Origin of the sequence: Microvirga sp. VF16 (genome assembly GCF_016864375.1) — a bacterium.
GTDB lineage: Bacteria > Pseudomonadota > Alphaproteobacteria > Rhizobiales > Beijerinckiaceae > Microvirga.
Genome location: NZ_CP069354.1, coordinates 905,403 through 963,073, shown reverse-complemented (window position 1 = coordinate 963,073; position 57,671 = coordinate 905,403). Strand labels below are relative to the sequence as shown.

General features: G+C 60.9%; 48 protein-coding genes (2 of these 48 cut by a window edge). 20 read left to right on the top strand and 28 right to left on the bottom strand.

Features of this window, described 5'->3' with window-relative positions; all coding sequences use genetic code 11:
- From JO965_RS04585 to hmgA, 13 genes are all read right to left on the bottom strand, one after another.
- A protein-coding gene (locus tag JO965_RS04585; protein ID WP_203442535.1) for an MBL fold metallo-hydrolase crosses the window boundary here: on the bottom strand, positions 1-419 show its start. Its footprint begins 538 nt before the window's first position; 419 of the gene's 957 nt are visible here — the first part of the coding sequence; the start codon lies at positions 417-419; its stop codon lies off the left edge, out of view.
- 17 nt (positions 420-436) lie between these two features.
- Positions 437-1,624: an NADH:flavin oxidoreductase/NADH oxidase gene (locus JO965_RS04580; protein ID WP_203442534.1), complete on the bottom strand. Its 1,188-nt coding sequence runs from the start codon at positions 1,622-1,624 to the stop codon at positions 437-439.
- A 45-nt stretch (positions 1,625-1,669) separates the two neighbouring features.
- Complete coding sequence (locus JO965_RS04575) at positions 1,670-3,406, bottom strand: FAD-dependent oxidoreductase (protein ID WP_203442533.1); 1,737 nt, start codon at positions 3,404-3,406, stop codon at positions 1,670-1,672.
- Positions 3,407-3,556: 150 nt separating this feature from the next.
- Positions 3,557-4,246 (bottom strand): EthD domain-containing protein, encoded by a 690-nt coding sequence (locus JO965_RS04570; protein ID WP_203442532.1) that lies wholly within the window; start codon positions 4,244-4,246, stop codon positions 3,557-3,559.
- 10 nt (positions 4,247-4,256) lie between these two features.
- On the bottom strand, positions 4,257-5,006 hold the full coding sequence (locus tag JO965_RS04565) for an SDR family NAD(P)-dependent oxidoreductase (protein WP_203442531.1): 750 nt from the start codon (positions 5,004-5,006) through the stop codon (positions 4,257-4,259).
- 201 nt (positions 5,007-5,207) lie between these two features.
- A complete protein-coding gene (locus tag JO965_RS04560; protein WP_203442530.1) occupies positions 5,208-6,068 on the bottom strand; it encodes an IclR family transcriptional regulator in 861 nt (286 codons plus the stop codon).
- Positions 6,069-6,100: 32 nt separating this feature from the next.
- Positions 6,101-6,823, bottom strand: a complete 723-nt coding sequence (locus JO965_RS04555) for an ABC transporter ATP-binding protein (RefSeq protein ID WP_203442529.1) — start codon at positions 6,821-6,823, stop codon at positions 6,101-6,103.
- 15 nt (positions 6,824-6,838) lie between these two features.
- Positions 6,839-8,623: an ATP-binding cassette domain-containing protein gene (locus JO965_RS04550; RefSeq protein WP_203442528.1), complete on the bottom strand. Its 1,785-nt coding sequence runs from the start codon at positions 8,621-8,623 to the stop codon at positions 6,839-6,841.
- A 5-nt stretch (positions 8,624-8,628) separates the two neighbouring features.
- Entirely contained in the window at positions 8,629-9,552 is a 924-nt protein-coding gene (locus JO965_RS04545; protein WP_203442527.1) for a branched-chain amino acid ABC transporter permease, read from the bottom strand.
- Positions 9,553-9,620: 68 nt separating this feature from the next.
- Positions 9,621-10,811 carry an ABC transporter substrate-binding protein gene (locus tag JO965_RS04540; RefSeq protein ID WP_203442526.1) on the bottom strand — a complete coding sequence of 397 codons (1,191 nt, stop codon included), beginning with the start codon at positions 10,809-10,811 and terminating at the stop codon, positions 9,621-9,623.
- A 1,440-nt stretch (positions 10,812-12,251) separates the two neighbouring features.
- A complete protein-coding gene (maiA, locus tag JO965_RS04535; protein WP_203442525.1) occupies positions 12,252-12,887 on the bottom strand; it encodes a maleylacetoacetate isomerase in 636 nt (211 codons plus the stop codon).
- 10 nt (positions 12,888-12,897) lie between these two features.
- Complete coding sequence (gene fahA, locus JO965_RS04530; protein ID WP_371826830.1) at positions 12,898-14,199, bottom strand: fumarylacetoacetase; 1,302 nt, start codon at positions 14,197-14,199, stop codon at positions 12,898-12,900.
- Between the two features lie 15 nt (positions 14,200-14,214).
- Positions 14,215-15,573 carry a homogentisate 1,2-dioxygenase gene (gene hmgA, locus JO965_RS04525; protein ID WP_203442523.1) on the bottom strand — a complete coding sequence of 453 codons (1,359 nt, stop codon included), beginning with the start codon at positions 15,571-15,573 and terminating at the stop codon, positions 14,215-14,217.
- 59 nt (positions 15,574-15,632) lie between these two features.
- On the opposite strand from hmgA, the gene JO965_RS04520 reads away from it, so the two are divergent.
- On the top strand, positions 15,633-16,067 hold the full coding sequence (locus JO965_RS04520; protein WP_203442522.1) for a MarR family winged helix-turn-helix transcriptional regulator: 435 nt from the start codon (positions 15,633-15,635) through the stop codon (positions 16,065-16,067).
- 67 nt (positions 16,068-16,134) lie between these two features.
- On the opposite strand, the gene JO965_RS04515 is transcribed toward JO965_RS04520, so the two are convergent.
- Together JO965_RS04515 and JO965_RS04510 are read right to left on the bottom strand one after the other, a co-directional pair.
- Positions 16,135-16,992, bottom strand: a complete 858-nt coding sequence (locus JO965_RS04515) for a transporter substrate-binding domain-containing protein (RefSeq protein ID WP_203442521.1) — start codon at positions 16,990-16,992, stop codon at positions 16,135-16,137.
- 80 nt (positions 16,993-17,072) lie between these two features.
- Positions 17,073-18,512 (bottom strand): M20 family metallopeptidase, encoded by a 1,440-nt coding sequence (locus JO965_RS04510; RefSeq protein WP_203442520.1) that lies wholly within the window; start codon positions 18,510-18,512, stop codon positions 17,073-17,075.
- Between the two features lie 209 nt (positions 18,513-18,721).
- On the opposite strand from JO965_RS04510, the gene JO965_RS04505 reads away from it, so the two are divergent.
- Complete coding sequence (locus tag JO965_RS04505) at positions 18,722-19,357, top strand: GntR family transcriptional regulator (protein ID WP_203442519.1); 636 nt, start codon at positions 18,722-18,724, stop codon at positions 19,355-19,357.
- A gap of 123 nt (positions 19,358-19,480) precedes the next feature.
- Here JO965_RS04505 and JO965_RS04500 read toward each other — a convergent pair whose 3' ends face one another.
- Both JO965_RS04500 and JO965_RS04495 read right to left on the bottom strand, forming a co-directional pair.
- Complete coding sequence (locus tag JO965_RS04500; protein ID WP_203442518.1) at positions 19,481-20,170, bottom strand: hypothetical protein; 690 nt, start codon at positions 20,168-20,170, stop codon at positions 19,481-19,483.
- A gap of 169 nt (positions 20,171-20,339) precedes the next feature.
- Entirely contained in the window at positions 20,340-20,849 is a 510-nt protein-coding gene (locus JO965_RS04495; protein ID WP_246776745.1) for a winged helix DNA-binding protein, read from the bottom strand.
- Positions 20,850-21,221: 372 nt separating this feature from the next.
- Here JO965_RS04495 and JO965_RS04490 point away from each other — a divergent pair, with 372 nt between their 5' ends.
- From JO965_RS04490 to JO965_RS04430, 13 genes are all read left to right on the top strand, one after another.
- Positions 21,222-22,943: a type I secretion system permease/ATPase gene (locus JO965_RS04490; protein WP_203442516.1), complete on the top strand. Its 1,722-nt coding sequence runs from the start codon at positions 21,222-21,224 to the stop codon at positions 22,941-22,943.
- Positions 22,940-24,328 carry an HlyD family type I secretion periplasmic adaptor subunit gene (locus tag JO965_RS04485; RefSeq protein ID WP_203442515.1) on the top strand — a complete coding sequence of 463 codons (1,389 nt, stop codon included), beginning with the start codon at positions 22,940-22,942 and terminating at the stop codon, positions 24,326-24,328. The genes JO965_RS04490 and JO965_RS04485 overlap by 4 nt, the downstream gene beginning before the upstream one ends.
- Before the next feature lie 360 nt (positions 24,329-24,688).
- Entirely contained in the window at positions 24,689-25,429 is a 741-nt protein-coding gene (locus JO965_RS04480) for a calcium-binding protein (RefSeq protein ID WP_203442514.1), read from the top strand.
- 76 nt (positions 25,430-25,505) lie between these two features.
- Positions 25,506-27,740, top strand: coding sequence for a glycosyltransferase (locus JO965_RS04475; protein ID WP_203442513.1), 2,235 nt, complete (start codon positions 25,506-25,508; stop codon positions 27,738-27,740).
- Positions 27,737-28,573 (top strand): class I SAM-dependent methyltransferase, encoded by an 837-nt coding sequence (locus JO965_RS04470; protein WP_203442512.1) that lies wholly within the window; start codon positions 27,737-27,739, stop codon positions 28,571-28,573. The genes JO965_RS04475 and JO965_RS04470 overlap by 4 nt, the downstream gene beginning before the upstream one ends.
- Positions 28,570-29,856, top strand: a complete 1,287-nt coding sequence (locus JO965_RS04465) for a glycosyltransferase family 4 protein (protein ID WP_203442511.1) — start codon at positions 28,570-28,572, stop codon at positions 29,854-29,856. The genes JO965_RS04470 and JO965_RS04465 overlap by 4 nt, the downstream gene beginning before the upstream one ends.
- Entirely contained in the window at positions 29,853-30,623 is a 771-nt protein-coding gene (locus JO965_RS04460) for a hypothetical protein (protein ID WP_203442510.1), read from the top strand. The genes JO965_RS04465 and JO965_RS04460 overlap by 4 nt, the downstream gene beginning before the upstream one ends.
- Positions 30,624-30,701: 78 nt before the next feature.
- Entirely contained in the window at positions 30,702-32,870 is a 2,169-nt protein-coding gene (locus JO965_RS04455) for a glycosyltransferase family 2 protein (RefSeq protein ID WP_246776743.1), read from the top strand.
- A gap of 7 nt (positions 32,871-32,877) precedes the next feature.
- On the top strand, positions 32,878-34,185 hold the full coding sequence (locus JO965_RS04450) for a glycosyltransferase family 4 protein (protein WP_203442508.1): 1,308 nt from the start codon (positions 32,878-32,880) through the stop codon (positions 34,183-34,185).
- Between the two features lie 34 nt (positions 34,186-34,219).
- On the top strand, positions 34,220-35,407 hold the full coding sequence (locus JO965_RS04445; protein ID WP_203442507.1) for a polysaccharide pyruvyl transferase family protein: 1,188 nt from the start codon (positions 34,220-34,222) through the stop codon (positions 35,405-35,407).
- Positions 35,408-35,487: 80 nt separating this feature from the next.
- A complete protein-coding gene (gene galE / locus JO965_RS04440; protein WP_203442506.1) occupies positions 35,488-36,483 on the top strand; it encodes a UDP-glucose 4-epimerase GalE in 996 nt (331 codons plus the stop codon).
- Positions 36,484-36,612: 129 nt separating this feature from the next.
- The gene (locus JO965_RS04435) at positions 36,613-37,839 is read left to right on the top strand and encodes a polysaccharide pyruvyl transferase family protein (RefSeq protein ID WP_203442505.1); all 1,227 of its coding nucleotides are present in this window, start codon (positions 36,613-36,615) and stop codon (positions 37,837-37,839) included.
- A 98-nt stretch (positions 37,840-37,937) separates the two neighbouring features.
- Positions 37,938-39,122 carry a hypothetical protein gene (locus JO965_RS04430; RefSeq protein ID WP_203442504.1) on the top strand — a complete coding sequence of 395 codons (1,185 nt, stop codon included), beginning with the start codon at positions 37,938-37,940 and terminating at the stop codon, positions 39,120-39,122.
- Positions 39,123-39,149: 27 nt separating this feature from the next.
- Here the strand turns inward: JO965_RS04430 and JO965_RS04425 are convergent, their stop codons facing one another.
- The 8 genes from JO965_RS04425 to JO965_RS04390 form a co-directional block, all read right to left on the bottom strand.
- Positions 39,150-40,343, bottom strand: coding sequence for a mandelate racemase/muconate lactonizing enzyme family protein (locus JO965_RS04425; protein WP_203442503.1), 1,194 nt, complete (start codon positions 40,341-40,343; stop codon positions 39,150-39,152).
- Positions 40,344-40,349: 6 nt separating this feature from the next.
- Positions 40,350-41,261: a dihydrodipicolinate synthase family protein gene (locus JO965_RS04420; protein ID WP_203442502.1), complete on the bottom strand. Its 912-nt coding sequence runs from the start codon at positions 41,259-41,261 to the stop codon at positions 40,350-40,352.
- The gene (locus JO965_RS04415) at positions 41,258-42,094 is read right to left on the bottom strand and encodes a carbohydrate ABC transporter permease (RefSeq protein WP_203442501.1); all 837 of its coding nucleotides are present in this window, start codon (positions 42,092-42,094) and stop codon (positions 41,258-41,260) included. Before JO965_RS04415 ends, JO965_RS04420 begins: the two co-directional genes overlap by 4 nt.
- Before the next feature lies 1 nt (position 42,095).
- Entirely contained in the window at positions 42,096-43,037 is a 942-nt protein-coding gene (locus JO965_RS04410; protein WP_203442500.1) for a carbohydrate ABC transporter permease, read from the bottom strand.
- A 74-nt stretch (positions 43,038-43,111) separates the two neighbouring features.
- Positions 43,112-44,398, bottom strand: coding sequence for an ABC transporter substrate-binding protein (locus tag JO965_RS04405; RefSeq protein ID WP_203442499.1), 1,287 nt, complete (start codon positions 44,396-44,398; stop codon positions 43,112-43,114).
- A gap of 69 nt (positions 44,399-44,467) precedes the next feature.
- A complete protein-coding gene (locus tag JO965_RS04400; RefSeq protein ID WP_203442498.1) occupies positions 44,468-45,274 on the bottom strand; it encodes an SDR family NAD(P)-dependent oxidoreductase in 807 nt (268 codons plus the stop codon).
- Positions 45,271-46,368, bottom strand: coding sequence for an ABC transporter ATP-binding protein (locus tag JO965_RS04395; protein WP_203442497.1), 1,098 nt, complete (start codon positions 46,366-46,368; stop codon positions 45,271-45,273). Before JO965_RS04395 ends, JO965_RS04400 begins: the two co-directional genes overlap by 4 nt.
- Positions 46,369-46,395: 27 nt before the next feature.
- Positions 46,396-48,126 (bottom strand): SMP-30/gluconolactonase/LRE family protein, encoded by a 1,731-nt coding sequence (locus tag JO965_RS04390; RefSeq protein ID WP_246776742.1) that lies wholly within the window; start codon positions 48,124-48,126, stop codon positions 46,396-46,398.
- Positions 48,127-48,240: 114 nt separating this feature from the next.
- Here JO965_RS04390 and JO965_RS04385 point away from each other — a divergent pair, with 114 nt between their 5' ends.
- Together JO965_RS04385 and JO965_RS04380 are read left to right on the top strand one after the other, a co-directional pair.
- Entirely contained in the window at positions 48,241-49,392 is a 1,152-nt protein-coding gene (locus JO965_RS04385) for a mandelate racemase/muconate lactonizing enzyme family protein (RefSeq protein ID WP_203442496.1), read from the top strand.
- An 11-nt stretch (positions 49,393-49,403) separates the two neighbouring features.
- Positions 49,404-50,288 carry a 2-dehydro-3-deoxygalactonokinase gene (locus JO965_RS04380; RefSeq protein ID WP_203442495.1) on the top strand — a complete coding sequence of 295 codons (885 nt, stop codon included), beginning with the start codon at positions 49,404-49,406 and terminating at the stop codon, positions 50,286-50,288.
- A 36-nt stretch (positions 50,289-50,324) separates the two neighbouring features.
- On the opposite strand, the gene JO965_RS04375 is transcribed toward JO965_RS04380, so the two are convergent.
- Positions 50,325-51,557, bottom strand: a complete 1,233-nt coding sequence (locus JO965_RS04375) for a glycoside hydrolase (protein ID WP_203442494.1) — start codon at positions 51,555-51,557, stop codon at positions 50,325-50,327.
- Between the two features lie 20 nt (positions 51,558-51,577).
- Entirely contained in the window at positions 51,578-52,891 is a 1,314-nt protein-coding gene (locus tag JO965_RS04370; RefSeq protein ID WP_203442493.1) for a family 1 glycosylhydrolase, read from the bottom strand.
- Between the two features lie 206 nt (positions 52,892-53,097).
- Between JO965_RS04370 and JO965_RS04365 the strand changes: the two genes are divergently transcribed.
- The 3 genes from JO965_RS04365 (at position 53,098) to JO965_RS04355 (ending at position 56,392) form a co-directional block, all read left to right on the top strand.
- Positions 53,098-54,972, top strand: coding sequence for a glycoside hydrolase family 2 protein (locus tag JO965_RS04365; protein ID WP_203442492.1), 1,875 nt, complete (start codon positions 53,098-53,100; stop codon positions 54,970-54,972).
- Positions 54,973-55,122: 150 nt separating this feature from the next.
- Entirely contained in the window at positions 55,123-55,965 is an 843-nt protein-coding gene (locus JO965_RS04360; RefSeq protein ID WP_203442491.1) for a TIGR02587 family membrane protein, read from the top strand.
- 7 nt (positions 55,966-55,972) lie between these two features.
- Positions 55,973-56,392 carry a hypothetical protein gene (locus JO965_RS04355; RefSeq protein ID WP_203442490.1) on the top strand — a complete coding sequence of 140 codons (420 nt, stop codon included), beginning with the start codon at positions 55,973-55,975 and terminating at the stop codon, positions 56,390-56,392.
- A 357-nt stretch (positions 56,393-56,749) separates the two neighbouring features.
- Here the strand turns inward: JO965_RS04355 and JO965_RS04350 are convergent, their stop codons facing one another.
- A protein-coding gene (locus JO965_RS04350) for an FAD-binding oxidoreductase (protein WP_203442489.1) crosses the window boundary here: on the bottom strand, positions 56,750-57,671 show its 3' portion. The gene runs 314 nt beyond the window's last position; 922 of the gene's 1,236 nt are visible here — the last part of the coding sequence; the start codon falls outside the window, past its right edge; it ends in the stop codon at positions 56,750-56,752.

Below are 57,671 nucleotides of genomic sequence, written 5' to 3'. Positions count from 1 at the left end.
GTCGGCCAAGTCAGGCCCTCCGGGATGCTGCTCTCGCCGCGGAACAGGCGCGGGAAGCGGCCGATCTCGGAGGCCTTATCCTGCTCGCCGCGCTCGACGATGAGATCGTAGGTGGCATTCGACGCGATGATGCCCTGCGCCTGGTAGGCCGAGGCACCGAGCACGCGCACGGCATGATAGTGCGAGAGCACGACATACTTGATCGGCTTGTCGGTGACGGTGCGCACGCGGGCAATCACGTCCTCGGCCATGGCGGGCGTGGCCTGGGCGTCGATGATCATGCAGCCATCGTCACCGACGATGATGCCGGAGTTCGGATCGCCTTCGGCCGTATAGGCATACAGATCCGGCCCGATTTCCGTGAACGACACCGTCTTTGCAGACAGATCACCCGTCGAAGCGAATGCTTTGGATGTCATCGTCTTGTTTCTCCCAACTAGTGGCCAGAGCCCGCCAGGCTCTTGACGCTGTTATCGGTGAACTTGAGTTTTTCCATCAGGGGCGCTCGCTTTGCGAGCCACGGTCCATGCTGGAGCGGCCAGTGCTCGAAACCGGAATCATAGCCGAGCGCATGGGCCGCATGGTGGGGCCAATAGGGATTGTAGAGGGCTTGCCGACCGATGGCGATCAAATCCGCCTTGCCCTCCTGGAGAATCGCCTCCGCCTGATGGCCGTCGAGGATGACTCCGACCGCCTGGGTCCTGACCTCCGCCTCACGGCGGATATGCTCCGAAAACGGAACTTGAAAGCCAAGTCCTCGCGGAACATTCATGTTGCGCGTCTCGTCCGAGAGCCCACCGGATGAGCAGTCAATCACGTCCACGCCGATTGCTTTGAGTTCCCGCGCGAACACGACAGAATCGTCCAGACCCCATCCGTCTTCGGTTCCGTCGACGGCCGAGATGCGCACGAAGAGCGACTTTTCCGCCGGCCATGCGGCCCGCACGTCAGCGGCAATCTCGAGACCAAGCCGCATGCGGTTCTCACGCGACCCGCCATACTCATCCTCACGAAGATTGGATTGCGGCGATAGGAAGGATGCGACGAGGTAGCCGTGTCCGAAATGCAGTTCCAGAACATCGAATCCAGCCTGCTCCGCGCGCTTGGCCGCGTCGACGAACATCTGCCGGGTCTCGGCGATTTCGTCCAAAGTCAAAGCGTCTGGCACAGACCATTCAGGCCCAGCCGCAACAGCACTTGGGCCGACGCGCCGCCATGGCTCGCCAGCCTCGTGCAACTGCTCCATCGTGAGGGCTCTGCCCCCCTCCCATAAGGCCTGCGACCCAGCCTTGCGTCCCGCATGCGCCAGTTGCACGCCGATAGCGGCGCCATTCTGGTGGACAAAGTCGACGATGGCTTTGAAAGGAGCAATCTGCTTGTCCGCCCACAGCCCGACGTCCCGCACGCCGATCCGTGCGCTCTGCTCGACAGCCGTGCTCTCGACAAAGATCAATCCTGCGCCACCCAGTGCGAACTTGCCGAGATGAACCAGATGCCAGGATCCCGCCAACCCCTGCTCGGCCGAATGCTGGCACATGGGCGAGATGACCACGCGGTTCTTGAGCGTAAGCCCCCGGAGCGTGAGTGGCTCGAAGAGCCGCGGCCGTTGATGCGCTGGTGTCATCGCTTATTCTCCAGAGCGGTTGATAAGCGCACTCATGTTCGAGGCTTAAGCCGCCGGACGGCTCGCGGTTGAAGCAGTTTCAGCCCCGGCACCGGCGAGATGCCGGCCCGCGATATAGCCGAAGGTCATGGCCGGTCCGAGCGTGATGCCGCCGCCAGGATAGTTGCCACCCATGATGCTCGCCATATCGTTGCCTGCAGCATAGAGGCCGGGAATGACATTCCCGCTCTCGTCGACCACCCGTGCATCGGCATCGGTCTTGAGCCCTGCAAAAGTGCCAAGATCCCCAGGCACAACCTTCACGGCATAGAACGGACCGCTCTCAATCGGGCCCACGCAGGGATTGGGCTTGTGATCCGGATCGCCGAGATACCGGTTATATGCGGTACTGCCGCGCTTGAACTGAGGATCTTCGCCCTTGCGCGCATCGCGATTGTAAGTCTCGACCGTCTGCTCGAATGCAGTAGCATCGACACCCAACTTCTCCGCCAGTTCGCGGAGAGTGCGCCCCTTCACCAGATAGCCGTTCTGCAAAGCGGGCGTCAGAGGCACCGGGAACGGCTTCACGAAGCCCAAGCCGTAACGGCGGATCGTCGGATGATCGACGATGAGCCAAGCTGCCTTTTCCGGATCGCTGCCGCAGGCACTGACCATGGCCTGCACGAAATCGTGGTAGGAGTTTGCTTCGTTCGTGAAGCGCTTGCCGCTCTTCGTCACGGCGATGACTCCGGGCTTGCCGCGGTCGATGAAATGCGGAAACGGTCCGGCAGTCCCATCACGGCGAGGAACCAGAGATACCGGAACCCACGCTGCCGCATTGGGAAGGCCCTCGATCGCCTGTCCACCGACCCGCTCGCCCAGACGGATGCCATCGCCAGTGTTGCCGGGAGGGGCGGGAGACCAATGCTCCGCTCCCGTCGGGGCATGCGAGAACAACTCTTTCCGCCGCAGCATGTCCTGCGGAAAGCCCCCGGCGGCCAGCACGACGCCTCGACGGGTGCGGACTTCGGTGACCCCATCCTCCGTTTGAACCAGAGCCCCTTTCACGGCCCCGTCTTCCACGATCAGGTCCTTGACGGGAGATGATGTCCAGATCGGGATGTTCTGATCCAACGCAGACTTGGCTAAGCGTCCGATGAGAGCGTTGCCGTTCGTCAGACGCATCGCACGACCATGGGATATGAGATCGCGGCCATACTTCGCCAGAAGCACACCGACATAGGCGGCCGATTTGATGGAACGAGTCACGTTGAAGAAATGCAGGAGTTCCTTGCCCGATCCGATCATCATGCCGAGGAACGTGATTTCCTTCAGCGGCGGCCGCAGACGAGCGATCTCCTTGCCAAGCTTACGTCCGTCATAAGGCGTCGCCACGACAGAACGACCGCCGGGCATGCCGCCCGGTGCATCCGGATGATAATCGGAGAAGGCCGGGCCAAGAGTGAAGTCCATCTCGGTCTTCTCCTGGAAGAACTCGACCATCTTCGGGCCATTCTCAAGGAAGGTATCGACGCGGTTCGCGTCGAAATGATTGCCGGCCTCATGCTGAAGATAGGTGCGGGCCGCTTCGCGGGAATCCTTGAAACCTTCCTGCTTCGCCAGCGGATTGCATGGGATCCACATCCAGCCGCCGGAACGCGCCGTCGTTCCGCCGAAGACAGGCTCCTTTTCCGTGATGATCACGTCGAGACCATGAAGCCGGGCCGTCAGAGCGGTCGCAAAACCGCCTGCACCAGACCCAACCACGAGAACATCGCAGGTGATAGTTTTCGTCGGCTTCATGGCGCTCCTCAAATCCCACCCAGGTCCGCAGCCTAGGGCGCTTCTGATTCAGCATTTGCGAATGCATTCGTTGATTTGTTTTAGACGAACGCGTTCGCTATTTCAAGACACTTTCGAGTACCCTGTCGATTTCTGGAACTGCAAAGCTCGTCAGATCACCTCATGCGGTTCCACGAGAAACGTCGTGATTTCCGCTATGAAGCTGAGCGCGTGCGTTTGCGAGACATTCGCTGCCGGAGAGCGAAAAGCCGCTTCGATATCGGCAACCGAGCGAAACCACAGCTCCACCATTCCATCGATCGGCAGTTCCTCGTGGGATGCAGGCTTTCCAAGGCCTGCGCTGCGCTCAGTGACGAAGTTCTGCGTATAGCCCATGAGGTTCGGGAATTTCTTCACGGCCTTGGCGTGGAAGCCCCACCATTCGTCCTTGAACTGCTCGGGCGTCAGTCCTGACTTGCGTGTCAGGATCGACATCCGTTTGACGAGCGGCTCGCCGGAGGCTTCCATCGGCACGACGATGTTTTGCTCGGCTGTGATCAAACCCGTATCGCCGACGAAGCGCACATGGTCTTCTGCTACCGCCCGATAGGCATCGGACGAGATCGCGCGATGCATGTCATCGATGCTGTCGAACCAAAGCTCCGAAATGCCGTCGATGCTCCATGTGCCCCGTGCGTGATCGATGGCAAGCTGGCGGCTGTCGACAACATGGTTCTGGTGGTACCGCTTCAAGCCCGGCAGCCGGGCCACCAGAGGCCCGTGCACGTCGCGCCAATGGCTGCGGAAGTCCTCACTGCTCAAGCCTTGCTTTCGCGTCAGAAGTCCCATGCGAACAATCATGACGACCTCCTCAGACTGCGAGATAGCCGCCATCGACCACGAGCGTCGTGCCCGTCACGTAGCTCGACATGTTGGACGCAAGAAAGACCGTCGGCCCGATCAGTTCCTCAGGCTCTCCAAATCGGCCAAGCGGGATGCGGGAAAGGAAGCGCTCCGCCCGTTCGGGATTGCTGCGCGTGGCTTCGGTCATCGGCGTATTGAGCGTGCCCGGCGCAATTGCGTTGACGCGTACGCCATCCTTGGCCAGTTCCTGTGCCAGATTCTGGGTCAGCATGCGCACGGCGGCCTTCGAGGTCGAATAGCTGATCGACGTGGATGTCGACACGAAGGATGCAATCGACGCCATGTTGATGATGGTTCCCTTCGTGGCTCTCAAGGCGGCAACGAAAGCCAGCGTCACATTGAGCGTCCCGTCGAGATTCACCTGCATCGCGGCATCCCAGGAACGGCGCACATCGGGACTGTCGATGGTGTTGCGCGGGCATATTCCCGCATTGTTGACGAGGATCGAGATTTGGCCGATGGAGGCTTCAACCTCGCGCGCTAATCCGTTGCAGGCTTCGGCATTGGCAACGTCGAGCGTGTAGGCCCACGCTTCACCGCCTGTCTCGACAATCCCCTTCGCGGTTTGCTCAGCCGCCGGTCCATTCAGATCGGTCACGATGACCCGAGCGCCTTCCGTTGCAAGGCCGCGCGCAATGGCGGCGCCATTCCCCTGACCGGCGCCCGTGACAAGTGCAATACGCCCTTTGAGCAACATCTGTTTCGGCTCCCTGATCTGATTGAGGCAATCGTCCACTCATGACTCATCGAACACTGAAATCAGACAAGCATATAACGAACGCGTTCGCAAATGGCGAATAGTCGTAGATGATGATTCAGTCGGGCCGAATGACCGCGCGTCGACGCACTCCGCGCCTGCAGAGCGTGAATCGCTGCGCGAATACGAATGAAAGTGCCGCTAAGCGCGACGGCGGCGCTTGGTGACGGGCGCCGCGGCGATCTCGGCTTCCGCCGCTTCTTGAATGGCCCTGCCATCCGCATCCGGTGCATAGCCGAGTTGCGCGGAGAGTTTCTGCGTGAAGGCCAACAAGGCCTTTGCGTCCTTGCTGTTGGGGCCGATATCGAGAACCCCCGTCGGTCCGATCAGCGTGATGGCAAGCTGCATCTGCCCGCTGTAATCGAAGACGGGAGCCGCGATGCCGTTGATGCCGGTCACCGGTTTGCTCTCCGTCGCGGCATAGCCAAGCTGTCTGGCCATTGCCACTTCGGCTTCCAGTTCCTTGCGTGACGTCGGCGCGCCGACACCTTGGATGCGCGCTCCTTTCCGGAGCTCCTCACCCAATTGCGCTTCAATGATCTTCGGAGGCATGAAGGCTGCGAAAACCTTGCCTGTCGCGGTTCCGGTAATCGAGAAGACCGTTCCTGTCCGCACGTTCACGTGAACCTGATCGCTGCCCTCCTGGACCTGAACGATGGTAGGGCCGTGTGTGCCCCATACCCCAACGGTCACCATGAGGCCTATTTCTTCCGCAAAGCCAATCACCGCATTGGCCGCAAGCCGCAGCGGATCGAAGCTCCGCAGGCGCGCAATCCCGAGCTGCAATGCGAAGGGACCGAGCTGGTATCGCCCGCTCGCCGCATCCTGCTCCACGAGCTCCAACTTGCGGAAGCTGAGGAGATAGGCATGGGCCTGGGCCGGTGCGACTTCCGCCATGGTTGCAAGCTCGCGCAGCATCAAGGGCCTGCCGGCCTTGACCAGCGCCGCGAGGATCCTCCCTCCGACCTCGACCGATTGTACGCCGCGTCCGTCGATACTCATGGCTCAATCCAATCTTCCCGAGAGCGGCAGCATCATGCCGTGCCGTGGGATACCCCGAGATAGGCCGCACGAACCTTCGGATCGTGAAGGAGTTGCTGCCCCGTCCCAGACAATGTCACATTGCCGGTTTCGAGGACATAGGCTCTATCTGCAATGGCCAGTGCCATATTTGCCATCTGTTCGACAAGCAGGATCGTGATTCCAGAACGGCGGAGGGACACGATAATGTCGAAGATTTCCTGGATGATCTTCGGCGCGAGGCCGAGCGAGGGCTCGTCGAGCAGGAGGAGCCGGGGTTTGCCCATCAGAGCCCGAGCGATCGCCAGCATCTGCTGCTCGCCTCCAGATAGGGTGACGGCGAGCTGGTTCCGGCGCTCGCGCAGGCGCGGGAACAGCTTGAACTGCTCCTCGACCTCCGCCTCCAGGGCCTCGTTGGAAAGCCTGCGGAAGTACGCGCCGAGAGTCAGATTGTCGTAGACGCTCTGATCCGGGAAGACCTGCCTGCCCTCGGGAGACAATGCGATGCCCCGCGCAACTCTGCGATGTGGCGGGAGTCTGGTGACATCTTCCTTTTCAAAAAGGATTTTTCCGGAGCTGACTGGCATCAATCCGGCAATTCCCTTCAGCAAGGTGCTCTTGCCCGCCCCATTGCCGCCGACGATGGCGACGACCTCTCCAGCGTCAACCTCGATGGTGGCTCGGCGAACCGCCGAAATCGGGCCATAGGCGAGATGAACGTCCTGAATCTTCAGCATAGCTGCTCCATCCCCTCAAGCCGCCTCGGTGGAGGTGCCGAGATAGGCCTCCATGACCCGCGGATCGGCCTGGATCTTGCCGGGCGTGCCTTCGGCGATCTTCTGGCCGTAATCGAGAACGATCACGTGATCCGAAATCGTCATGACGAGATCCATGTGATGCTCGATCAGCAGGATCGTGATCCCTTCGTTGCGGATGCGCACGAGCAACTGTCCGAGTTCCGCCGTTTCCTGTGGGTTCAGCCCGGCAGCCGGCTCGTCGAGCAGCAGGAGGAACGGCTCGGATGCGAGAGCCCTCGCCAGCTCGACCCGGCGCTGCAGACCATAGGCCAGGCTCCCGGCCGGGGATTCGGCATAGTGGGACAGGCCTGTGAAGGCTAGGATGTCATTGACCTTCCGAAGCGCCTTGGCCTCTTCCCGCCAGGCATTGGGAAGGCCCAGGAGCGACGAGGCGAAACCGTTCCGCATGCGGGAATGCTGGCCGAGGAGCACGTTCTCGCGCACGGACAGATCCTTGAACAGCCTGAGGTTCTGGAAGGTCCGCGCAATGCCGTGGTCGCAGATCCCGTGAACCGATTGCAGGGTGATGTCGGAGCCCAAGAACGTCACCTTGCCCTGGTCAGGACGAATGATCCCGGTGAGCATGTTGATGAAGGTGCTCTTGCCCGCCCCGTTCGGACCGATCAGGGCGTGAATATGCCCTTCCGTCAGGTTGACGGAGACATCCCTTGCCGGAACGACGCCACCGAAGGCCTTGTTGAGATGATCGGCCGTCAGAAGGCTTCCCGCACCCGCACGAGGCATGGGCCGCGTCGGCAGCTTGGGGATTATCCTGCTTTCCACCGCCGCGGCATCGCTTCCCGCGCTGCGGACCCAGCCGATCTTCTGAAAGAGCGATCCAAACACACCCGCCAGGCCCTTCGGCATGGCATAGAGGGCAAACAGCAGCAGCGCACCGTTGACGAAATGCTCGATCCAGGACCAGCGCGCCACGAGAGCGCCAATGATCACGAGCGTCACGGAGCCGAGCAGCGGACCATAGAGCGAACCGCTTCCGCCGAACAGCACCAGCAGGAGAATGAAGATCGACAGGTGGAAATTGATGAAGTCGGAATTGATGTACTGGTTCTGCTGCGCCACCAATGCTCCCGCAAGACCGCAGGTCACGGCCGCGATCACGAAGGCAAGCACCTTGTAGCGATACACCGCCACGCCAACCGCACCGGCCGCGACCTCATCGGCCTGAAGGGACAGGAAAGCCCGCCCGAACCGTCCACGGAGCAGGTTGCGAAGCAGGAGGTGCGCCACAAGGCACAACAGCAACCCGAACCACACCCACTGCACCATGGTGAACGGCGCGCCACCGATATTCAGAGGCTGGATGGCGTAAATGCCCATGGCGCCGCCGAAGACCTCGGAGCCTTCCGTCACCACCTTCTCGATGACGATGCCGAAGGCCAGCGTCACCATGGCGAGGCTCGGGCCTTTGACCCGCAGCGACGGCACGGCGATCAGGATGCCGAAGAGCGCCGAAACAAAGCAGGCGAGCGGCAGCGACAGCCAGGGGCCGACTTCATAACGCGTGGTCAGAAGAGCGACCGCATAGGCACCCGCCGCAAACAGGCCCGCCTGACCGAGAGACTTCTGTCCCGCGAACCCCAGCAGCACATTCATGCCTGCGGCGCAGAGGAAATAGACGCAGATCATGAAGAGCGTGCGCAGATAAAACTCGTTCTCGATGAACGAGGCAGCAAGCGCGAGAGCCGCAACGAGGCCGATGGATCCGATGATGTGGCGCATGCGCGTTAAACCTTGTCGACAGCAGCCCGGCCGAAGAGGCCTGCCGGGCGAAATGCCAGAACCAGGATGATCAGACCGAAGACGACGATCTCACGCCACTGCGCCTGCCAGAGGCCGACGGCGGACTCGAGAACGCCCAGGATGAAGCCGCCATAAATGCAGCCGCGCGGATTGTTCAATCCGCCGATGATGGCTCCCGAAAAGGCCTTGAGAGCAAATCCCATGCCCATGAAAAGCGACGCGGAAGCAATCGGCGCGATCAGGACGCCGGCCACCCCTGCGAGGCCGCTCGACAGGGCGAAAGCACCGATCATGACGAGATTGACATTGATGCCCATGAGGCTCGCGGTCTGCGGCGAATGCGCGACGGCCATCATCGCCTTGCCGATGCGCGAGCGGCGCATCACGAGATCGAGCACGATCATGATCAGAATGGCGCAGGCGAGCACGAGCAGTTCCTGCGGTCGGACCCCTGCCCCGGCAATGCGGAGAACCTCGTCTCCCAGCGGAGACGGCACCATGACGGGAGCTGGTCCCCAGACGGCGAGGCCGATGCTCTGCAGGATCACGCCGAAACCGATGGTGCTCATCACCCAATTCATGCCGCCCTTTCCGGCGAAGGGTCGGACGGCGAGGATAAAGATGAGAATTCCCAAAACACCGGCCACCACTCCGGCGCCGATGACGGCCGCAGGATAGCGCCATGCCGCCGCCGCCTCACTGGGAACAGCCGTTGCCGTGCCGGCGAGGCCGGACAGCAGCAGGAGCATCGTCACACCGATGAAGGCACCGAACGAGATGAACTCGCCCTGTGCGAAGTTGAGCGTCTTCGTGGTGGTGAAGGTGATGCTGAAGCCGAGTGCGATCAGGGCATAGACGCCGCCGACGGCAAGGCCGCTCAGGAGGGTCTGGAGATATGCGTCCAGCATGGGGCGCTCCAAGGGTGCAAAGTGTCGGGCCTGCCGACCAGCGCCGGCAGGCCCGGTGGTCGTTGACTTTACTGCGTGAAGTCGGAAGGCTTCAGGGCCTTCACCACATCGTCGCTGTAGGAGACGAGCTTGCCGTCCTTCCAGTGCGTCCAGCGATAGTCGGAGGCGGTGAGTGCCTCGTGCTCGGTCGCGGAGAACGGCTTGCTGTAGGTCTTCATGATGCCCTCGACGGGCGCCTGAAGATTCTCGAGCGCCTCACGCATCTTCGCCCCCTCCGTGCTGCCCGCCTGCTTGATCGCGGCAGCCGTGATCATCGTCGCATCGTAGCAATGCGCCGCGAAGCTGAAAGCGCTCTTGGAAGCCATCTTCGGAGCGAGGCGATCGTAGAGCTGCTGCTGCTTCGGCGTACGGTCCTCGGTGATCGTGCGCATGAAGATCGGCTTCTCGGCCAGGGTCTTGCCGGCCGTATCGAAGAAGCTTGCATTGTCGGAGGACCAGGAGGTCAGAGTCACGGGGAAGTAGTTGATCTTCTCCATGCTGCGCACGAGCTGGCCGATGGGCGTGCCCTGCGCCCAGACGAGGACCGTATCGACGCCGGCGGCCTTCATCTTGTTGAGCTGCGAGGTCATATCGGTGTCGTTGACGCCGAACTTCTCGGTCGCGACAGGCTTCAGTCCCTTGGCGTCGCCGAGTTCCTGAAGATCCTTCAGTCCGCCCTGGCCATAGCCGGTGGTCTCGACGAGATAGCCGACCTTCTTGGTGGAAGCGTTGTTCTTCGCGTAGGCGATGAGGCCCGCGACCTGCGCCCGGTCGACCATCGACACGCGGTACATATAGTTGTCCGAACCCGCGCTCTTCGTGATGTCGGTGGCCGAGCCGATGCAGCCGATGGACGGATTCTTCTTCTGGTTAGGGATGTGCTTCCAGGCAAGCGCGTTGCCGGAATTGGTCGGACCCAGAACCGCAACCACCTTCTCGTTGTCGATCAGGTCGCTCATGTTCTGAATCGACTTGGGCGGCTGCGAGAGGTCGTCGCGAACCACGAGGGCCAGCTTGCGGCCGAGAACGCCACCGGCTGCGTTGATATCTTCGATCGCGGCCTGGATGCCGAGCACACCGGCCTGTCCGCTCTGAGCGGATGGCGAAGCCGACAGATCGCCGTTGAAGCCGATCTTGATCTCCTGGGCGTAGCCGACGGTCGAGACGGTAAGCGCGCTTCCGAGAAGAGCCGCTTTCAGCGCTGCATATTTTGGCGTCATGATGTTCCTTCCCTCAAAGGGTTCGATTTCAGCTGCGGGTGAAACGCCTGTCGCGCATCGCCCGCTCAGGGCTTCTTCAGCACGGCAAGAACCTGCCGGATATCGAAAGTCGAACGGAAGGGAAGAATTGCGCGGATGTCATCCTGCGCGTGCCGGCCGCGGCAGCTCAAGCATTGCGGCTCTCGGCTCACGGACGCTCCTCACCTTCTGCATTTTGCATTGTCCGCTCTTGTTCCAGAGCTTGCCGCTATTGGTATCGTACAGCGAACGCGTTTGCAATAGACGAATTCCCGACTTTAGTCGCGTCGCAGGCAGGCTGGGCTATTTCCCGGCACGAACGGGAGCGCTCTCATCCCTGTTCGAGAGGCTCCGCCATGCCTCTGCATAGGGCTTCAGAAGACGGATGCTCGCGCATGTAAGAAGCGGCAGCCCAAATCTTGAGCCGTATCATTATTCGCTCTCGGGTCTATCGAAGTCAGTGTCCGTCCGGAACCTCGACATTGTCATCCCTGTGCAGGCGGGGATCCATAACCGCTGACGCCCGAAGGAAAGGCACTTCGGAAGCTGCCACATCCGATCCGGCATTCGCGGTTGTCATGGATCCCGGCCTCCGCTGCGCGGCCCCGGGATGACAATGCCAAGCTGGTTTGCACGATCCCGAATCTTCGCTGACGCTTCGTCCGGGATGACGTTTGTCGATGAGGGTTCTCCTGGCGTCATCCCCGTCCCCGGACTTGATCCGGGGATCAGTCCCGGGGATCCATGTCTTGGCACCGCTGTGGTTCCGAAGACGTGGATGGCCGGATCAGGTCCGGCCATGACGGGTGTGGGTAGGGATGGGTCTGTGTCAAAGAGCCAGCACTGTGGGGCCCGGAGCTTGCGGCTCCGAGCCTGAGTGGTGATCGAGGGTGGCGCGACAGGCAGCCCGGCTCGATGTCTGTGATGGAAAGGGAAGAGCCGAACTGTCTCTTCGCGTCCGGTTTGTTTCGGCGGACAGGAGAGGCAGGCTCAGTCAACCGCCGCAGGCGTGATCCGGCTGCGCGACGGGGGCCTGCGACCGATCCCGACTACCCGCCCAGCATCCTGGGCCACTCGCCTGGCCCGCTTGCGAGGCGGACCAGCAAGACCGGGTCGTCTTCCACACTGCGACGCCTCGCGAGCGCGCCCCTCGAAGAAGAGACCCTCACGATATAGCCGGGTTTAGGAGAATTGTCAAGAACAAAAACAGAACATCTGCTCCGACCCCTCGGCAACTCCCTGTCATCATCGGCTTTGGGCCTGTGATCCCGGCGGCCTGAAGCACGGCGCTTCACAGCATCGGAATGGCCGGCACTAATCCCCGGATCAAGTGTGGGGACCGCCATGACAACCAAAGCATAAGCACAAAGGGCTGGGTGAGCGCTTGCTCCCTATTACCGGCCAGATTCTGAAGTCGGACGACTACTCCGCATCCGGCTGAACGGATGGATGCGCTTTTCTGAAGGCCTCGTGCTCGCCAGCAAGCTTCTCGACGCGCAGGATGCGCGGATAGGCTTCCAGCGGCAGGTTGAATCGGCGCGCAGCATAAAGCTGCGGCACCAGATAGACGTCGGCCATGCTCGGCTCAGGCCCGAAGCAGAAGCCTTCGTCTCCGATCAGGGCCTCGACGGCCGTAAGCCCCTGCCCCACCCAAGTGGCAATCCAGGCTGCCACGTCCGGCTCCGAGCGGTCGAAAACCTTTCTCAGATGATTGAGCGGACCAGCATTGTGCAGGGGATGAATGTCGCAGCCGATGATCGACGCGACAGCCCGCACCTTCGCACGCTGAACGGGATCGGAAGGCAGCAGAGCCGGATTCGGATAAGCTTCCTCGAGATACTCCAGAATGGCCGGCGACTGGGTGATGATCGTGTGCTCGTCGAGTGCAAGCGCCGGCACCCGGCCCTGCGGGTTGATGGCGCGATAAGCGGGGGCATTCTGCTCGCCGCCATTGCGAACGAGATGAACGAAGGCCTGCTCGGCGTCGATGTTCTTCAACGCCAAGGCAATGCGCACGCGGTAGGAGGAGGTCGACCTCCAATAGGTATAGAGCTTCATGGAGGGCACCTCAGAGGGCTGGCAGGATCGTGGCCCGGCATTCGCCGAAGCCGATCGGGGCGTAACCCTCGCGACGGCCGCGGGCCCGCAGGATGACCTCGTCCCCATCCTCCAGGAAGCGCCTTTCCTCGCCGGAGGCGAGCACGACCGGGTTCTTGCCGCCGAGCGTCGCCTCCAGAATGCTGCCGCAGCTTGTGAGATCAGGACCTGAGATCGTTCCCGTGCCCAGAAGATCGCCGGGCTGCAGATTGCAGCCATTGCTGGCGTGGTGCGTGATCATCTGCGCCACGGTCCAGTACATGTGCCGCGCATTCGACAAGGCGAGACGATGCGGCGGCAGACCCTTTGCCCGCAAGCCCGGCGTGAGCAGCAGGACTTCGAGCTCCAGGTCGAGCGCTCCTTCCTTCCTGTCGCTCTCGTCCATCAGATACGACAGGGGTGCGGGATCCCCTTCCGGGCGCTGCGGCTGAGGGATGCGGAAAGGAGCGAGGGCCTCCGGCGTGACGATCCAGGCCGAGATCGTGCTGGTGAAACTCTTCGACAGGAACGGACCGAGCGGCTGGTATTCCCAAGCCTGGATGTCGCGCGCCGACCAGTCGTTCAGCAGGCAGTAGCCGCCGACATGGCCGGATGCCTCGTCGATGCGGATCGGCTCGCCGAGTCCATTGCCGGGGCCGATCCAGACGCCGAGCTCCAGTTCGTAATCGAGTCGCCGGCTCGGGCCGAATTCGGGAACCGCGGCATCCACTGGCTTCGCCTGACCGCGCGGCCGGCGCACGGGCACGCCCGACGGACGGATAGACGATGCCCTGCCATGATAGCCGATGGGAACATACTTGTAGTTCGGCAATAGGGGATTGTCGGGACGGAACTGCTTGCCGACATTGGTGGCGTGGTGAATGCCGACATAGAAATCGGTGTAATCGCCGATGCGTGCCGGCAGGTGCAGCGTGCATTCCGCCGCAATATGCAGACAGGCCTCGACCTTGTCCTGCTCAGGACTTCCCTGCGCCAGCAGCTCCGACAGACGGGCGCGCAACGCCTGCCGCGGTCCGGCTCCCAGCGCCAGAAACTCATTCAGCGTCGCGCCGGACGCAGCCTGCGCGGCTTCGCGCGCTTTCCCCTCGAAAAGACCGGCGGCGAGAGTCGCCGGCAGATCGAGGATCTTATCACCGATGGCTATTCCGCTTCGCGGCTCTCCACCCCGAGGGCTGAATACCCCCAGGGGAAGATTTTGGATCGGAAAGTCCGCGTGGCCGTTGGCCGAGATCACGAAGCTTTGACGCTTCGGGTCATGCGTATGATCGAGCACAGTTGTCACGCTCCATCAACGCTGGTTCGGGTTGAAGTGCTTTTTCAGCTTGTGCCCATAGGCGCCGTAATCCTTCTGCAGCGACTCGGTGTTCGCAGCAAAAGCCGTCACCTTCTGCGGGAAGCGCGTCTCGAACATGAATGCCATCGTGCCTTCCAGCCGGTGAGGTTTGAGCTCCACGTTGCTCGCCTTCTCGAACGCATCGACATCGGGGCCGTGCGGCAGCATCGTGTTGTGCAGGGACATTCCGCCCGGCACGAACCCACCGCCTGTCTTGGCATCGTAGACGCCATAGATCAGCCCCATGAACTCGCTCATCACGTTCATGTGGTACCATGGCGGTCGGAAGGTGTTCTCCGCCACCAGCCAGCGATCCGGGAAGATCACAAAGTCGATATTGGCCGTGCCGGGCGTCTCGGACGGCGAGGTCAGCACGGTGAAGATCGACGGATCGGCATGGTCGTACAGGATCGGCCCGACCGGCGAGTAGCGGCGCAGGTCGTATTTGTACGGCGCGTAGTTGCCGTGCCAGGCTACCACGTCGAGCGGCGAGTGATCCATGTCGGCCACCCAGAGCGAGCCGCCCCACTTCACGTACATCTTTGACGGCGCATCCTTGTCCTCATAGGCCGCCACGGGCGTGAGGAAGTCGCGCGGATTGGCGAGGCAATTGGCGCCGATCGGCCCGCGCTCGGGCAGTGTAAAGGCGCCGCCGTAATTCTCGCAGAAATAGCCCCGCGCCGGTCCGTCGATCAGCTCGACCCGGATCTTCACGCCGCGCGGGATGATCGCGATCTCACCCGGCTCGATATCGATGATGCCGAACTCCGTCCACAACCGGATATTGCCCTGCTGCGGCACGAACAGCATTTCGCCATCGGCATTATAGAAATACTCGTCCACCATCGAACGGGTGATGAGGTAGACATGCGCGCCCATGCCGGCCTGGCTGCCGGCATCGCCCGCTGTGGTGATGGTGCGCACGCCCTCCAGGAAGGAGACGCTCTCGCTCGGCAGCGGAATCGGGTCCCAGCGCATGGGTGCGATCGACACCTCCACCTCGGCGGCGGGCGCCGTGCGCCACAGGCCGATATCCGCCTTCTGGAACTGGCCCCAATGGGTCACCGTGGGGCGGATACGATATAACCAGGTCCGCTCGTTGGTGGTGCGCGGTGCGGTAAACGGCGAGCCGGAGAGCTGCTCGGCATAGAGGCCGTAGGAGCATTTCTGCGGCGAGTTGCGCCCGATGGGGAGCGCCCCGGGCAGAGCCTCGGTCTCGAAGCCGTTGCCGAAACCGGACATGTAGCCGGGCTGGATGGCGCTCTCGAGCCGGTCGGCGGCCTGATTCTTCAAGGATGGATTCTGGACATTCATGGTCGTGACCTCCACAATTGGTCACGACTGTAACTGTCTATTTTGTAACCAACAACGCCATGGCCAAACTCCAGCTCGAACAATTTCTGCCCTACCGGCTCAACCGCATCGCTTCCGCGGTCTCGCAGGATTTCCGCTCCGTCTACGGTCCGCACCACGACCTGACGATCCCGGAATGGCGGGTGCTGGCGACGTTGGGCCAGTTCGAGGAGATCAGCGCCAAGGAAATCGGCCAGCACTCATCCATGCACAAGACCAAGGTCAGCCGGGCAGTGCGGGCTCTGGAAGAGAGGCGATGGCTCAAGCGCCGCGAAAGTGAAGAAGACCGGCGCGAGGAAATCCTGACGCTGACAGCGCTCGGCCAGAAGGCGTACCGGGACATCGTCCCGAAGGCGGTGGCGTTCGAACGCCGCATCCTGGACGAGTTCGGCCCCGAGGCCAAGCTGCTGATCGCCGCGCTGGAGCGGCTCGAGCATATGTTCGACGTACGCTGATCTCTGACGGATCCTACAGTGATGTCGGAGCCGCCAGGGCTCCGACACCGTAGTACTAATGACGTTCTCAGCGAGGCGTGACATCGAAGCCGAAATACTTCATCGAGAGCTTCTCGATCGTGCCGTCGGCCTTCGCTTCGCTGATGGCCTTGTCGAACATGGCCTTCAACTCCGGATCGCTCTTGCGCAGGCCGACCGAGCTTCCGCGTCCGAGCATGCCGCCCTGGAAGCGCGGCCCCACGAGCGTCATCTCCTCGTTGCCCACCTTCGCGGCAGCGCCAGAGAGATAGGCCGTCGATGCCATGATTGCATCGATGCGCCCGGCCGTGAGATCGAGATCGTGCTGCTCCGTGGTCTTGTATTCCCGGATTTCGGCCGTGCCTTTCAGGTATTTGTCGAGGAAGTTCGCCGCGATCGACGATCCCTGCACGCCGATGGTCTTGCCCTTCAAAACCGGCTTGAGTTCCTCGACCGCAGCAGCGGCTCCCGCTTCATTGGTCGCCAACGAAAAGATCTTGGCGTTCAGAGGCATGTTCGCCAGCGGGCTCGACTTCAGGACCGCGAAGGTCTGACCGGTCGTGCCGTAGGGCTGAGTGAAGGCCATCACCTCTTCGCGCTTCGCGGTCGCCGACATGCCGGCCATGATCGCATCGAACTTGCCGGCATTCAGCGCCGGAATGATGCCGTCGAAGGACTGCGCCTCGATCGTGCACTCGACCTTCATACGCTTGCACAAGTCCTTGTAGAGATCGATCTCGAAACCATCGAGCGTGCCGTCGGGCTTGGTGAAGTTCCACGGCGCAAACGCACCTTCCGTTGCGATGCGGACCTTCGTCCAGGTCTTCTCCTGCGCCATCGCGCTCGTTCCGAGCGCGAGCGTTGCGCCGGTAAGCGCGACTGCAAGAATTTTGCTGATAGTCTTCATGATCTTTCCTTGGTTGATGATGGGCGAGCGTGTCGGGCTCGAATTGACAGGCGGAGATGGAGAGAACAGCTCACGATCCGTTATGCCAGGACTTGGTTGTCCTTTACCGTGACAGGTGGATCGACGTCATCCGGAATCGGATTGACGAAAGGTGTGCCGGCGAGCCGCTCACGGAAATCGGCCTTGGCTTCTTCGATCAGCGCGGGATTGCGGAAGAGGTCGATCGCCGTACTGGCCATCACCTTCGCCGCATGCTCCATGCCCTTGTGGGCGGCCGGCGCCTTCCCCTGTGCCACGAGCTGCCAGGAATGGCCGGGCGTACCCACGGCGTAGGTGGCGCCACGCATCTGCACGGTCGGAACCACCCAGCTGACGGTGCCGACATCGGTCGATCCCACCAGCGTCCCATCCCCGCTCTCGGGCGGAAAAATCGTATCGCACAGAGGAACGCCCATGCGCGGCTTCAGCCCGAAGCGCACAAAGGACGATTTGATGTCCTCATTCGTCAGCGTTTTCTGGATCTCGGCCGCGAAGGCCCTGTCCTGCTCATCGAAGACGGGAGGGCCGAGCCGCTCCAGATTCTGGTGCATCAACTGCTCGAGAGGCGTGTTGCCGACGAGATTGGCATCGCCGCTGACGATCTCGCTGCGAACGGTGGTTTCCGTCATGAGCGCCGCGCCTTCGGCAATCTTCTTCACGCGGCGGAGCAATCCCTGCATTTCCGGCAGGTCGCGTGCGCGGATCAGGTAACGAACCGTTGCGTTCGCCTGCACGACATTCGGTGCCGAACCTCCGGTATCGGTGATGGCATAGTGGATGCGCGCCGTGCTCGGCATATGCTCGCGCATGTAGTTGACGCCGACATTCATGAGCTCCACCGCATCGAGCGCGCTTCGCCCCAAGTGAGGCGAGGCCGCCGCGTGGGAGGCTCGTCCGCTGAAATGGAAATTGATCTCGTTGCAGGCCAGAGAGATCGGATTGTTGACACCTGCGAAAGGTGCAGGATGCCAGGAGATGGCGATGTCGACGTCGTCGAAAACCCCGGCCCGCACCATGAAGCCCTTGGCGGATCCTCCCTCCTCGGCCGGACAGCCATAGTAACGCACGCGCCCCTTAAGGCCGTGAGCTTCGAGATAATCCTTCACGGCCGTCGCCGCCATGAGCGAGCCACTGCCGAGCAGATTATGCCCGCAGCCATGGCCGTTGCCGCCGTCGACGACCGGCTTCTGCTCCGCAAGCCCTGCGACCTGACTCAGGCCCGGCAAGGCATCGTACTCGCCCAGAATGGCAATGACGGGCCCGTCCTCCCCCGCCTCTCCCATGACGGCGGTTGGGATGCCGGCGACATTGCGGGTGATCCGGAAACCCTGCTGCTCAAGAACATCCAGATGCTCGGCACAGGAGTGGCTCTCCTCGAAATTGAGCTCCGGCATCTCCCAGATGCGATCGCTGAGGGCGAAGAAGACCTCACGCTTGGCTTCGACCAGATCCCAGATCTCCGAGGCATTTTTTCCCGTCACGCCCTGCCCTTTCCTTGCGGCAGCCCGTCTCAATCCGCATTTTCAGAAATGTCAGCGATTGAGACATTGAATGTTTGCCAAAATTGGTACCAATATGATGCATGCCTGCCGGAGGGATGCAAGAGGAGGTCCGACGAATGATTTTGCGACCGCCTTGCCTTCCGCCTAAAGACGAAGCAAAGCCAATCCATGGGACGTGACGAGATTACATGACCACGATGGATGCACCCTTGAAGAAGGCTTGGATGACCGTCGCCGATCTGATCGCGCGCGACGTCCGAGCTGGCTCCTTCGCCCCAGGCACGTGGCTGAAGCAGATCGATCTCGAGCAGCGTTACGGATTTGGCCGCCCGGACATCCGGCGCGCACTCGACTATCTCACGCAGAAGCGCCTGGTGCAGCACGTCCCCAATCGCGGGTACCACGTCGTTCTGCCGGACAGCGACCAGACGGCCCATATTCTCGAGCTCCGCGTCATTCTCGAAACGGCAGCCGTCGACAGCATCGTCGCCAATGCGACGCCCGCTGCGATCGCGCAGATCGACACGCTCGCCCGCACATTCGACGAGATGATTCTCAACGGCACGGTCCTGGACCAATATGAGGCGAACCTCGCCTTTCACCGCGAGCTGCTCAGCCTGTGTTCGAACCCCGAACTATCCAATCTTGTGACGGATCTTCGCAGCAGGACGTCGTCCGCATTGGCCGGGCAGTGGAGCACGCGGGCCCGCGTCGAGCAATCGAGCCGAGAACATCATGCCATGATCAAGGCTCTCGAAGCGCGGGACGCGCAGCAGCTCAAAGACATCATCGCGCTGCATATCCGTCAGCCAAAGGATCGTTGAAGGGTCGAACCTGCCTGGAGCATCGGGCCCAAAAGTGGACCCACTTCTGGGATCTATCCGATGCTCATTCTCTAAAAAGCGCACCGTTGATGCGGCCCCAGAGGGCCGCACGATGCGCCAGTACTACACGCCGGCAACAATGGACCGGATGTCCCGGCCCTCGACGAAGGCCTCCAGCGTTGCACCGAGCCTTCCGACGTCCTTCAGATAGGGAAACGTGTTATGCCCTGTTTCCAGCTCGAAGACATCGGTCTGCGGGAATTCGCTCAATCGGTGTGCTACATTCATATCGAAGGCATTCCGCTTTCCAACCAGGATCGTGATCGAGCTCTTGGAATTGCCAGAGAGAACGTCGGTCAGATCTCCACACTCGATCTGGGTATCCTTCAAGTGCCGTATGCTCAGACTATCGGGCGTGTTCAAGATATATTCCGGAGCGGAGGCGAGGATACGGTCGGCCCCGATGCTCACGCCGACGCCCAGGGCCGGGAAGCCGCCCATCGAATGACCCAGGCATAGAATTTCGTGGTCGGCGAAACTTGATTTCACGTTCTGTAGAAATGCGAGAAGACCTGAATAGGAGGAAGCCACTCCCGGAACCCCGGTCTGATACCACTCGTTCAGGCCCGGATTCAGGAAGAGTTTTTTGCAATCGACATTGCGCAGGAAACTCGAATGCGACCGCGTTCCAAGTTGCTGGTTGATATACGCAAAAACAATCAGAAGCTTCTTGCAATCGGAATCGGGCTCGAAAATGAGATGATCCGAATTTTGAATGAAAATCGTTTCAGTCTGTATCAGATCTTGCAACATCGCAGGATCAATCCTCCACAACACTCACTGACTTCACCGGTCTCTCCATCCATGCCCGCACCAGAGACTCCATACACAGGATTGCATAAGCGTCCGCCGGCCCTGTTCGAGGGCCGCGGAGAACGTTCGCTTTGCACCACAGTGAGATCAACGATGACGGGCGATAGAATTACTCGTCCGAAGCGATGCCGCGGTAACGCACAGCATTGCTCCACGCCTGCTCGATCCGCTGGAGCGTCCGGAACGTGGTTTCGAGGTCGCGAATTTCCGCCTCATTGCGCGCGACAAGCTGATGATAGGTTTTGTCGTTCCGCCTGATCAGATCGCACAATTCGCGCCCCTTGTCCGACAGCCGGATGCGAGCGGATCTGCGATCCCGCTCCGAGGCCGTGCGAATGACATACTCAGCTTCGACAAGCCGCTTGAGGCTGTAAGAGGCGTTCGATCCAAGATAGTAGCCGCGCTCGATGAGGTCACGGACCGACAATTCACCCGACCCGATGGTGAACAGCATCATCACCTGAGACGGACTTAGGTCATCGATGCCCGCTTCGATCAGATCGGCCCGCACGAGATCGAGGGAGCGCCGATGCAGTCTCTCGATCACGCGAACGATCTCGATATGGGTGATGCCTGCCGGCTCCGCCTGAGGTGGCTCATGGCTGCCCGTGCGGCTCACGTGTTCGTCACTCCTTCGATACAAGGCCTGCAAGGTAGCATGCAGGTTGGAATCCGGTTCATCCTGCGCGACAATCCAAGGCAAGGAGTTCGATATATTTTGCATATTATACCCCATTATCGATCAATTAAACTAGTTCGAAATTCGAACTAGTTTAGTAGTGCTCTTGGCGTTTGCGGCTTATCCAACAAGTAATTTGGACAAATTGGATGGCCCTTATTTTAGTTTCCTCTGCCAGAGACTTTTTATTATTCGTCGAATCATACTTTATGGCTAGACGTTCTACCAACCGTGTTTCATAAAACCCCTCGAATATCTTTTAGGCAAAAGTTTGATCTGCCGCACCATTGCCTCTTTTGGAGTCATTTCTGCATGAAGAAAACGGCCAACCCAGAAGCTGCCGACATCATCCACCAAGGCCGCAAGGCCTTTGCAGCTGGTGTCGTCTATGCGGCTGCCCTCAGTGCCGTCATCAACGTGCTGCAGCTGACAGTTCCTCTTTTCATGCTGCAAGTGCATGACCGTGTTGTGAACAGTCAGAGCACGGATACGCTGATCATGCTGATCATCGTCTCCGCCATCGGCTTGGCAATCTATTGCATCCTCGACTACGTGCGCGCCCTCACCTATCAGGTCATGGCGAGCAAGCTGATCAGAAAGCTGAATCTCCCTGTCCTGGAGGCTGCGATATCCGCCTCCGTGACGAAGGGCATTTCAAAGTCCGGTCAGGCGATTCGCGACCTCAATGACATCCGGTCATTCATCGTCGGAAACGCCATCAGCGTTCCATTGGAAGCCTTCTGGGCTCCCATCTTTCTCGCCGTCCTGTTCGCCCTGCATTGGCTTTACGGCTTGGTGGCGCTGATTTCGGCCATCATCATCATCTCGCTCAGCCTGCTGTCGGATTTCCTGACGCGCAGAGCCATGAAGCGCGCCAACGAATCCTCCGTGCGGAACATCGGCGAGATCAGCGGCACACTTCGCCATGCAGAGGCGATTGAAGCCATGGGAATGCTCCCTGCCCTCTCGGATCGGTGGCGCCAATCGCAATTGCATACGCAGGATCTTCTGGATGTCGCGACTCGCCGGAGCCGCGCCATGGCGTCCTTCACCCGCACCTGCCGGTATGCGATGCAGATTGCCGTTCTGTCGACCGGTGCAATCCTGGTCATCCGGCAGGAAGCGAGCCCCGGTTCGATGGTGGCCTCCAGCATCATCATGGGCCGCATGCTCCTGCCATTCGACTCGATGGTCGATGGCTGGCGGCAATGGGTCCTGGCGATCTCCGCATGGAAGAATGTGGGTGATCTCCTCGAGAACCAGGCACCCAAACGCGAAACCAAGCCGACGCCGCGCACGCAGGGCGAGCTCACTGTCGACCGGTTGGTCTATGCGCCTCCCGGCTCCGATGTGCCTGTTCTCAAGGGGCTGTCATTCACCCTGTCGCCGGGCGAGGTGCTCGGCATCGTCGGCCCGTCGGCAGCCGGCAAGTCCACCCTGGCGCGCGCGCTCATCGGCGTGACCAAGCCCACATCCGGCGGCATCTATCTCGACGGCAACAACGTCTATCTCTGGGAGCGCAGCTCGTTCGGCGACATGGTCGGATATCTGCCGCAGAGCGTCTCGCTTCTCGATGGAACGATCCGAGACAACATCGCCCGGATGCGGGAATCCGACCCGCGACTGGTGCTGGAAGCTGCCCGGCTCGCCGAGGTTCATGACATGATCGGCCGACTGCCGCTTGGATACGATACACCTCTGGGAGACGGGGGATATGCTCTCTCCGGCGGCCAGCGGCAGCGGATCGGTTTGGCACGGGCAATCTACGGCAAGCCGCGCCTGATCGTCCTCGACGAGCCGAACTCCAATCTCGACACCGACGGCGAACGGGCGCTTGTGCGCACCATCGAGGCCCTGCGCGCCGACGGGGCCATCATCATCCTGATCGCGCACCGGCCTTCCATCATGCAGGCCGCCGACAAACTCATGGTCCTGCAGGAAGGCAAGATCAGCCAGTTCGGCCCGCGAACCTCGGTCGTCAGCGCGATCACTCCCGGCGAGAAGCCGATTGCTGCCGTGAAAGGAACCGCATGAGAAAGCGTTCGGAGATCGTGCAACGGCCTGCGCCCGTGCCCGCGACATACGTCGCCGTGAACCTTGAAGCCACGAGAGACCGCTTCCGGAAGCAGGACGCGCGCGAGCCCTCCTACCGTGGACCGGTGATCGCCGGCCTGGCGACGATCTTTCTTGGTCTCGGCGGTCTCACGACGTGGGCCTTCTCGGCGCATCTCGACAGTGCCGCGGTCGCCACAGCAACAGTCGTGGTCGATTCCAAGCGCAAGACCATCAGCCATCTCGAGGGCGGCATCCTCAAAACCCTGCTCGCCCATGAGGGCGAAGTCGTAAAGGCAGGACAGCCGCTGCTGCGCCTTGACGACACAAGGGCGAAGGCCGAACTCGAGCAGCTGCGTTCCAGACGGATCGGGCTTGAGGCGCGCCTTGTGCGTCTGCGGGCCGAGCAAGCCGGACTGACCGATCTCAGCTTTCCCGACAACCTGCTCCAGGCTGGAGGGCCAACGGCAGAAGAGATCCTGAAAGCCGAGCGAAAATTTTTCATGGCACGGCGCGAGATGTTCAATCGCCGCGTCGACATCCAGCAAAAGACCATTGAGCAACAGGTGGCGGAACTCCAGGCCGTGCGATCCCAAACCGACGCGAACACGCGGCAATCGGAACTGCTCGACCGGGAACTCAAGGCCATCGCGAGTCTCGTCGAGAAGGGCTATGCGCCACGCCCGCGCCTGACGGAAATGCAGACGCGCGAAAGCCAGCTCCAGGGCGATGCCGGCGAGCTTGTCTCCCGCAAGGCCAAGGCGGAACAGGCCAAAGCGGCGGCGGAGCTCGAGATCCTTTCCCTCGGCAACGACTTTCAACAGCAGGTGGCATCGGATATCCAGACCGCACAACTCGAACTGGCCGACACGATCGGACGAATCGACGCCGCGACCGATGTCCTGCGCCGCGTCGAGATCGTCTCTCCGGAGAGAGGGATCGTCACCAACATCCGCTCTCATACCGTGGGAAGCGTCATTGCCGCCGGTCAGCCGATCCTCGACATCGTGCCGGAGAATGAACCATTGATCGTCGAAGCCAAGATCGGTCTGCGCGACGTCGATTCCGTGCGCGTCGGCGCTCCGGTCCAGATTCGGCTGACCGCCTATAACAGTCGCAGCACCCCGCCCCTCGCGGGAAAGCTGACTTATCTCTCGGCCGACCAGCAGATGGACGACCGCAACAATTATGCCTACTTCGTCGCACGCGCCGAGATCGAACCGGAAAGCCTCAAGGCGAACTCCACAACAGCGCTCTATCCTGGAATGCCGGCGGAGGTGCTCATCATCAACAAGCCCAGGCGCGCGATCGACTATCTGCTGAGCCCCATTACCGAAAGCTTCGACCGCGCATTCCGCGAGGAATAGGGCGCATCGAGCGTTTCGTTTTCACACCAACTATCGACAGTTCTCTTGCAGCGGGAGGCGGGACGGCGCCTCTCGAACCGTCATTTCGAATTTAAAACTAAATCATCTTCATTAATAAAATAAAACCAAACAATACAAATACAATATTGACCTATATATGCTATTAAATTGACGCAAAATGAAAATACTACTTTAGGATTTACACCAACTACTTATTGTTTTACTTAAATCACCACCGGGATCTTCGCAGCACAAATACCATCCCGGAAATCTCCTTGCGCAGATGGCGCTTCATTTTGGCTCAAACATGCAACCGGGCGCGTAACGGTCTACCCGGTGCTGACAATAAGGATGAGAGATATGGCGACTATTGGTGGTGGAGCCGCAAACGATGTCTTGAATGGCACTTCCGGTGCGGACGTCATCTTCGGCAATGGCGGTGACGACCTGATCCTCGGCGGCGGCGACAGCGATGCGCTCTCCGGCGGAACGGGAAGCGATGTTCTCTTCGGCGGGTCCGGAGACGACTGGATGTCCGGCGGCGCCGATGACGACGTGCTGTTCGGCGGCGTCGGTGCCGACGTCCAACAGGGCGACGCCGGAAACGACATCCTGTTCGGTGGCAACAGCGACGATATCCAGCTCGGCGGCACCGGAGACGACTATCTCCGCGGTGGCAACGGAAACGACATCCAGCGCGGCGGCGACGGCAGCGACCTTCTCGAAGGCGGGTCCGGCGATGACCTTCTTCAGGGCGGTACGGGCGACGACATTCTGCGTGGTGGCTCCGGTGCCGATATCCTGGAAGGCGGCGAAGGTGACGACGTGCTGCAAGGCGGCTCGGGCGGCGATACCTTCGTCTTCAGTGGCGGCGGCGGCAACGACGTCGTTCTCGACTTCAAGGCCGGTCAGGACATCCTGCAGATCTCCAAGGGCATCAACGGAACCGACATCGCATCGGCCGAAGATCTCGCTGGCCGCGTCCAGCAGGTCGGCAGCAATACGATTGTTGACCTTGGCAACGGCGACACAATCACGCTCGTGAATGTGAACGCCGACGACATCAACAGCAATCCGAGCGACTATTTCTCGGTTCACTGATCTACGACTTCAACAAATCACGGATGTCGCGGACCTCTCTGCGGCATCCCATTAGACATATGGAGACAGGAAAGCGATGGCGGATTCTGCCATGCTCACATTGCTAGACGAGGATCTTGCCTCTCCGGGAGTTTCATCTCTCGGACGCAATGTCGTTCTGCTCACCTGGGATGTGCCCCACGCCGAACGGATTTCGTCTCCTACGCTTAAAACCGATGGCGATGACATCTGGCCCCTCGCTTCCTTGCGCCTCTCGTTGCCTCATGGCGGCACGCGCCTTTTCTGGGTCTTTCAACGTCCGCCCGAAGGGCAGATCACTGTGGATCTGTCCCTCGAAGCGCTCGGAAGTACCACAGCCGTCACCATTGATTCCGACACGGACATAGCGCCGGTGGATGCCGAAGAGTTGGTCGACGGAATCGACAGGCAGGGCTGCGTCGCTCTGGTGTCTGCCCTGTTCAATGTATGGGGCACCATGTTCCGCCTACAGCGGAACCGGACCTTCATCGGGATTCTGGAGGATCTGCTCTCGCAGATGGCCCCGGCACCCGGCCAAGCCGTTGCCGTGGCGCAGATTGCGAACGACTTTATTCTGGCAAGGACATCGCTCGTCTCCGGCTTCGGCAAGGTCGATGCGATCTACACGCTCGGCAAGAACGGCCCGACCCGCATTCCTGCGCGCCCCTACCGGATTCCGGACGCGAAGGGCGGACGAGATGTTGTCCATTTCCTGATTGACCGTGCGCGGATTTCCTCTGACGAGTCCCTCCTCATCCTGATTGGCCCCGGAGGACTGTCCGTCCGGCGCATGTTTACGCCCGATGGACGCCTCCCCTCTATCGAGCGCTGGTTCCGCGAGCACGCGCACACAGCACCGGGCCTGCGCGAGCATATGCTGACGGAAATATCCGACCGCTCCTCGGCGGGACCGGCCTACGCGCTCGAGTTGCAACTGCGCTCGCCATTGCGTCCACGACGGATTTCCAGCAGCCTCACGACCCCATCGGCCGAAATCGTATCCGCCCTGGCAACGCCGGCAGGAACCCTGGTGACCGGCTGGTACCGCGATCCAGTCGGCCTCTTCGCGGGAATTGAAGCGAGCCGTCCAGACGGCGGCTCTCTGGATCTGACGGCCGATCTGTTCAGATTTCCCGTCGAAGTCGCAGGCCCGACGGAAGGATCCCGCCTTGGCGCCACCGGATTTGCCGTCCTGGTACCCGCAACCGCCGGCTCGGCGCACATTCTCCAACCGCGCTTCCACCTGCGCCTGAAATCGGGTGCCCGTCATCCTCTCGTACCGAAGCTTCAGCCCGCCGATCCGGTCGCGGCTCGCGCCGCCGCCTTGCGGGCTATTCCGGCACAACATGTCGATCAATCCGTTCTGACGCAGATCCTCAGCCCTGTGATCGCCAATCTCCACGAACAGACACGCGAGCGAATCGGACGCCCCACTCTTCAGAAGATCGGAGCCCCTCTAGCGCGGCCAAAAGCTTCGGTGATCATTCCGCTCTACAAGAATCTGGAGTTTCTCCGCTTCCAGATCGCTGCCTTCGCCGCGGATCCATGGATTCGCACGAACGCCGAGATCATTTATGTCCTCGACTCTCCCGAGCAGGCCCAGGAAGTCGAGCATCTTCTGGGTGGCCTCCATCTTGTCTACGGTCTGCCCATCATCCTGGTCGTCATGGAGCGAAACGGCGGATACGCGCGCGCGAACAATATCGGCGTCTCGTTCGCTCAAGGCGACGTTTTGGCGCTGGTCAATTCCGACATCATCCCTGTCTCTCCGGGCTGGCTGGAGAAAATGACAGCGCGTCTGAACGGCCGCCGCCGGATTGGCGCTGTCGGACCGAAACTCCTGTTCGAAGATGGATCGATTCAACACGCCGGGATGTACTTCTCGCAGGATCACCGCGGGCATTGGCTCAACCAGCATTTCCATAAAGGCATGCCGCGCGACTATGCTCCAGCCTGCGAGGAACGTGTCGTACCTGCAGTGACCGGGGCTTGCCTTGTCACATCCAAGTCCGTTTTCGACGCTGTTGGTGGTTTCACGGAAGATTATGTGGTCGGAGATTACGAAGACAGCGATCTTTGCCTCAAAATTACCATGACAGATCGCAAGATCGCATATCTTCCGGACATCGAACTCTACCACCTCGAACGTAGATCGATGTCTCTCAACGCCGAGTACATGCGCGGAATTGCCTGGCAGTACAATTGCGCTCTTCATAGCGAGCGCTGGCGTGATCTCATGATCGCAGCGATGCAGGCTGGACGCCCTCGCAAAGGAAGGAATGCGGCAATATGAATGTGCAGTTCGATCTTACGAATGCCTCGAGTGCGATGAAGCTCCATCCTGATTCTGAATCGAGCCTCACTCATTTGATGGAAGAGATTTCCCAAAACGCCTCGCTGCCTGCTCCACCGCCCGAAAACGTCTTCGTGGGTGATGGTGATTATCGTGCAATCGGCGTCGAGTATCTCGGTCACTTCGTTCGCATCGGCGGACTCAAGCCATTCGAATCAGTCCTGGATATCGGATGCGGCATCGGGCGAATGGCCGTCCCGCTGACACAATATCTGGATCCCGAAAAGGCTTTCTATGAAGGCATCGATCCTGTGAATGCCGGGGTCGAATGGTGCGTGCAGAACATTTCATCCACCTATCCGCACTTCCGGTTCTGCCGTGTGGATATTGCTCACGAACTCTACAATCCCGGGGGAGCAATCGCCGGGCATGAGATCGTCCTGCCCTTCGCGGACGAAAAGTTCGATTTCGTGACGATGGTATCCGTCGCAACCCACCTGCCCGAAGCGGAGATTTCTGCTTACGCCCGTGAGATCATGCGGTTGCTGACACCTGGCGGACGCCTGTTTCTGACCGCGTTCATCGTTGCGGCGGGAGACCCGGACCGGCCGACCGCTCGCCCGCGCTTCACGCGGGGGACGAAGCCCGGCACGTGGTATGGCGATCCTTTGGCCCCTCTCGGCGCAATCGGCTTCGACGCCGGGATTATCGAGAGCTCCCTGAAGGAGGCAGGCCTGCAGATCCAACGCCTCAGCCTCGGCCATTGGCGAGGAATTGAGAGCGCTCACTACCAGGATATCATCATCGCCGTTAAGCCGGAGTCAATCACTTGACGACACGTGTGCTGGTCGTTGCCCACAATCATCCGGACTTTCATCCTGGCGGAACTGAGATCTTCGCGCACGATCTCTTTCGCGAGTATCGCTCGCGTCCCGATGTGGAGGCTCTGTTCCTGGCGGCGACCAACAATCTCCACCGCGGGCAGCGGCCGGGAACCAGCTTCCAGTCACCTGGTGACGCTTCGGATGAAGTCATCATGTGGTGCGGACACTTCGATCAGTTCAACCTGAGCCAGATCGACAGCTACGGAGTTGTTCCTCATCTCGTCAGCCTACTTGAGGACTTTCGACCTGATATCGTCCATATCCATCATGTTCTGCTCATCGGAGTGGAGTTCATAGCCCTGGTGCGTCGCATTCTGCCAAGCGCTCGTATCGTCATGACGCTTCATGACTATTACCCGATTTGCGCTCATGACGGATTGATGATGCGAGCGAAAGGGAAGGAACGGTGCGATCGCGCGACCCCCAATCGCTGCAGCGGGTGCTTCCCGAGCATCGCGCCCGATCGCTTCCTTCTACGTGAAAAGTACATTCAGACTCATCTCGATCAGGTTCATCGCTTCATTGCTCCGAGCCGCTTCATCAAGGACCGGTTTGTGAGCTGGGGTCTCCCGTCCGAGTCGATCGAGGTCGTTGCCAATGGACGTCCGGCTGTCCTGCCGGCTGCCCATCGACCCACTTCTTCAGGCAGACGGTCCGTCTTCGGCTATTTCGGCAACCTGAACCCATGGAAGGGGATCCCCGTTCTCCTCAAAGCCGCCCAACGTCTCGTTGCAACAGGATTTGATGATTTCGAGCTCCGCCTGCATGGCGGGGCGCCCTTTCAGTCGCAAAAATTCATCGACGAGATCGACGATCTTCTTACAGAGACTGAACCTCAAGTCGTCAGGCTTGGACCTTACGGCCGCGAGGACCTTTCCGACCTCATGGCAGCGGTCGATTGGGTGGTGATGCCGTCGATCTGGTGGGAGAATGCCCCCTTGGTCATCCAAGAGGCGTTCATACACCGGCGTCCTGTCATTGCGAGCGGCATCGGTGGAATGGCTGAAGCTATTCGAGATGGCATTGACGGCCTGCACGTCCGTCCGGACGATCCAGTCTCTCTTGCCCGTGTCATGCAACAAGCGGTCGAGACACCGGCACTCTGGGAAACCCTCGTGGCAGGAATCAATCCGCCGGCCGATATCACGATCGTCGCAGAGCACCACCTCGCTCTCTATCACAGCCTCCTGAAAGGCGCAGAGATCATCGAACTGAAGGCAAACGCGGCATGAGCACAGCACAGCACAGTAACGCGGTAGCCCTACCGGCAACTCCAGGCAACGCGCAACTTCAAGGTCGTGTCGATGCGATCGAAGGGCAGCGCCTGTTCGGATGGGTTTGGGATCGCTCCCGCCCCACTGAGCGACTTCAGGTGCGCGTCATCCTGAATGAAAAAGTCATCGCATCGGCCACGGCCGACATGCCTCGTGTCGATCTGCGCCGCAACGGGATTGGTGATGGCGGATACGCCTTCGAGATCGAGCTGCCTGATAGTGCCGAACACGGCACGGCCGGCATCTCCGTGATCGCCACATCCCCTTCGACCGGAGAGGAACTCGTTCTACGTTCGCCCAGCCAGGATGAGCGTGCAGCGGAAGCTGCACTCAATGCGCCGCTGACTCGCGTGTTCGACCGGCTTGAGCTGCTCATCGAGGCGCAGAGGCGATCGCAGCTTCTGCAACGTGAAGCTGTCGAAGCCCTCCGAGGCACGTCAAATCAGATCAACGACATTGTTGGTGAGGAGGACGGCATCGCGGCGGCTCTCGACGTCGTGCGAGCGAATCAGTCCGATCTGGCCAAGAAGGTATCCGATATCGAAGTCTTCCATATGCGCTTCGACAGAATTCTTTCCGATTTCGGGCGGCAGATTGAGGATCTTGGATCATCTGTCGACCGCCCCATGCGCAGAGCGGTCACGCTCCTGATCGCCTTCGGGGGAATCTCCGCGGCGAGCGCCATCGCGGCGCTGGTCGTCCTTCTGCGCCATCCCCCGTGGTAAGCCGCAGCTATCAAAGCAGGAGGCGAGACGATCATCGAACATAGTTCCGGAAAATCGATGCAGAACAATACACAAATAATGCAAGAGCTACGTGATCTTCCTCTCGACGGCGAGAGCGCTCTTGTCAGCCCGGTTGGAGATGACCTCGCGTTGATTGCGGGCGTGGCCGATGCGATGCCGGACAACGTCGAAGCGTTGCTGAACGGCGATCCTTCCATGTCCATGAAGACCGATATCGTCTACTGGGTTCGGAAAGGCGCGCCTGCGGAATCCGCCATCGGCTTTGTGGCGATTGTTCCCATTCGGCTCGCAAGCAAGGTTCGCTTGCGCTCGGTCGTCATGCGTCGCAGCGGACAGCCGATCCGTTACACCCTGATCAGGCCGGCATTGTCCCTTCCAGCCTTAATTCAGATCGTCACTTCCGACGCCGGAGATCGATCCTCAATCATCCTTGATCGCATTGTCCATGCCCTGATCGGCGGGAAAACCAATCAGAAGCGTTTGGATGCCGCCTTGTCGGTCCTGACATCGGCAGGCCCTACCGATGGCTGGATCGAGGTTATCGGCTCAATCGACACGGGCCAAGTCTTTCTGCAGGGCTGGGCCTCCGATCTGCCCTGCGATGCGGTACGCATCCTTGCGGCCGATGACGGATTGCTGGCTGGAGAATTCAAGTCGGCTTATGTCCCTCGCAGTGACTTGGGAGAGCAAGGCAAGGGCTTCGTAGGCCTGCTCGACACGGGCGAGTCCACTCTCGATCCAAGCAAGCTCAAGAAGATGTTCTTTCGCGGACGGGACGGATGGCGGACACTTAATGTCTATGACCGTCGCGTTCTCCTGTCCTCGACCGACGTTCCCGCTCATATCCGGGATGGTTTGATCCACGCGAGCGCAAACGCGGATACGATGCAGATACTGCGACGTGCCGGGGAGCGGTTCGACGGTCGCGACACCGTGTCGGATCTCAAAGTGCCGGTTCGCATCGGCATGGATATGGTCGCTGAGGTTCCTGGCGGAGGTATTCTGGTCGCCGGTTGGATGCTCGACCCAGAGGGCCATGTGGATTCCCTCACGTTGCGCGCCGGTGCAAACAGCCAGCGGATCGATGATACCTGGACCCGCCTGCCGCGCTCTGACGTGTCGACGGCATTCCAGCACAACAGCCTTTTTGCCGGACGCCTTGAGCCGGCCCGTAATGACCACGGCTTTCTGGCCTTTGTCCCCGGCCCTTCGTCCTCGGCAGAGACGCCCGTCTATTTCGAGCTCGCTGTCGGCGACACCATCGCCTTCTATCCTCTCACACCTCTTCGAGGCATGTCCCGACGTTCCCTGGAGAGGTTGATCTCGCCTCTCGACCCACGGACTGCAGCAGCTGGAGCTGCCATTGAGCGCCATATCGGGCCGATGATGCAGGCCATGGCCTCGCCTGCACCGGGTATCACGGAAATTCGTGACTTCGACTTCAACGACATGGAAGCCGGCAAGGCTCTGGTCATCGGAGCGGGTATGGATGCCGAGGAAGTGTCCGTCACATTGTCGCTCCTCGCACTGGATGCTGAGACGAAGGAAATGCCGATCATCGTCGCGGCTCCCGTGGAATCCTTCGACAATATTGCGCCGGAGGCAGAGCGGCTCTCGCGCTTCTACGGCATCAAAGTTCGCGTCATCGGCGCAACAGGCGTACAGGATGCCTGCGATTCTTTTGAAGCTGCCATTCAGGCGACGAGGGTGGAAACGCTGATCTTTCTTGCTGCAGGAGTTCTGCCGCGCCAAGCGGGCTGGATTTCATCGCTGGAAAGGGCCTATCGCAATCGCGGCGGCAAAGCATTGGTCAGCCCCACGATCCTCTACGAGGACAATTCCATCCGCTTCGCGGGCACTTGGCTCGACAATGGAGAGCAGAAGCTTGTCGACCGGTATATCGGATACCCGCGCGATGTCGTGCGCGGATCGCAACCGGCCGAAGTCATCGCAGGCTCGCTTGCATGCTGCATTGTCTCACGCGAAGCCATTGCGTCTGCCGGCGGGTTCACGCGGTCCTATCTGGGCGCCGGTGAAAAGGGCCGCGACCTCTGCCTCAAGATGAGGCTCGGAGGCACGCCCGCCGTCTGGTTGCCGGATGTCGAAATGATCTCAGCCGATAGTGATGCCAGCGCGTCGGCTCTTCCCATGCATCGTCTGGCCCAGAAGATCGACCGCTGGAGCTTCGAGCGGAAGTGGTCGCTCCTCATCAACAACATGAGGTAGTGGAATCATGCCCAAACATTCTCCCCGCATTCTCATCGTCTCTCACGGTCATCCGAGCTTCTCTCTCGGAGGGGCCGAGATCGCTGCCTATAATCTGCACAAGGGCCTCAACCGGGTAGGTGGAGCCGAATCCCGCTTCTTCGCTCGCGTCGGGCACCCGGTCGCGCGGCACAGCGGAACCGCTCTCATGAGCCTTCGGCAGACGGAAGGCGAGTTCCTTTACCACGCCGACGAATATGATCACTTTCTCATCTCGAACCGGAACACCGAGGAAATCGAGCGTGATTTCCTGCGCGTCCTGAGAGACCTGAAGCCTGACGTCGTCCACTTCCATCACTTCATCGGCCTCGGCCTGGAGATGATCTACGCCGTTCGACAGGCCTTGCCGGATTGCGTGATCGTGATCACGTTCCATGAGTTCCTTTCCATCTGCAACCATCACGGTCAGATGGTGAAGACAGGCGGCACCAAGCTCTGCCATCGGGCATCTCCCTCGGACTGCAACGCCTGCTTTCCGGAAATCTCTCCGGCCCGCTTCCTGCGCCGCGAACATTTCATACGCGGGCTGCTGGATGTTGCCGATTACTTCGTCTCACCCAGTCAGTTCCTTGTCGACCGCTATGTCGACTGGGGCCTGGATCGTTCGCGATTCATCGTCATCGAAAATGGTCTCGATATCGCCGAGCCGGCGGCGCCGCGTCCCCTCCCCCAACGGACAGGACGACGCTCCCGGTTCGGCTATTTCGGCCAGATCACGCAGTTCAAGGGCGTCGACATCCTTCTCGACGCCGTCACCTGCATTCCGGACTCTGTCTGGGGGGACGATGCCCAGCTGATGATTTTCGGCGGCAATCTGGAACGGCAGCCGGAACCTTTCCAGGAGAAGATCAGGAAACTGGTGGAGCGTGCAGGCCCCCGCGTTCGCTTCTACGGGTCCTACCAGAACAGCGAGATGCCGCGCCTGATGCGCTCGATCGACTGGACGATCATTCCCTCCATCTGGTGGGAGAATTCACCGATCGTGATCCAGGAATCCTTCTTTCACGGCCGCCCCATGATCTGCAGCAATATCGGCGGGATGGCTGAAAAGATCACCGATGGTGTCAACGGACTGCACTTCCGTGTCGGCTCGTCCCAGGATCTCGTCGACCGCATGACCGAGGCGCTGACCACTCCGAAACTCTGGGAAAACCTGCGCGCCGGCATCGGGCAGCCGATCACTTACGAGGAATGCGCTCGGCAGCATCTCGAACTTTATCAGGAACTTGCCACGAAGAAGGCAACAGCGTCATCGGCTGTTGCGCTGACAGCCTAGCGGGCTTGGCACAAACACAATTGGAGATATCTCGATGAAGCGTATCCTGGTCATCAGCCCCTCAGGCGAAGTCTATAACCACGACAATGTCCGTTGGTATAAGCACAAAGATATTCAACGCAGCATCAACCACTACCACAACATCGGAGACGCGTTCGTCTTCGACTCCTCGCTCAAGCTTCTGAACTACGACAAGCTCGACGCATTGGAGATTGCCAATCCCGACCTCGCCCAGATCGATCGAATCAATGCCGAATACGATTACGTGTTTCTGCGCGGGTCCAATTATGTGCACAAGGACATGGTTTGGGACCAGGCGATCGACGTTCTCAAGAAGCTCAAGATCCCGGTCATCGCCTGGGGCATCGGCGCCCAGGCACCGGTCAAGGGCAAGATCGAGCTCTCGGAAGAGACCAAGACGGTTCTTCGCATGATGGCCGATTCCACGACATCCATCGGCGTGCGTGGGGCCTATTCGGCGCAGGTTCTCTGGGATCTTGGAATCAAGAATATCCGCATCGTGGGTTGCCCGACCGCGTTCCGCCGGAACAACCCCGATCTCAACATTCAGTTGCCGGCTCTCGAGAGCATCCGGACCACCGGCATTACTGTTCGCCGCGAGGTGTCGTCCACCTATGCCCGCGATATCAAGCAGTATCTGACCTTCCATCGGGACCTCGTGAAGAGCCTGGCGGCGCGATTTGATGTGGTGCTGATGGCGCAGGGGGAAGTCGAGGAGAAGAAGATCGTGCTTGGGACCGCAGAGCAGCGGGAGGAGGCGATTGCGGCTTTGCGCGCGGACAAGCAGGTAAGCGAATGGTATCTCGACGAAGCCATGGAGAAGCTGCACAGGGAGAGGCTGTTCTATTCCGACGTGGTCGCCGACTATGAGGATCTCGTGCAGCAGAAGGATCTCGTCCTTGGATACCGGCTCCACGGCAACCTGATGGCGCTCGCGAATGGCGTGCCGTCGATCTACTTTACCTATGACAGCCGAACGGTCGAATTCGCCGAGACCTATCAGATTCCGAGTTTCGACGTGTTCTCGGGCAAGGAGTTCAAGCTCGAGGACTACTGGGACCAGTCACTCTTCGACAAGTTCAACCGCGCCTATCATCATACATACCGGGAAATGCATCAGTTCCTCGTTGAGAACGGGGCGGATACGAAGATGCTCCCTGTGATGAGGCCGCCGGAATACGGGCAGCTCCAGGCCGCCTAGTAGTCTCATGGGGTGCCGTTCGAGCTACGGCATCCCTTTCCATTTCTTCTCAACTAATCACCAAGAGCAGGGGATCAGTCATGACTGTATTGGTAACGGGTGGTGCCGGCTATATCGGGAGCCATATGGTTCTGGCGTTAGTCGATGCCGGAAGAGACGTCGTCGTCCTGGACGATCTCAGCACCGGCTTCGAGTGGATGGTCCATCCTTCGGCAACCCTCGTCCAGGGCGATGTGGGTGACGAATCCCTCGTCGCGGATATCGTTCAGAAGCATGGCGTTAAGGCCATTGCTCACTTCGCCGGATCGATCGTGGTTCCGGAATCCGTCACGGATCCGCTGGGCTACTATCTCAATAATACCGTCAAATCGCGGGCGCTCATCAGTGCAGCGGTGCGGAACGGCGTTGAGCGGTTTCTTTTCTCCTCGACCGCTGCCGTCTATGGGGACGCCAGGGAGAGCCCGATCTCGGAAACGACATCCCTCAACCCGGTCTCGCCTTATGGCACATCGAAGCTCATGACTGAGATGATGCTGCGGGATGTGGCTCGCGCTCATCCTCTCCGCTTTGTGGCCCTCCGGTATTTCAACGTAGCCGGCGCCGATCCTCAAGGCCGGAGCGGGCAGAGTACGCGGCAGGCGACGCACCTGATCAAGGTCGCGACCCAAGCGGCTCTGGGTGAGAGATCTCACCTCGACATCTTTGGAACCGATTACCCAACGCCGGACGGCACGTGCCTTCGAGACTATATCCATGTCTCGGACCTGGCCCATGCCCATACTCTTGCTCTCGACTATCTCGATGAGGGTGGCGACAGCACCATCCTCAACTGTGGCTATGGTCGCGGATACTCCGTTCTCGAAGTGATTGAAGCCGTCAAGCGGGTATCGGGTGTCGACTTTACCGTGAACCTTTCTCCGCGGAGGCCTGGCGATCCCGCCACTTTGATTGCAAGCCCGGCGCAAATTCGTGAAGTCCTGAATTGGACGCCCAAGCTCGACGATCTCGAAGCGATCATCCGCCATGCATTGGCGTGGGAAAGCAGCCTGAGACTTCGCAGAGCGGAAGCTGCTTAAGCGGGATTGCACGATGGCTAATGTGCCTCCGAGCCAAATCTTCCCCATCGCTTCGTAAAATCTTTTAGGTTTCGGCATGCAATCGCTCCGAAACAAGCACGCAATATTCAATTTTAGAATGGAATTCATATGCTGGACGAAATCATCAAGGATAGGGCGCTCGATCAACCCACCCCCAAGATGGCACCGCCTGCCAAGCCGCTGCGAGTGGCGATCCTGTGGAAGTACCCGTCTCTGGGACTCTATTCCAACGCAGCGTTCGAGGACCTTTACAATGGCATCGGCCATAACAACGGCAATCTGGCATTTGTCCATGCCATTGCCAGTCACATTTCCAATCCGGTCAAGTTCTTCGGCTGGAGCGCCTCGGCGGAGACCCTGAAGGAAAACGCGGATATCATCGTCATTCCGTGCGCCAATCAGTTGGGCCGTCACACGGATTACGGCAACATGGCAGACAACCTGGAGAGGTCCGGACTACCGATCGTCGCCATTGGACTTGGAGCCCAGGCCGACAGCTACGATCAGGACATCCAGCTCTCCGATGGGACCTATCGATGGGCCCAGGTCATTGCGCGCTCCAACCCGTCCTCCTCGACCTCCAACATCTATACCCGTGGTGCGTTCACTACTTCGCAGCTCGATAAGCTCGGCATCCACGGTTCCATTGTCGGCGGCTGCCCCTCGTATTTCACGAACCAGGAGTCGGGGCTCGGCAAGAAAATTCACAAGCATTGGTCGGACATCGCGTTACCACGCTCCATTTCTGTCGCGGCGGGACATCAGGCGTGGGTGAAGACCCGCGATATCGAACATCAGCTGATCAGCCTGATGATGGATCCGATGTATCCGGGTCAATACGTGGTCCAATCGATGGGCGAAATGATCAGGGTGTCTCGCGGCATTTTCGACGATATCGATCCTCATGCGCTCAAGGAAATCCACAACCACACTGTCCCTCATTATTCCTTCGAGGAATTCAAGGCGTGGTGCAGGAACTATGTCCATTCCTTCTATGACGTTCCGGCTTGGATGGACACATTGCGCCGGTATGACTTCACCATCGGATCCCGTTATCACGGCGTAGCTCTGGCTCTTCAGGCCGAGCGCATGGGCTTGACCGTCACGATCGATTCCCGAACCCGAGAGCTCTGCGAGAATACGGGGGTTCCGCACGTCGCCGCGCCCGATCTGACCGCGCCGCTCACGCGGTCAAGCTTGAAGAAGCTGATCAATTTCGATCCGGATTCCTATGACAGACACCGGAGTGAAGCTGCATCGAGATATCTCGACTTCCTCACGGCAAACAGGCTCCAGCCCGCATCCTTCCTGCAGCGGATTGCAACCGGCAAATGAGCTGGGGCGTCGGATCACGATAGCTCCTGTCCCCATGATCGCCGTTCTTGAGAAATTTCCTCACGGACGACAGGCAGCATGATTGAGAGGGTTCTGACATGGCCCGTTTGACGAATCTCATGAACAGGATCGGCCATTGGAACGCCACCATATGGCCAGCGGTTCTGACGCTTGTGATGAGCACGGCCGCGACCTCGGGCGAATCTCTGCACTTCTCGATCTCTCCCGAGCCCGAAGAGGTCTACAGCTATGAGCGGCAGCGATGCGACTGGCGCTCGATCCCCGATTCTCCCGCCAGGGCCTATCGCCGCCGTGACGGCTCAGTGGCCCTGATTGCGGCGCACTTCCGGAACAGGGTACTCGAAGGGCCTGGCTTTGCCGAGCTTCGGCCCAATTGCTCTGTTGTTTCCCAAGGCGAGGAATCGGCCGATCCCTCAGCTTATGATGACCGCTTCTGGGTTCAGAGCCTCATCCCGCTTGGTGACGACCGCATTCTCGGATTGGCGAGCCAGGAATTCTCCGGACTTCGCCATGACGGGCTTTGCGCCAAAGGGCCCGGCAAGCCGGAGTGCTGGTATCTTGCGATCGTTGGATTGGAGGCGAGCGAGCGGGATTTCTCATTCAAGCTGCTGCCCCGCGACCGGCGCCTCATTGCCGGGTCGAACAAGCCGTTCGATACGGGCATCAACGCCGCGGGCTTTCTCACGCTCTCCAATGCCGTCTTCGATCAAGACCATGCCTATTTCATTGCCTGGACGGAGGATGCCGCGGAACCCGGCGGACGCGGAAACTGCCTGTTTCGCGCTCCGCGGTCCGATCTCGTGACGGGCTGGCGGATGATGAGCGGAGGCCGCTTCGTCTCGCCGCCGAACCCTTATCCGGCAAGCGGACAGGAACCCGCTCAGGCGAAATGCGACCGTCTCGGCAGCGGCGACATCACCGGCAAGGTGCGATCCCTGATCTGGCTGGAGGCCAAGAACCTCTGGATGGTCGTTTGGTCCACACGAGTGAACGATCAAGGTGGCGTCTATTATGCAACCTCGACGGACTTGAGGAACTGGTCGTCAGCATCGCTGCTGGCCCCGTTTGACCCGCCTTGGGGCACAACTGAGAAGAAGATTTATTACGACTATCCCTCGATCATCGATCACGACAGCCGATCCCCTGTCTTTCAATCGGCCGGAAACACATTCCATTTGTATCTGACGCGCTTCAACTGGGAGTCAAAGCGCCCCACCATGAACAGGGATTTGGTTCGGTTCAAGGTGACCTTGGACCGCTGAAATTTTAAGCCAACCGCATCCCGGCTATCAACGGACGTTGCGCCCCTCCGCAACGACGAAGTTGAACAGCTCGTCCCTGGGCTCGACGCCGAGGCCGGCTCCTGTCGGCACGGTGTAATGTCCCTTTGCGCAGCCCATATCGCCGTCCGTGAATGCGAGATTGCGGTCGAAGACGGAGTGTTGGTACTCGTGATAGGGAACGCGCTGAAGGGCTGACGACGTGACAAGGCTTGCCGCCATGAAGATGCCGACGCTGATCGAGGCGTGTGGAATGGTGTTGATGTGGAAGGTCTGCGCCATCCGGCCGATCTGGATGAATTCGGTGATGCCGGTATGGCCGATCTCGGGCTGAATCACGCCCATGCAGCGGGCTTCCAGCCTCGGGCGATATTCATAGACCGTCCGCCACTCCTCCCCGAGCGCGAGAGGCACGCCGATGCTTCGCGCCACCCGGGTCTGACCTTCCAGGTCTTCCGGCTGGCACGGCGCTTCGGCGAAGTAGAGGTTCGAGGCCTCAAGGCGCCGGATGAGGCGCACCGCCTCGGAGGCTTCGAATTTCCAATGCAGATCGACCATGAGGTCGATGTCGGGACCGACCGCCTCACGCAGAGCCAGCATCTCCTTTACGATGCCTTCGTCGGACACGACCGCCGCGAACTTGATGCCGCGATACCCCTTTGCCACCCACTCGACGGCAAGGTCGCAGCGTTCCTGCAGAGTGGCACGAGGCAGTCCCGACACATAGGCCGGGATCGTGGAATGCCGCCGCCCGCCGAGTAGCGTGGAGACCGAAACGCCAAGGTTCTTGCCGGCGAGATCCCAGAGCGCGATGTCGACACCGGCGAGAGCATCCACGTAGTATCCGCCAAAGAACCCGCGCACCCGCATGAGGTCGTAAAGATCCTCATGGATCACCACCGCATCGCCGGGATCGCGCCCGATGATGACGGGTCCGAGGACATCGTCGATGATGGCCTTCGTCGCCTCAGGTGCCACGATGCCGTAGCACTCGCCCCAGCCGACGCGCCCCCTCTCGCCGGTGACCTTGATGAGCAGGGTCATGTCCGTGGAGGGATAGATCGTGCGGTTGCCCTTGCGCACAAGATAGCCACGCTCGTTGATGCGCTCCCCCTCCCTCAAGGGCCCGAGATAGGGCACCTCGCGCGGGATCGAGATGATGAAGGTTTCGACCTTGACGATGGAATCGACGGGATGGCTCATGAGCGATCAGACCGGACGGTGGTGCTTGTAGGGAAGCACCGCCTCTTGGAGAAGAAGTGACAGTTCGGCGCGATCTCCATCGTCGAATTTGGGGCCTTTGCCACGGACGAACGTGTTCCGGATCACACCGCGGCGCCGCAGGACCTCTTTTGTCATGTGCATTCGGAAGATCGCCTGGAAGTTCAGAAGAGGAAGCGAAGCGGAATAGAGTTTTCGTGCCGTTGCGACGTCACCCTCGCGCCAGGACTTCATCATCATGGCGTGAATGTCGGCGAGTTCGCAGGCCGGCATGGTGCCGGCCGCGCCGCGCGCCATCTCGTCCATCACGTAGCGCCCCCCGGCCCCGCCGAAGATCGCATCGACGGAATCCTTCGCCGCGTTCTTGATGCGTGTGAGGTGCTGCCCACACGGTGGCGTCTCCTCCTTGATGTAGCGGATCATGTCGACAGCGGAAGCGACCGCTGCCACCTCCTCCGGCGTCAATCCGGCGCCGATGGGCTTGGGCTGGTTCTGCAGCATGATCGGCACGCCGGCCCCGGCGGCAACCTGCTGGAAATATTCGATCTGTGCCTCAACTGAATTGCCGAGATGTCCGGGCGCCATCACCATCGCCGCGGCAGCGCCGATTTCGGCCGCATGGGCGACATGGCGGGCGGCGATAGCCGGATCGGGATCGCTCGCGCCGATGATGATCGGTATGCGGCCATCGATTTCACGGGCGAGAAGGTTGACCTGGCTCCGCCTCTCCTCCTCGCTTAAGGTATCCACCTCGCTCGCCACACCGGGATAGACGACCCCATCGACAGCGCTCTCGAGAGCGAACCGGATGATGGCCAGGAAGTCGGTCTCATCAATGGCCCCATTGGAGCGGAAGGGGGTCGGAAGAACCGGAAATGCACCGGAAAGCGAGGTCGTCATTTAACAGCTCCTGCCGTAACGCCTTGAATGAAATATCGCTGGAGGAAGAGGAACGCGGCCACAATCGGAGCCGATGCTAGAAGGGATGCCGCCATGGCGCCACCCCAATCCGAATTGACCTCGTTCAGATAGGTGAGCAGAAGGCCGGGACCGATGGTGCGCTTGTCATCGGACACGATGAGCGTCATCGAATACAAGAGGTCGTTCCACGACCACATGAATGAGTAGAGAAAGACCGTGACGATCGGCGGGATCGAGATCGGGATGACGATCGTGTGGAAGATGCGCAGGTCGCTCGCCCCATCCGCCCGCGCGGCCTCGATCAGCTCGTCAGGCACCTGCGAGAAATAGCTGTAGAGCATGTAGGTCGAGACCGGCAGGGCGAAGACGATGTAGCTCAGGATCAGTCCGGGACGGGTGTCCAGGAGCCCGATTTCGCTCATGAGCGGATAGATGCTGATCAGCAGCAGCCCGAACGGGAACATCTGCGCCGAGAGCATGAAGAGCATCACCGGCTGGCGCCCCGCAAAACGGTACTTGGCGAAACTGTAGCCGGCATAAAGCGCCAGAAGCGTATTGAGCGCCGCGCTCGATCCCGATGCGATCAGACTATTGACCAGATACATCGGCAGCTTGCCGGTCGTCAGCGCAGTGATGAAATGCGTCAGCGTCGGCGCGAGCGGAAACGGCGTCGGGACGATGCTGTAGAGTTCGGCGTTCGATTTCACCGAGGAGATCACCAGCCAATAGAGCGGAAAGAACAGGAACAGGCCGATCAGCGCCAGAAGCAAGCCGAAGACCACCTTGGAGATCGTGCTGGAGAGATCGAACATGTCAGGCGCCTTTCACCAGCATGCGCAAATAAAGGAAGGCGGGCGGCAGAAGGGTCGCCACCCAAAGCACGCCGATCGCGGAGGCAAAGCCGACATCCCATTGCTCGAAAGCGCGGCGATAGACCTCCACAGAGAGAACGGCCGTCGCGCGGACTGGCCCACCACCGGTCAGGGCATAGATCGTGTCGAATTGCTGCAGGTTGCCGATGACGCCGAGCACCACGACGACAATCAGGACCGGGCGGAGATGCGGCAGCACATGATCGCGCAGGATCGCCCAGTTGTTGGCTCCGTCGACCCGCGCCGCATCGACCTGTTCGCGGTCCATGTTCTGCAGCCCGGCGAGGAAGAACGCCATGAAGAGCGGGATCGACAGCCAGATCTTGGTGATGATCACCGCAACCATGGCCCCCGCCGATGTGGAGAGCCAGGCCTGCGGCATGTCGATGAAGCCGAGTTCCATGAGGAACGCGTTCAACACCCCATAGCGGCTGTTGAAGATCCAGCCCCAGATAAAGGCGCTCACGGTGCTCGGCAGAACCCAGGGGAGAAGCGACATGGAGCGCAGCAATCCCCGGCCGCGGAACGGCTGGTTCAGGATCAGCGCCCAGCCGAGACCGAGGATAAGCGTCCCGGTCGTCGTGAAGAACACATAGATGGCCGTGGTGACGAAAGCCTGCCACACGTCCGGCGTCGCGGCGATCTTGGCGAAATTTCCCAGGCCGTAGAATCGCGGCGCCGGTGTCTCGAGCGTGTACTCGAAGAGGGAGAGCGCCAGCGCCTGGAGGAACGGATAGAGGATGACGAGGCCGAAAGCGATCGCCGCCGGGAGCAGAAGCAACATGCCGACGCGGCGCTGGCCTGCTTTCAGCCCGCCGCGCACGGCATGCGGCGACACTTGGACCGGTGCAGGAGCTGATGTGATCTCAGCGGCAAGATTCATGGGATCATCACATGCAATGCAAGATGCAGGAGAGTTCGGCCGGCTGTGCGTTCTCGAACAGTCGGCCGATGAAATCAGTTCTGCTTATTGACATTCGCCATCGACGTCTCGAGGCGCTTCTGCATCGACTGGATGGCATCGTCGACACTCTTCTGGCCGAGCAGCGCACCTTGCGCCTCTTCGCCGATGATCTGTGTCAGTTCCGCGGCGTTCGGCCAGATGCCGACTTCGTTGCGGCGCGGATTACCCGCCGCCTTAGCCCAGGCCGTCAGATATGCGTCTCCCGTCACCTTCGGATTGGCGCGCGCGGACTTCGTCACCGGCAGAGCGCTCTGCTCCAGCGGGAACGTCGCCTGTGCCGCGTCAGAAGTGAGGTAGGTGATGAACTGGCTCGCCGGCGCATCGGCCTTCGCCTTGCCGTCAGCCGAGAACTGAACCAGCAGATGTCCCCACTGGATGGAAGCGGGCTCCTTTCCGGCAACGGCGACCGGCGTCGCCAGCGGCAGAACATTGGCGTCGAAAGATGGGCCCTGTCCGGAGAAGCTGCGCAGGTGCGTCCTGGCCTGAGGCGCGTCGAAGAAGAAGGCCGAGGCGCTTTGGGCCACGAGCCGGCGGGCGTCGGGCCGGTCGATCTCGGGCGCTGCAAGACGATCCTTCATCAGGCCGACCATGAAGCCGAGTGCCTGCTTGCCGGCATCGCCATTGCCGATCTTCACCTTGCCCTGCTCGTCGATGATTTCACCGCCGAAGGTCCAGGTCCAGATCATGAAGTCGAGCAGGATCGAGCCGTTGTTCTTGGTCGCCATGGTGTAAGGCACCGAGTTCGGCACCTTGTCGCGAACTGCGACCAGAGCGTTCCGGAATTCCTCGACGGTCGTCGGCGTCTTCGCGACGCCCGCCTTCTCCAGCACTGCCTTGTTGGCGATGAGGCCGATGGAGCCGGAGATGAGCGGCAGCGCATATTGCTTGGAGCCGATCTGCCCCATGGCGAGGGCGTCAGGCGCGAACATGGCGGCCAGCTTGTCCTTGCCATAGACCTCGTTCAGATCGACGAGACCGGCGACATTGGCGAAGCTCGGGAGCCAGCGTTCCGACAACTGGGCAACGCCCGGGAGCGTCTTGGAGCGCGCCCGCAGAAAGATGTTCTTCTGCATGTCGCCCCAGGCATAGCCCAACGGCTCGACCGTGAGCTTGGTCTGTGCCTCAAAGCCTTTTAGCAATGCTTCAACGGAGGGCTTGGCGGCCTCTTCCGCGTAACTGAAGCTCATGAAGCTGACATCGGCAGCATTGGCGGCTTGGCCCGACAGGCCGAGCCCTGCTGCCAGCATGGCAACGGACGCGATCGACTTGAATTGTTTCATCGTTCTTCCTCCCGATATGGAGCAAACTCCATATTCCTGCGCACATTTTTTCCCTGAGGCGGTTGCGCGCTAGACCACCCCTCCGTCGACGATGAATGTCTGCGCGGTCACGAGACGTGAGTCGTCGGCAGCAAGCCAGAGGGCCATCCGGGCGATGTCCGGAGGCAGGAGATGTTCCTTGAGGCATTGCACCTCGAGATATTCAGCAAACTTTCCCTGATAGATGCGCTTCGCCCGCTCGACCTGGCGCTCGGTGAGAACCCATCCGGGGGCGATGGAGTTGACGCGGATGTTGCGCTCGCCGACTTCCCGTGCGAGCGACTTCGTCATGCCCATGACGGCGGATTTCGCCGTCGTATAAAAGATGAGCCCGGCTGCTCCGCGCATCCAGGAAATCGACCCCATGTTGATGATGGACCCACCCCCGGCTTGAGCCATGTCGCCGATCACCGCCTGAGCGGCGAAGAACTGGTGGCGCAGGTTCGTCTGGAAGCGTTCGTCCCAATATTCGGGCGTCACGTCCTCAAGTGGCATCCGATCGTCGTTGCCGGCATTGTTGACCAGAACACGGACCGTCCCGATCTGCTCGGAGAGAGAACTGATGGCGGAGCGAAGCGCCCCGATGTCGCGCAGGTCCACCGCTTCAAAATGCGGCCGGTTTCCGGTCGCTGCCTCGATGCGCTGCGCCGTCTCGCCTGCGTAATCCGCATTCAGTTCGATGAAGCCGACATGGGCGCCTTGCGCGCAAAAGTGCTCGACCAGGGACGCGCCGATTCCGGACCCGCCGCCCGTGATCAGAACACCTTTCCCTTTCAGGCTCGGATAGACGGCACCTTCGACCGTTACACGCGGAATGAGTTCGGGATGAATGCTCATGCCGCATTCCTCGCCATCGGCTTCGCGGAAACCAGCGTCCGCCCATCGGCCGAGAACACATGCACCGCGTCCGGATTGATCGAGACGCCCACATATTCTCCCTGACGGATCGGTCGCTCGCCGTCGAGGCGCACGACGATCATCTCTTCCGTGCCCTCGAGCGCCACATAGGCATAAGTGTCGCTGCCGAGATGCTCGGTCATGACGATCTTGCCGTCCAGGGCATTGCTAGAGCCAGGCGCGCAGAGCTCCAGATGCTCGGGGCGCACGCCGATCTCAGCAGGCGCCTCAGGCGGAAGCGTGTTCAGGGAAACGAGTCCGCCATGCACCCTCACCCTGCCGCCTTCGAGACGCTGCCCTTGCACGGACAGGAAGTTCATGCGCGGACTTCCGATGAAGCCTGCGACGAAGCGATTGACCGGAGCGTTGTAGAGCTCGAGCGGCGAGCCGATCTGCTCGACCTTGCCCGCATTGAGTACCACGATCTTGTCGGCGAGCGTCATGGCCTCGATCTGATCGTGCGTGACATAGATCATCGTGGTGCCGAGCCGCTCCTTCATGCGCGCGATCTCGATGCGCATCTCGACGCGAAGCGCCGCATCGAGATTGGAGAGAGGCTCGTCGAACAGGAAGATCTTCGGCTCGCGCACGATGGCGCGGCCAATGGCGACGCGCTGGCGCTGACCGCCCGATAGCTGACGCGGCTTGCGGTCCACGTAATCGGAGATGCGCAGCACCTTGGCCGCCGCCTCGACACGACGGCGGATCTCATCCCGCGGCGTACCCGCCAGCTTCAGGGCATAGCCCATGTTGTCGGCAACGGACATATGCGGATAGAGCGCATAGGACTGGAACACCATGGCGATGCCGCGCTTGGCCGGGGGCACGTCGTTCACCACCTGACCGTCGATCGTCATCTGGCCCGAGGTGATCTCATCGAGCCCACAGATCAGGCGCAGCAGCGTGGACTTTCCGCAGCCCGACGGACCGACGAAGGCGGTGAACTCACCGTCCTCGACATTCAGGTCGATTCCCTTCAGCACGTCGACAGGGCCGAAGGATTTGCGGATCTGGTGTAGCTCTAATCTAGCCATGTCGATTGCGCACCCTTGCGATATCTGTCATCCGCCGAAGACGTTTTCGGGCAATCCCTTGATTCCGGTCTCAATCGCAAAGACGCTGCCCGACAGGGGAGCATCGGCGATCTGTGCGGCGGACAACCGGATGCGTGCGGAAGTGACGAACAGCGTCTGCAGGTCCGCGCCGCCGAACACGCAGCTTGTCGGACGCGGCACCGGCAGGTTGATGACGCGCTCCACACGCCCGTCCGGGTCATAGCGTGTGACGCACCAGCCATCCCAATGCGCGCTCCACACGAAGCCTTCAGCATCGATGGTCAGGCCGTCTGGCTTTCCCTCGCTTTCCGGCACGGTCACGAAGACGCGGCGGTTCTCGATGGCACCCGTCTCGCTGTCGAAGTCGTAGACGTAAATGGTCTGCTTCGCGGTATCGGTGAAATAGAAGAGGCGATCGTCGGGGCTCCAGCCCAGACCGTTCGAGACGTGGAAGCCCCGGTCCATCTGGTGAACTTGGCCATCCGGATCGAGCCGCCAGAGCGAGCCCTGGCCAGGCGTCGTGTCGATGGCGAGCGTCCCGGCCCAGAGCCGGCCGCGGCGGTCGCACTTTCCGTCATTGAAGCGATTGCCGGGGCGGTTGATTTCCGGCCGTGCGAGCACGGTACTCTCGTTCTTCACCGGATCGATTGCCCGCACCTCGCTCTGCATGCCGGCGATGAAGCCTCCACCTTTACGCGGGATGAGGAAACTCGTGAGCTCCGGCATCGCCCAGGAGCGATAGGAACCCTTCACGGGATCGCCAACACAGACGGATGGCGCAAGAATATCGACGAAATAGAGCTGCTGGTCTTGAGCAGACCAATGCGGCCCCTCGCCCAGGAAGAGGCTGGCGGGAATGGCGCAGCGCACATCGTTCCGGTCGGCGCCAAGAGGTCGCGGATTGATATTCAGCGACATCGCCACCTCGCCAATATTGCCTGAGATTCGCCGCGCCGCCTCGATGACATCGCGCCCGAGGGCATGAAGGCGCTCGGGTGGCAGCCGAAAAGACGGGCCGATGACGCCGATGGCGCCGAGGGGCTTGGCCTCGTGATCCAGAATGGGCGCGGCCACGGAGCTGATGCCGACATTCTGCTCGTCGATGGAAACCGCATAGCCGCGGGCCTTGGTGAGATCGAGCTGGCTGATCAGTTCGTTGAAATCCGCGATGGTATGAGGCGTCAGCCGTTTCAGCTCCGCTTCGCCCAGGAGCCTACGCCGCATCTCGAGTGAAAGATGCGCCAGGATCGCCTTGCCGAGGCCGCTGGCATAGGGCTTGGCCCGGCTGCCGACACCATTGCTGAGACGCACCGGCTGCGGCGCTTCACGCTGATCGATGTAGAGAATCTCATCGCCGTCGAGGATGCCGAGCCGCACCGTCTCGCCTGTGAGGTCACGCAGCCGTTCCAATTCAGGCTCGGCCGCTCCGCGCAGGTCGAAATCGTCCCAGACCCGGTGCGCCCATTGAAACAGGCGTGAGCCAAGACGGTAGGTCTGATCCCGGCTGTCGAGCTTCAGAAGCCGTTCGTCGACCAGAGCCTGGAGGATGCGATGCAATGTGCCCTTGGGCATGCCGGACCCTTCGAGCAGGTCCGTGAACCGGGGAGGCGCGGCTGCTGAGGCGACAAGCTCGAGGAGCTGAACGCCCCGCGTGAGCGCCTGCACGCCGGGAACCGGCCCGGACGCGCCGATTTCGGCCTCATCGTCGATTTTCAGCTCGGCCTGCATGCGTCCCATCAAAGCTCCGTCGAAAGGATGAGCCAGCTGCCCAATTGACCCTTCAGGATGGCTCCGATTATGTTGGAACTGAGTTCCAAGTCAACCCGCCTTTCGTTGAAGAGGCTTTTCGCGATGAAAATCACCGCCATCCATCACACCCTGGTGCGGGTGCCATTCACGGAAGACATCCTGTGGGGATCGGGCCGGAGGATCGGGACGACCCGGCTCATCTGCCGGATCGAAACGGATGCCGGGATTGTCGGCTGGGGTGAGACGATCTCGCTGATCGCAGCCGTGCCGGCCGTCTTCTCCGACATCGTTGCCAAGGTGGGGCTGGGCTATCCCGTGGCCGATGTGGAGCGGCTGCACCGGCACGTTCTCGGTGCCGGCTACTACCACCACAAGAGAGCAGCCGTCATGGCGATTGCGGCGCTCGAGATGGCCATGTGGGACGCTTTGGGGAAACAGGCCAAGCTTCCTCTGTCGAGCCTCTGGGGCGGGCGCTGGCGCAAGGATGTGGAAGCTGCCGCCTATCTCTTCACCAAGGATACGAAGCAGTTGAAGGAGCGGATCGGGAGGTTTCTCGATGCCGGCTATGAGACCTTCAAGGTCAAGATCGGCTTCGATGAGCCGAGCGACATCTTGCTGGCAGAAGCTTCCCGCGAGGCCATCGGCCCGCGGGCCCTGCGCCTCGACGTGAACGGCGCCTGGACGCCCGGCACCGCCAAGCGGCAGATAGAGAAGCTGCGCGCCTTCGATCCGGCCTATGTGGAGCAGCCGCTGGAACTCGACGATCTGGCGGGCCATGCGCTCCTGCGCCGGTCCACGCCGGTGCCGATCGCTCTCGACGAGAGCGCCTATACCCTGTCCGATATCGGCAACATCGTGCGCGCCGATGCTGCCGATGTGGTGCTGCTCGATCCGCACGAGGAAGGCGGGCTGTGGCAGACGATCAAGGCTGCCGCGATCTGCGAGGCGGTCGGCATTCCCGTCACTCTGCATTCCGGCGCGGAGCTCGCCCTGTCGCAGGCTGCCTATATCCACCTCGCGGCATCGATCCCCAACATGAGCCTCGCCATCGATACCGAGCGGGCCTATCTCGGCGGCGACATCTCGCCCGCTCCTCCGACCATGCTGTCCGGACGCTTTCAGGTTCCGGACGCGCCCGGCCTCGGCGTCGAGATCGATGAGGATGCCGTACAGCGCTATGCGGTCGACGGCATCGTCGGCGCCTATCTCGACAGCGAGCGGCGGGACTGGTTCCCCGTCAAGCCGGCCTACTAAAGGAGTTTCGCGTGTTCCTTGCCATCGAATGGACCTCGGCTGCCTTCCATGCCTATCTCTTCGCTCCTGACGGAAGCCTTCTCGGAGAGCGGCAGGAGGCGAGAGGCGTCAACCATGTCACCGACGGCGGATTTGAGGCCGCGCTGCGCGAGATCGTCGGAGATTGGGCAGCAGAGGCGAGCCGCATCTACCTCTCCGGCATGATCACCAGCCGCAATGGCTGGGTCGAGACGCCCTATGCGGAAACACCTGCTTCGCTGAACGACATCGCGGCGCGGGCAATCGTCAAACAGATCGACGATCTGCCGCCGCTCGTCTTTCTTCCCGGCGTCTCGGTACGCACGCCCCTCCCCGACATGATGCGCGGGGAAGAGCTCAAGGTCTTTGGCGCGATGGGCCAGAATAGCGGTCTTGTCGCCCTCCCCGGCGCCCACACCAAATGGGTTGCCGTCAAGGATGGTCGCATCGAGCGCTTCGCCACCTATATGTCGGGTGAGATCGCCGCGCTGCTCAAATCGAACTCGCTCGTCAGCAAGCTCATTCCCGCGCAATCGGCCGACAATCCGGAGGCGTTCGTGCGTGGCGTCAGGCTTAGCCAGGATCGTCGCATCGGCGGCAGCATCCTGCGGCGCATCTTCTCAGCGCGCAGCTTGGTTCTGTTCGAGGAACTGCCTCCTGCCGATATCAGCAATTATCTCTCCGGCCTGCTGATCGGCGCGGAAATCAATGAAGTGATCGAGGAATACAGTGCGCTGGACAAACACGTCACTCTGATCGGTGCACCGGCTTTGTGCCAGCGCTACAGCCTCGCTCTTCGCGAGGCGGGAATGAAAGCGACCGTGGCCGAGAATGCCGGTCTCGCAGGCTTTCGCACGCTTTGCTTGAGTCATTCCTGAGCCAAGCATCTTACGGATAGTTGCAGCGAACAACGATCACTCAGCCGCAACCGGCCTTGCCATCTTTCCTGCTGTTCGCTTCGGGCGAACCGAGGCTTTTCGCCGTTCGGAATCAGAGAAGACCCTGTGATGCAGTTCGTCCACATGGCGCACGGATTGCAGAGCTTCGAGCATCGGCTCGCAGATCAATCGCTCGCCGCAGGGCTCGCGATGGCAGACCGGGTCCCAAAGACCCATCGGCGTCCAGATCTCCGGATCGTGCCATTCCGGCATGCCTAAGATCGGATAGAGGCATACGCCGCGTATTGGCACGCCATCTAGAAGCAGTTCCTCCGCTTCCTGCGCCACCTCCCACAGCCAGCGGCCGCGGCTGTCGCCGATATGGCTGGTTTCCGTGATCATCACTTCGCCGCCATAGCGCTCCCACACTGAGCGAACGAGCGCGCTCAAGGACCACCGGCGCGGATCGTCATCCGCAAGCGGCGGGATCACGCCATCCTCCCGCGCCGCGCCGCCGAACTCCCATTGGTTGGTCCAGTAATAGTTGATGCCCACGATGTCCAAGTGCTCCCGGCTGCCGCCAAGCTCCGGCAACAGGCGACCGCAGAGCATGTCCCAGCTCTGGAAAACGAGGCGCTCGTTGAAGTCTCGCACTTCTTCCTCAAGTTCTGGACGGTCGAAGGGGCGAGCTACGCGGCACAGGGGATCGACATTCACCATGCGCGCGCCTGGGCAGGCCGCCCACAAGGCGTTGATACCTTCAATGGCCGCCCGCGTGAGCGCCACCTTGAGGTCCCAGCCGCGCCCCGTGACATGGGGTGCGAACAGGCCCTTCTCACCGGCTGCGTAAGCCATGAACGAGGGCTCGTTCACCGGCGTGAAAGCGCAGGTGCCTTCCGTGCGCTGTGCAATGTAGCGGCCGACGGCATAGCAATAATCGGCAAATCGCTTGGGAAAATCCTCGCTCCACAGGTCAAGGCCCCGCGGATAGCCGTAGTGGAAGAGATCCCAGATGACTTCCACATGATAGCGCCGCGCCGCCTCGACGAAGGGCTCGACCGTGGAGAAGTCGTAGCGTCCGCGACCGAGATCGACCAAGGGCCAGCGGATGGTTTCACGCGCCGCGTGAATGTCGAGCTCGGCGAGCTGCCGGTAATCCTCGTCGACCGTCTTGTCATGGCCCGTCGCGACCACCTGGTCGAACCAATCACCATGCCGGTTGTAGCCTGTGGATCCTTCGAATCCGGCCAGAAAGAAGCTTCTGAACATCCCGCTCTCCCCATTCGGCTTTAAAGGCTTGCCGCAGCACGGGACGGCATTTCGGCGAGCCTGCCGATGTTCTCGGTCCCGCTTCGCACCAAGCTCTGATAAATATCGACGGCCGGGGTTCGCACCCGTCGCAGCGGATCGGCCTCGTCCGGGACGATGTCCCACAGCCCCATCTGAGCCAGATGATCCGTCACGGGGCGACGGCCCTGGCGGTAGGCCCAGGTGACAAGGGCGAACATCGGCCACCAGGTATATCCCACCAGTGGAATTCCCTCTTCGCGCAGCTGCCGTGTGGCCGCGACCGATGCATCAAGCCAATCGAGCCGGCGGCGCAGGGAGCCGATCGAGGCCGTCTCCGAGATCATGAGCGGCGCTTGGTAACGCTCGTGATAGAGCCGCCCAAGACGGATGATGAGATCGGCGCCGGCATAGGGCATGCGGATCCGAAAACGCCCTCCGGCATCCCGCAGCAGCTTCTTCTGCGTGAACATCGGGTAGAGGTTCATGCCGATGACCGGAAGCGGAACGGCGTTGTCGAGGAAATAAGCGAGATCGGCCTCCCGCGCGCCGTTCTTCAACAGCCAAGACCAGAGCGAATGGTGCTCGTCGATCCGTCCCGAGACGAGATCCAACGCGAGAAAAACGATGTCCTGACGGCGCTGGGCCTCGTCCTCGAACGCAGGATCGTCAGTATCGAACAGGTCGGTCGCATCGACGAAGTACGGCACGATTTCCGGATCGACGTTCTCCAACGCCTTGACGGTTTCCACCATGCCTTTCGCGATGGCCAGCATCAGCGCCACGAAGCCGGGCCAGCTGCGCCGGAACGGCGGCCACCAACCGAGACGCCCGCAATACCAGCCGGTGATGCGCGGCTCGTTGAGCGGGGTGTACCAGGTGATCCGCCCGCGAAAACGCTCAGCGAGGCGCGCTGCATAATCGGAGACGAGCTTTGGATAGTCGGGATGAAGAAAGGCGCCTTCGATCCAGGACGGCAATCCGTAATGGACGAGGTCGACCTGAGGGTCGATGCCGAGATCGAGCAGGCGCTCCAGCGTCTCGTCGGGAAAGGTCCAGTCCCAGGTGCGCGGCGTAGGCTGGATCCGGTGCCATGGCACGCCGTAGCGGGCGCAGGGAACACCGAGTTCGGCGACAAGGCCGAGATCGTCATGCCAGCGGTCGTAATGGCCCGTCAGCTCATACTCGTCGAGGGTGCGCCCTGTGACCGGGTGTGGAGCCGTGATGAAGGTGTCCTCGATTCCGGTAGACCACCAGAAGGCTTCAGGTGCTGTCAATCGCTGGAGTTGAGATCGAGGCGGGAGCGGTCGGGTCATGCCGTGGCCATCTCTTGAGCGTCAGTGCTTCCACTGCAGCACAGCGATTAGGCCGCAGGCGAACCTCGGCCGTCATGGGATCCAGGGTAGGAAACGGCTCACATCGGAGAAAGTTGCACCTGATCCACCGCTTGAGAACATCCCCTGCCCTCGCGCGTTGGTCGGCGAAGAGCCGTCTGGCTTCACGCTAGACAAGGAGACGAGACATGGCCGAAACGATCTCCCCTGTAGATCTCCATCCTCGCCCGCAGCTGCGCCGCGAACGCTGGATCGATCTGTGCGGCCCGTGGGGCTTTGCTTTCGACGATGAGGATCGAGGGCTTGCCGAACGCTGGTTCGAGCGGACAGAGCCCTTCACTCGCGAGATCCTGGTGCCCTTCGCCCCCGAGAGCAAATTGTCCGGCGTGCACGAAACCGGCTTTCACCCGGTCGTCTGGTACCGGCGTGAGGTGGGGGTGGATGAGGCGGATCGTCGGGACCGCCTTCTCATCCATTTCGGCGCTGTCGACTACAAGGCCACCATTTGGGTCAACGGTCGCATGGCGGTCGAGCACACAGGCGGGCAGACCCCTTTTTCCGCCGACATCACCCCCCTGCTCGTTCCGGGCACAACCCAGGTGATCGTGGTTCGTGCCGAGGACGAACCACGCGACCTGCAGCAGCCGCGGGGCAAGCAGTACTGGGAGGAACAGCCCGGCTATATCTGGTATCACCGCACCACCGGCATCTGGCAGCCGGTCTGGCTGGAACCAGTTCCGAGGGTTGCCATTGCCGAGCTGCGCTGGACGCCCGATGTCGATCGCCTCGGCGCCGGGCTCATCCTCCGGCTCGACCGCGCGCCTCCCGCCGGCTGGCGCGTGAGGGTGCAACTGACGGGCGACCGGCCCGCACGCACTCTCATCGACGACACCTATCTGACCTCCGGCCGTGAGCTGCGGCGCGACCTTCTTCTCGACATCAACGATGCGGCGATCCGCCGACGCCGCACATTGCTCTGGGCTCCGGAACATCCCAACCTCATCGAGGCCGTAATCGAGCTGATCGACGGGAACGGTGCCATTGTCGACCGCGTCGAAAGCTATTTCGGTCTGCGCCGCGTTGAGGCCCGCGACGGGCGCTTCATCATCAACGGCATTCCGACTTTCCTGCGGCTGGTCCTGGCGCAGAACTACTGGCCGGATTCGCTCCTGACCGCCCCGGACGCGGATGCCCTCAAGCGCGAGGTGGAGCTGGCGCAATCGCTCGGTTTCAACGGGATCCGCATTCATCAGAAGATGGAGGATCCGCGCTTTCTGTACTGGTGCGACCGGCTCGGCATGCTCGTCTGGAGCGAAGCCGCCAATGCCTATGTGTACTCGGATCGTGCTGCCGAAATGCTGACCCGCGAGTGGCTTGAGGCGGTCCGGCGGGACTACAACCATCCTTCGATCATCACCTGGGTACCCTTGAACGAAAGCTGGGGCGTCCCGGACCTGGATCGGTCAAGGCAGCAGCGCGACTTCGTGCAGGCGCTCTATCACCTCACCCGTGCGCTCGATCCGACGCGGCCCGTGATCAGCAATGATGGATGGCAGCATGCGGTGGGCGACATCTTCGGCGTGCATGATTATGCGCCGACCGGCGACATGTTGCGGGAGCGTTACGCCGACCGGGAGACCATCGCGCGCACGTTCCGCGAAGTGCGTCCGCATCACCATCCGCTTTTGGGCGAAGGCGTCGAGATCGACGACGAGCCCATCGTGATCAGCGAATTCGGCGGGCTTGGCTTCGTGCCGCAGGCCAGCGAGGACTGGTTCGGCTACGGTCAGTTCGCCAGCCCCGATGAATTGCTCACACGCTATGAGGAACTCGTCGATGCGCTGCTTGCCTCCACCGCGCTCGCGGGCTTCTGCTACACGCAGCTCACCGATACGGCCCAGGAGACCAACGGCCTCCTCACCGTCAATCGCGAGCCGAAGTTCGACCTCGAGCGTCTGCGTGCCGTCAACAGCCGCCCATCGAAGGCGGTGCCGAGTGAGATCCTCGATGTGATGATCAAGCAGGAGGTCGAGCGCCGCCGCCGTGAGCGCGGGCAGGAATAGCACGTCCTCGCCGAGACGATGGGCGAGCGGACATGACAAGCTCCAGCTTCCGCCGGTAGCGCGGGCTGCTTTGGAACCTTGTCCCGGCACGCGGGTTCTCCTCGCACGGCCAAGCTTCGTTCATGGCGAAGTCGGCCGCAGGTTGTTGAGATGGTGCACGACGACAGCGTTCCGGAGACGAACAAAGACTATGCCATTGGCCTGGGTCGCGCCTTTGGCGGGGCTGTCATCTTTGCCATTCCGCTCCTGATGACCATGGAGATGTGGTGGCTGGGGTTCTCGATGGAGCCTGTTCGGCTGCTCCTGTTCATGAGCATCAATTTCGCCATCCTGATCGGCTTGTCCTACTTCGCAGGCTTCGAGAAGACCTTCAGCTGGAAGGAGGACGCGATGGATGCCTTTGCGGCCTTCGGGGTCGGCGTCCTCACCTCGGCGGCCATGCTCGCTCTCCTGGCGGTGATCACCCTCGACATGACGTGGAACGAGATCGTCGGCAAGGTGGCCCTGCAGAGCGTGCCGGCGAGCATCGGGGCCATGCTCGGGCGCAAGCAGCTTGGGGGCGGACAGGACATCCAGGCCGAAGAGGAGCGCAAGGCGGAAGCCGGATACGGTGGAGAGCTTTTCCTGATGCTGGCAGGCGCCCTGTTCCTGGCATTCAATGTGGCGCCGACGGAGGAAATGATCCTGATCGCCTACCAGATGTCTCCTTGGCACACCTTGGCGCTCGGCGCCCTCTCCATCATTCTTTTGCATGTGCTTGTCTACACAGTCGGCTTCTCCGGTCAGGAGAGCCGGCTGGAGGGTGGTACGTTTCTGTCCACTTTCTTCCACTTCACCCTGGCCGGATACGGCATTGCCCTGCTCATCAGCTTTTATGTGCTCTGGACCTTTGGGCGCACGGAGGGGGTGGCACCGACGGAGATCGCGAACATGGTTGTGGTGCTCGGGTTCCCGGCTTCGCTCGGCGCCGCAACGGCCCGACTGGTGATATGAGGCGGCGATGGAGCAGAACAGAGCAATCGAGAACGAAACTCACTCCGGCTCCGGGAATCATATTCCCTGGCTCGAATGGCTCGCATCAGGCTTAGGTTTTCTCTTGGCGCTCTGCGTCTTCGGCTTCATCGGGTGGCAGGCACTGCACGATGCGACCTCTTCACCGGCGATCATGGTTGCAGCAACGGAGACAAGCCAGGTTGCGGGCGGCTACCGCGTCATATTCGAGGCTCGCAATGTCGGCGGCGCGGCGGCCGCGCAGGTACGGATCGAGGGGACTATCTCAGGAGGTAGTGGCCCTGAGACCAGTAGCGTGATCCTCGACTACATTCCTGGCCACTCGGCACGAAAGGGCGGGCTGTTCTTCACCCAGAACCCGCAGTCAGGGCATCTTTCGTTACGGGCGGCAGGATTCGCCAAGCCCTGAAGCGTGCCAGTCGCGTTTCATGCCGGAACCTCCTGTCGCGCTGATGATTGCCCCTTGAAAGGTAACGTTTTCCACCTCATCAGCGGAGTGCCGTCTGAATGCCCATTCCTCTGCCGAACCAGCCTTATCCGGAGCCGACACCGGCCGATCCCAATCCGGCGCCTGTGAGTCCCCCGACGCCGCCTGAATCACCTCAGCCTGAGCCTGTCGGGGTGCCTCCGACAACCCCTGGCGACATTCCACCGCCGGGAGAACCGGTCGGAGTGCCACCCACGTCACCGCCGGAGATCCCTGTAACGCCGACAATGCCTCAGCCTACGGCATAATGCGTGTCAGGTGAGGATCCCGGGGCAAGTTTCAAAAGCGCTGCGCCGAGTATGGCTTGAGATCGATTCCGCTGGTCATTTCATCGATCAGATTTGCGACAAGCTGCGATGTGATTGCAGCCTGGGTCAAACCGTGATGACCATGACCGAAGGCGTAGACCACGCGATTGTCCTGTCTGGACGGGCCGATCACCGGCAGTGAATCCGGAATGGATGGGCGAAAGCCCATCCAGCGCCTTGCCTCCTGACCGGCATCGAAGTCGGGCAGGAAGCGCTTCAAGCGGGCAATCATCGCGGATGTGCGCTCATGATTGGGCTTGGCCTCCAGCCCCGCGAACTCAACCGCCCCTCCAACCCTGTCGCCGGCATCGAGAGGCGTGGTGACGAAGCCCTCACCCTCGAACATGATCGGTCGATTGAGGCCGAACGAACCCTTGGGATAGGTCGCGTTGTAGCCGCGCTCGGTGTCGAGAGGGATTCGATCTCCCAGCGTTCTCGCGAGCGGCCGCGACCATATGCCGGCTGCGATGATAACCCTGTCGGCTATGACGGCATTCGCGGCACTATCCGTATGGACATGGACGCCACCATCTTTCGGCTCCACTGCCACAGCGCGTGCTGCTCTGTGCTGCGCTCCCCGTTCGAGAGCAAGCCTCAAAAGATCGGACGCCAAGTGGGCCGGATCGGAGATGTGGCACGCCTCCGGGTAGAGCACACCAGCCTCGACGTTGTGGAGTGCTGGCTCCAGTTTCGCGAGATCGCTTCTGCTGAGAATGTCGACACCGATGCCGAGATTGCGCTGGCGATCGAGGATGTCTTTCGTCCGTTCAAAGGCATCCTGATGCTTCCATACGGACAAAATGCCCTTCTCTCGCAGATGAGCACTCAAATCCAATGAGGACAGCAACGTCTTCCAAGCTGGCAGAGCTTCCGCATTCATGGCGCGGATCGCG

Excerpts from the sequence above, each read along its gene's own strand:
- JO965_RS04580 (WP_203442534.1), bottom strand. The coding sequence starts at position 1,624 with ATGACACCAGCGCATCAACGGCCGCGGCTCTTCGAGCCACTCACGCTC.
- JO965_RS04575 (WP_203442533.1), bottom strand. The coding sequence starts at position 3,406 with ATGAAGCCGACGAAAACTATCACCTGCGATGTTCTCGTGGTTGGGTCT.
- JO965_RS04570 (WP_203442532.1), bottom strand. The coding sequence starts at position 4,246 with ATGATTGTTCGCATGGGACTTCTGACGCGAAAGCAAGGCTTGAGCAGT.
- JO965_RS04565 (WP_203442531.1), bottom strand. The coding sequence starts at position 5,006 with ATGTTGCTCAAAGGGCGTATTGCACTTGTCACGGGCGCCGGTCAGGGG.
- JO965_RS04560 (WP_203442530.1), bottom strand. The coding sequence starts at position 6,068 with ATGAGTATCGACGGACGCGGCGTACAATCGGTCGAGGTCGGAGGGAGG.
- JO965_RS04555 (WP_203442529.1), bottom strand. The coding sequence starts at position 6,823 with ATGCTGAAGATTCAGGACGTTCATCTCGCCTATGGCCCGATTTCGGCG.
- JO965_RS04550 (WP_203442528.1), bottom strand. The coding sequence starts at position 8,623 with ATGCGCCACATCATCGGATCCATCGGCCTCGTTGCGGCTCTCGCGCTT.
- JO965_RS04545 (WP_203442527.1), bottom strand. The coding sequence starts at position 9,552 with ATGCTGGACGCATATCTCCAGACCCTCCTGAGCGGCCTTGCCGTCGGC.
- JO965_RS04540 (WP_203442526.1), bottom strand. The coding sequence starts at position 10,811 with ATGACGCCAAAATATGCAGCGCTGAAAGCGGCTCTTCTCGGAAGCGCG.
- maiA (WP_203442525.1), bottom strand. The coding sequence starts at position 12,887 with ATGAAGCTCTATACCTATTGGAGGTCGACCTCCTCCTACCGCGTGCGC.
- hmgA (WP_203442523.1), bottom strand. The coding sequence starts at position 15,573 with ATGAATGTCCAGAATCCATCCTTGAAGAATCAGGCCGCCGACCGGCTC.
- JO965_RS04520 (WP_203442522.1), top strand. The coding sequence starts at position 15,633 with ATGGCCAAACTCCAGCTCGAACAATTTCTGCCCTACCGGCTCAACCGC.
- JO965_RS04515 (WP_203442521.1), bottom strand. The coding sequence starts at position 16,992 with ATGAAGACTATCAGCAAAATTCTTGCAGTCGCGCTTACCGGCGCAACG.
- JO965_RS04505 (WP_203442519.1), top strand. The coding sequence starts at position 18,722 with ATGACCACGATGGATGCACCCTTGAAGAAGGCTTGGATGACCGTCGCC.
- JO965_RS04500 (WP_203442518.1), bottom strand. The coding sequence starts at position 20,170 with ATGTTGCAAGATCTGATACAGACTGAAACGATTTTCATTCAAAATTCG.
- JO965_RS04490 (WP_203442516.1), top strand. The coding sequence starts at position 21,222 with ATGAAGAAAACGGCCAACCCAGAAGCTGCCGACATCATCCACCAAGGC.
- JO965_RS04485 (WP_203442515.1), top strand. The coding sequence starts at position 22,940 with ATGAGAAAGCGTTCGGAGATCGTGCAACGGCCTGCGCCCGTGCCCGCG.
- JO965_RS04480 (WP_203442514.1), top strand. The coding sequence starts at position 24,689 with ATGGCGACTATTGGTGGTGGAGCCGCAAACGATGTCTTGAATGGCACT.
- JO965_RS04475 (WP_203442513.1), top strand. The coding sequence starts at position 25,506 with ATGGCGGATTCTGCCATGCTCACATTGCTAGACGAGGATCTTGCCTCT.
- JO965_RS04470 (WP_203442512.1), top strand. The coding sequence starts at position 27,737 with ATGAATGTGCAGTTCGATCTTACGAATGCCTCGAGTGCGATGAAGCTC.
- JO965_RS04460 (WP_203442510.1), top strand. The coding sequence starts at position 29,853 with ATGAGCACAGCACAGCACAGTAACGCGGTAGCCCTACCGGCAACTCCA.
- JO965_RS04455 (WP_246776743.1), top strand. The coding sequence starts at position 30,702 with ATGCAAGAGCTACGTGATCTTCCTCTCGACGGCGAGAGCGCTCTTGTC.
- JO965_RS04450 (WP_203442508.1), top strand. The coding sequence starts at position 32,878 with ATGCCCAAACATTCTCCCCGCATTCTCATCGTCTCTCACGGTCATCCG.
- JO965_RS04445 (WP_203442507.1), top strand. The coding sequence starts at position 34,220 with ATGAAGCGTATCCTGGTCATCAGCCCCTCAGGCGAAGTCTATAACCAC.
- galE (WP_203442506.1), top strand. The coding sequence starts at position 35,488 with ATGACTGTATTGGTAACGGGTGGTGCCGGCTATATCGGGAGCCATATG.
- JO965_RS04435 (WP_203442505.1), top strand. The coding sequence starts at position 36,613 with ATGCTGGACGAAATCATCAAGGATAGGGCGCTCGATCAACCCACCCCC.
- JO965_RS04430 (WP_203442504.1), top strand. The coding sequence starts at position 37,938 with ATGGCCCGTTTGACGAATCTCATGAACAGGATCGGCCATTGGAACGCC.
- JO965_RS04425 (WP_203442503.1), bottom strand. The coding sequence starts at position 40,343 with ATGAGCCATCCCGTCGATTCCATCGTCAAGGTCGAAACCTTCATCATC.
- JO965_RS04420 (WP_203442502.1), bottom strand. The coding sequence starts at position 41,261 with ATGACGACCTCGCTTTCCGGTGCATTTCCGGTTCTTCCGACCCCCTTC.
- JO965_RS04415 (WP_203442501.1), bottom strand. The coding sequence starts at position 42,094 with ATGTTCGATCTCTCCAGCACGATCTCCAAGGTGGTCTTCGGCTTGCTT.
- JO965_RS04410 (WP_203442500.1), bottom strand. The coding sequence starts at position 43,037 with ATGAATCTTGCCGCTGAGATCACATCAGCTCCTGCACCGGTCCAAGTG.
- JO965_RS04405 (WP_203442499.1), bottom strand. The coding sequence starts at position 44,398 with ATGAAACAATTCAAGTCGATCGCGTCCGTTGCCATGCTGGCAGCAGGG.
- JO965_RS04400 (WP_203442498.1), bottom strand. The coding sequence starts at position 45,274 with ATGAGCATTCATCCCGAACTCATTCCGCGTGTAACGGTCGAAGGTGCC.
- JO965_RS04395 (WP_203442497.1), bottom strand. The coding sequence starts at position 46,368 with ATGGCTAGATTAGAGCTACACCAGATCCGCAAATCCTTCGGCCCTGTC.
- JO965_RS04390 (WP_246776742.1), bottom strand. The coding sequence starts at position 48,126 with ATGGGACGCATGCAGGCCGAGCTGAAAATCGACGATGAGGCCGAAATC.
- JO965_RS04385 (WP_203442496.1), top strand. The coding sequence starts at position 48,241 with ATGAAAATCACCGCCATCCATCACACCCTGGTGCGGGTGCCATTCACG.
- JO965_RS04375 (WP_203442494.1), bottom strand. The coding sequence starts at position 51,557 with ATGTTCAGAAGCTTCTTTCTGGCCGGATTCGAAGGATCCACAGGCTAC.
- JO965_RS04370 (WP_203442493.1), bottom strand. The coding sequence starts at position 52,891 with ATGACCCGACCGCTCCCGCCTCGATCTCAACTCCAGCGATTGACAGCA.
- JO965_RS04365 (WP_203442492.1), top strand. The coding sequence starts at position 53,098 with ATGGCCGAAACGATCTCCCCTGTAGATCTCCATCCTCGCCCGCAGCTG.
- JO965_RS04360 (WP_203442491.1), top strand. The coding sequence starts at position 55,123 with ATGGTGCACGACGACAGCGTTCCGGAGACGAACAAAGACTATGCCATT.
- JO965_RS04355 (WP_203442490.1), top strand. The coding sequence starts at position 55,973 with ATGGAGCAGAACAGAGCAATCGAGAACGAAACTCACTCCGGCTCCGGG.